Below are 55,595 nucleotides of genomic sequence, written 5' to 3'. Positions count from 1 at the left end.
GGTCCGGATCGCCGTTGCCTTGAGGTCGCCATCGGCCTTGTTGACCAGCAGGATGTCGGCCATCTCCATGATGCCGCGCTTGACGCCCTGCAACTCGTCGCCGCCCGCTGGCGCGAGCAGCAACAGGAACAGGTCCGACATCTCGGCGACCATGGTCTCGGACTGCCCGACGCCGACCGTCTCGATCAGCACCACGTCAAACCCCGCCGCCTCGCAGAGGTCGATCGCCTCGCGCGTGCGCCGCGCCACCCCGCCCAGTTGCGATTGCGACGGCGAGGGTCGGATAAAGGCATTCGGATCGCGCGACAGCCGCTCCATCCGCGTCTTGTCGCCCAGGATCGACCCGCCGGACCGCGCGGAGGACGGATCGACCGCCAGCACCGCCACCTTCAGCCCCTGCGCCGTCAGCATCATGCCGAAGGCCTCGATAAAGGTCGACTTGCCCACCCCCGGCGTTCCCGACAGGCCCACCCGCAGCGCCTCGCGCCCGTGGCCCTTCAGCCCTTCCAGCAGCGCCAGCGCCTGCGCGCGATGATCCGCGCGCCCGCTTTCGACCAGCGTGATCGCCCGCGCCAGCGCCCGCCGTTCGCCCGCCAGAATGCGGGTCCTGAGATCGTCGATATCCATGCGCCTGTCTTCCCGCGCCCCCGCGCAAAAGTCCAGACCGGCCCGGGCTTCTTTGGTTTGCAAAATACCTCGGGGAGCGCGAGGGGCTGGCCCCTCGCTCCGGCTTCCCAAACCGCGCGCCCTGCCGCATAACGCGCGCCATGACCACGCTGCCCATCGACGACGCCCTGCCTGACTTGATCGCCGCATTGCGCAGCCACGGCCGCGCCGTCCTGCAAGCGCCCCCCGGCGCGGGCAAGACGACGCGCGTCCCGCTCGCCCTGCTCGAAGCGGATCTCACCAGGGGCCGCATCGTCATGCTGGAGCCGCGCCGCTTGGCCGCCCGCGCCGCCGCCCAGCGCCTGGCCGAACAGCTGGGTGAAGAACCGGGTAAGACCGTCGGCTACCGCATCCGGGGCGAATCGAAGACCTCCAGGGCGACCCGGATCGAGGTCGTGACCGAGGGCATCCTCACCCGCATGATCCAGTCCGACCCCGAGTTGACAGGCATCGGCGCGGTGCTGTTCGACGAGTTCCACGAACGCTCGCTCAACGCCGACCTTGGCCTTGCGCTCTGCCTCGAGATCGCCGGTGCCCTGCGCGACGACCTGGTCCTGCTGGTCATGTCCGCAACGCTGGATGCCCAGCCGGTTGCCGACCTTATATCAGCCCCGGTTGTCACGTCCGAAGGCCGCGCCTACCCGGTTGACACCCGCTGGTTGTCCCGGCCGGTGCCAAAAGGCGCCCGTTTCGACGCAGCCATGGCCGAGCTGATCCTCACGGCTCACGCCGAAACCGACGGCGGCATCCTCGCCTTCCTTCCGGGCGAGGGCGAGATCCGCCGCACCGAGGCCTTGCTGCGGCCCCGCCTGCCGCCCGACACCCACCTGCGCCCGCTGTTCGGCGCCATGGACCTTGCCGCCCAGCGCGCCGCCATCCGCCCGAAGGCATCAGGCCGCAAGCTGGTACTCGCCACCTCGATCGCCGAAACCTCGCTCACCATCGAGGACATCCGCGTGGTGGTGGACGGCGGCCGCGCCCGCCGCGCGCGGTTCGATCCCGGCTCCGGCATGTCCCGGCTGGTGACCGAGCGTGTGACCCGCGCCGAGGCGACGCAGCGCGCCGGACGTGCCGGCCGGGTCGCGCCGGGCACCGCCTACCGGCTTTGGACAAAGGGTGAAGAAGGCGGCCTAAGCCCTTTCCCACCCGCGGAAATCGAATCCGCCGACCTGGCGAACCTGGCGCTGGAACTGGCGCTCTGGGGCGCGGAACCGGGGCAGATCCCGTTCCTGACGCCGCCACCCGAAGGCGCCTTCGCCGAAGCGCAGGCTTTGCTGAGAATGCTTGGCGCGCTGGACACAGACAACCGGATCACGCCGCATGGACGCGAGTTGTCCGCCCTGCCGCTGCACCCGAGACTTGCCCATATGATGCAAATCGGTGGCCCAAAGGCCGTAAACCTGGCCGCGATCTTGTCCGATCGCGATCCACTCACAGGTGCATCCACAGACTTGTCCCTGCGGCTCGAGGCGGTTGCCGATCCGCGCCGGTTTGCCGAGCGCCACAGCGCCCAGATCAACCGCGCCGCGCTCGACCGCATCCGCACCGAGGCGCGCCGCCTGACGCAGGCTATCAACACACGCGGCCAAGCCTCTGAAAATAAATCACCTCTCTCCTCTGCTGAACTTGCGGCGCTCGCCTACCCGGACCGCATCGGCCTGCGCCGCAAGGGCGAGGCCGCGCGCTACCAGTTGTCCGGCGGCAAGGGCGCGGTGATGGACGATCACGACCCGCTCGCCGGCGAACGCCTGATCGTGGTCACGGACACCGACGGCAACCCGCGTGAGGCCAGGATCCGCCAGGCCATCGCCATCTCGCTCGCCGAGATCCGCGACCTCTTCGCCGACCAGATCCAGTGGCAGGACCTCTGCGAATGGTCGAAACGCGACCGCCGGGTGATCGCCCGTCAGCAGGAACGGTTCGGCGCGCTCGCCCTCGATGACCGCATCTGGAAGGACGCCCCGGAGGATGCCGTGGCCCGCGCCATGCTCGACGGGGTGCGCGACCTCGGCCTGACCCTGTCGGATGCCGCGCGCCGCTTCACCGCCCGCGTCGCGCTGGCGCGCGAGGCCGGGCAGGACCTGCCCGACATGGCGCCCGAGGCTCTGCTCGACAGCATCGAGGACTGGCTGCTGCCCTACCTCGGCGGCGTGAAGACCGCCGCCGACTGGAAACGCTTCGACCTGCTGCAACCGCTGCGCGCGCGGCTCGACTGGGGCCAGATGCAGGCGCTCGACGCAGGCGTCCCGGCGCAGTTCACCACGCCGCTCGGCCGACAGATCCCGATCGATTATTCCGGCGACCACCCGGAGATCAGCCTGCGCCTGCAGGAGATGTTCGGCCAGACCACGCACCCGATGGTGGGCCGCACGCCGCTGCGGGTCACCCTGCTGTCGCCGGCGCAGCGGCCGGTGCAGACCACCCTGGACCTGCCGGGGTTCTGGGCCGGCTCCTACGCCGATGTGCGCAAGGACATGCGCGCGCAGTACCCGCGCCATCCCTGGCCCGAGGACCCGACCCAGGCTGATCCGACGCTGCGGGCCAAGCCGCGCGGCACCTGATCCGCGGCCGTGGCTGGAGGGCGGGCCGCTGCGGGACGCATGTCCCGCAGTCGGGGCGCGCGGAAGCCGGCCGTCAGACGCCCAGGCACCAGCGCATGATCGCCTTTTGCGCGTGCAACCGGTTCTCGGCCTCGTCCCAGATGACCGAGTTCGGCCCGTCCATCACCTCGGAGGTCACTTCCTCTTCGCGGTGCGCGGGCAGGCAATGCATGAACAGCGCATCCGGCCGGGCCGCCTCCATCAGCCTTGCGTTCACCTGGTAGGGACGCAGCATGTTGTGCCGCCGCTCGCGCGACGACTGCGCGTCATGCATCGACACCCAGGTGTCGGTGACCACCAGGTCGGCATCCTGCACCGCCGTCATCGCGTCGCGCTCGATGGTGACGGTGCTGCCCGCGTTGCGCGCCCACCCGACCGCCTCCATCTCGGGGTCCAGCTGCACCGGCCCGGAAAAGGTCAGGTCAAAGCCGAACTGCCCCGCCGCGTGCAGGAAGCTGGTGCAGACGTTGTTGCCGTCGCCGCACCACACCACCTTTTTCCCGGCGATGGGCCCGCGATGCTCTTCAAAGGTCATCACGTCGGCCATGATCTGGCAGGGGTGGCTGCGGTCGGTCAGCCCGTTGATCACCGGCACCGAGGCGTATTCCGACATCTCCTCCAGCACCGACTCGTCGAAGGTGCGGATCATGATGAGGTCGACGTAGCGCGACAGCACGCGGGCGGTGTCGGCGATGGTCTCGCCGTGGCCCAACTGCATGTCCTGCCCGGACAGCACCATGGTCTCGCCGCCCATCTGGCGCACGCCCACGTCAAATGAGACGCGGGTCCGGGTCGAGGGTTTCTCGAAGATCAGCGCCACCATGCGGCCCGCCAGTGGCGGGTTGTCGTCCGGGGCGGCGCGGGGACGGCCGTTGCGGGCGATCTTCATGGTGCGGGCGGAGTCGATGATGGACCGCAGCGCCGCCTTGTCGGTCTTGTGGATATCCAGGAAATGCTTCATGTCGTCGTTCTTTTTTTCGTGGGGGGAGCCCGGGGGCTCTGCCCCCGTCGCGGCGCGGCCGCGACTCCCCCGGGATATTTTCAGCCAGAAGAAACTCTCAGGCCGGTTGCGTCTCCAGTGCCGTCGCGGCCGCATCGAGGCGCTTGACCGCCTCTTCGATCTCGGCCTCGGTGATGGTCAGGGGCGGCAACAGGCGGACGATGTTGTCCGCCGCCGGCACCGTGATGACGAGGGCGGCATAGCCGGCCTTGACCACGTCGGCGGGCGCGCGCTTGCACCTCAGGCCCAGGATCAGACCGCTGCCGCGCACGCCTTCGAAGACGTCCGGATGCGCCGCGACCAACCCCTCCAGCTTTTGCCGCAGGAAGCCCGCGCGCGCGGAGACCCCTTCGAGAAAGCCCGGCGCGGTCATGATCTGCATCACCTTCAGCCCCACCGCGCAGCCCAGCGGGTTGCCGCCGTAGGTCGAACCATGGGTGCCCGCCACCATGCCGCTGGCGGCCTCCTCGGTGGCCAGCACTGCGCCCAGCGGAAAGCCCCCGCCGATGCCCTTGGCCGACATCATGATGTCCGGCGTCACCCCGGCCCATTCGTGCGCAAACAGCCGCCCGGTCCGGCCCATGCCGCATTGCACCTCGTCGAAGATCAGCAAGATGCCTTTCTCGTCGCAGAGCTTGCGCAGGCCTTTCAGGCACTGGTCCGGCACCGGGCGCACGCCGCCTTCACCCTGCACCGGCTCGATCAGGATCGCGCCCACGGTTTCGTCCTCGACGGCGGCATTCAGCGCCTCGTGATCGGCCCAGGGCAGCGTGCGAAAGCCGGGCAGCAGCGGGGCAAAGCCCTTGACCATCTTTTCCGCCCCGGAGGCGGCGATGGCCGCGCTGGAACGGCCGTGAAAGCAGCCTTCGAAGGTCAGGATCGTGGTCTTTTCCGGCTGGCCTTTCTCGTACCAGTATTTCCGCGCCATCTTGACCGCCAGTTCGCAGGCCTCGGTGCCGGAATTGGTGAAAAAGACCGTGTCGGCAAAGGTCTCGGCCACCAGCTTGTCGGCCAGGGCCTGCTGCTGCGGGATCTCGTAGAGGTTCGAGACGTGCCACAGCCTGTTCGCCTGCTCGGTCAGCGCCGCCACCAGGTCGGGGTTGGCATGGCCCAGCGCGTTGACCGCGATGCCGGCCCCCAGGTCGAGGAAACGGCGGCCATCCTCCTCCGTCAGCCAGCAGCCCTCGCCCTTCACGAAGTGCAGGGGCGCGCGGTTATAGGTCGGCAGAACGGAGGGGATCATGGATGCTGTCCTCGGTAATGGAGGCCCGATTGGTGGCAAGTGCCGCAGGCCAAGTCAAGTTTTCGCAGGGGGATGGGACGCAAAAGGCCGGGCCGCGCGCCAAGGCGCGGGCAAGGAAGAGCTCAGGCTCGTCGGATCTGGACCGTTTGTGTCATGGCGCGAGGTGATACAGCATTTCCGCACCCGTGCAAGTGGCCATTGCGCGGCCCTGCCCGCGCCGCTAGCGTTCACTCATGCGCGCGCCCCTGATCGACAACCTGCAATACTGCAACTTCTCGGAAAAGATCTTTCGCCAGCTGCGGGCGGGAGGCGTGGACGCGATCCATGTCACCATCGCCTACCACGAAAGCTTTCGCGAGATGGTGCTGAACCTCGAACGCTGGAACCGCTGGTTCGAACGCTTTCCCGACCTGCTGATGCGCGGCACCGAGGCGCGCCACGTCCGCGAGGCGCAGTCCAGCCAACGCACCGCCGTCTTCTTCGGTTTCCAGAACCCCTCGCCCATCGAGGACGACATCGGGCTGGTGGAGATCTGCCACCAGCTGGGCGTGCGTTTCATGCAGCTCACCTACAACAACCAGTCGCTGCTGGCGACCGGCTGTTACGAGGAAGAGGACACCGGCCTGACCCGCATGGGCCGCGCCGTGGTGTCCGAGATGAACCGCGTGGGCCTCGTCATCGACATGAGCCATTCGGCCGAACGCTCGACCCTTGAGGCGATCGACCATTCGACCCGCCCCATCGCCATCACCCATGCCAACCCGGACTGGTGGCACCCGGCGCTGCGCAACAAGTCCGACGAGGTGCTGCGCGCGCTGACCAACTCCGGCGGGATGCTGGGGTTCTCGCTCTATCCGCATCACCTTGCCGGGGGAACCAACTGCACGCTCAGCGGCTTTTGCGAGATGGTGGCCGAGGCGGCGGACCGCTACGGCGCCGAGAACCTCGGCATCGGCACCGACCTCTGCCAGGACCAGCCGGACTCCGTGGTCGAGTGGATGCGCAGCGGTCGCTGGACCAAGGACGTGGACTATGGCGAAGGCTCGGCCTCCGCCCCCGGCTTCCCGCCGATGCCGGACTGGTTTCGCGACAACCGCGACTGGGACAACATCCGCGACGGGCTGCGCGAAATCGGCTTTTCCCGCGAAGAGGCGGACGGGCTGCTGGGCGGCAACTGGCTGCGCTTTTACGAACAGGGCTTTGGCCCCGCCTGACAGGACCCCCGATGAAAGCCATGCTCTACGAGGCCTTCAAGGTCACGCCGCAGATCACCACCCTGCCCGATCCCGCACCCGCCCCCGGCGGCGTGGTGCTCAAGGTCGAGGCGACGGGCCTCTGCCGCAGCGACTGGCATGGCTGGATGGGGCACGATCCCGACATCAAGCTGCCGCATGTGCCGGGGCATGAATTCGCCGGGACCGTCGCGGCGGTGGGCGCCGGTGTCATCCGCTGGAAGGAGGGCGACCGCGTCACCGCACCCTTCATCTGCGCCTGCGGGAGCTGCCCGGAATGCCACGCCGGGCACCAGCAGGTCTGCGATTTCCAGTTCCAGCCCGGCTTCACCCACTGGGGCAGCTTTGCCGAATACGTCGCCCTGCCGCAGGCCGACATGAACCTGATCGCCCTGCCCGAAGGCATGGGGTTCGACACCGCCGCCAGCCTGGGCTGCCGCTTTGCCACCAGCTTTCGCGCCGTGGTGGACCAGGGGCGGGTCAGGGGCGGTGAATGGGTGGCGGTGCATGGCTGCGGCGGCGTCGGCCTTTCGGCGATCATGATCGCGCGGGCAATGGGGGCGCAGGTGATCGCCGTGGACATCGACGCGGCCAAGCTGGAGCTGGCGCGCCGCATGGGGGCGGCGGCCGTGGTCGATGCGCGCGCGGGCAAGGTGCCCGAGGCGGTGCGCGATCTGACACGCGGCGGCGCGCACCTGTCGATCGACGCGCTGGGCCACCCCGAGACCTGCGCCAACTCGATCCTGTCGCTGCGCAAGCGCGGGCGGCATGTGCAGATCGGCCTGCTGCTGGCCGAGCAGAGCCGCCCGCCGCTGCCGATGGACCGGGTGATCGGCTGGGAACTGGAGATCCTCGGCAGCCACGGCATGCAGGCGCACCGCTACGGCGCGATGCTGGCGATGATCGACAGCGGCGCGCTGGCGCCCGCACAGCTGGTCGGCGCGCGGATCGACCTTGCGACGGCGGTGCCGGCGCTGATGGCCATGGACCAGTTCGAGATGCAGGGCGCGACGGTGATCACGGCCTTCTGACCCGCGCGCCGCTTGTCGCCGGATGGCGGCAGGGGGCTCTGCCCCCTCTGCGCGTGTCACGCGCATTCACCCCCGAGGTATTTTGCAAACCAAAGAAGGCGAAGCGCGCATTCCGCGTCTTTGGTTTTCCAAATACCTCGGGGGAGTCGACCGCAAGTCGACGGGGGCAGCGCCCCCAGCACAGTGAACAAGTGCGTGCTAAGCCCCGGATGCAGCCTGTCCGGAAAAGACCTCGACCGCGCGCAGGAAGATCCCCGCCCCGATGCCGATCAGCGCGTCGGGAAAATCGTAGTCCGGCGCGTGCAGCGGCGGGCATGTCTCCCCGGCGCCCAGGAACAGCATCGCCGCTGGCATCCCGTGCCCGAACAGCCCGAAATCCTCGGAGGCGCGCATCGGCAGTCCCTGATCCGTCATCTCCAGCCCGGTGCAGGCCGCCCGGAGCAGCGCCACCGCCTCCGGCGCGTTCACGCAATGGCCAAAGGCCTCGTGCACCGTGATTTCGCAGCCAAGGCCTTCGGTCGCCCCGGCCACCAGCGTGCGCGCCTCGGCCTCCAGCGCGGCCATCTGACCGTCCAGAAGCGTGCGCAGGGTGACAAGGACCTCGGCCTCACCCGGCGCGACGCCGAAGGTGGGCACCCCCAGCCGCGCATGGGTGACGGTGGCGAGGCGAAAGCCGGGGTCGGCGGTGGGCAGGTCCCGGCCCAGCGCGCCCAGCGCCGGGATCAGCCTGGACAGCGCCATGCCCGGCGACTGCCCCTTTTCCGGCTCGGACGCGTGCGCGGTCCGCCCCGTCAGCCGCACGCGCAGCCCGCGCGAAGCGCAGTTCACCGGGCCGTCGCGCAGCGCCACCGCGCCCAGCGGCAGCCCCGGCAGGTTGTGCAGCGACACCGCCATGTCGGCCCCGAGATCGGCAAAGCGTGGGTCCTCCAGCACCGCCCGCGCCCCCGCGCCGGTCTCCTCGGCCGGCTGGAACAGCAGGATGATCCGGCACCCCGGATCGCGCCCCGCCAGCCCGCGTGCGACGGCATGGAGGATCGCCATGTGGCCGTCATGCCCGCACAGATGCGCCACCCCCGGTCGCCCGGACCGCCAGTCAGGCGTTCCAGTCTCAACAATCGGCAGCGCATCCAGCTCGCAGCGGATCAGGACACCCCGGGCGCCCGACCCAAAGCTCGCCGCGACGCCGGTTCCGCCCAGACCGGTGACCACCCGCGCGCCCAGCCCGCGCATCAGCTCGGCCAGGCGCGCCGCCGTCTCCTGTTCCTGCCCCGAAAGCTCGGGCGCGCGGTGCAGGGCGTGCCGCAGCGCGACCGCCTCTGACAGAACCCTCTCGTCGATACCCAGACCCATGTCCGCTCCCTCGCCTGCCGGGGCCAGAGTTTCACGCCGCGTTCAGCCGCGCAACTCCGCACGCACCTGCATCAGGATCGCCCCAAGGCTGTTCAGCCCCGTCTCGTCCGGGCCGCAGCCCCAGTAGGCGTCCATCGGCGCATTCTCGACGATCCACGCCTCGCCCGTCGACAGCAGCAGCGCGCGCGGCTTGGGATAGGTGGCGAACTTGACCCGCACCGCGTCCAGCATCACCGTATCCTTGGCCTCTTCCCAGTCCGGCCGCAACGGGACAGCCCGCGTCATGCCCAGCGCCTTGGCCTGTTTGGGTTTCGCGCACTGACGGATCCTCTCGCGGTGGGCCGCGTCGTGGAACTTCATCGCCTGGAAATAATGCTCGACCGTGCGCCACCAAAGGCCCCCCATCTCGACCCCGAAAGGGGCGAAATCGGAGAACGCGGCATAGGCGTCGGTCTGCGCGTAGAAATAGATCGTTTCCGTCATGTGGCCATGAAACCCGGACGGCCCGCACGGCCAAGTCCGGATATCCCGCCCACCGCCGGAAAAACGCCGCAGGCCCGCCGCGCCCCCTTTCACGAGCCGACGTCCGGTGGCACACTCCGCGCCATGAACGATCTTGCCCCCCATGCCGACCTGCGTCGCCCCTCCCAGGTCATGCGTCTTGCCCGCATGGGCGCGGCCTTTCCGACCCGTCTCAGCTTTCTGAGGGTGCTCACGCGCCGCATGGGGGCCGAGGGCGCGCGCCTGTCGCGCCCTCACTGGCAGATCGACGCCGAAGGCCACGGCGAGGCGGTCTATTCCATCGCGTTGGGCGGCCACACCTACAGCCTTGTGGCGGTGTCGCGCCACCTGCCCGACGATCAACGCACCGACCGGGTGATCGCCACCGCCTGGGACACCGCCTATGTCCTCTACGACGGCGTGCCCGACGCCGAGGAAATCGCCCGCATCGCCCGCGAGGCGCCGAAACAGGAGGCCGGCCGCTTTACCGAGCGGGACCTGGTGCTGTCGCGCGCCAACAAGTCCGTGCGCCTCTTTGCCCACGTGGTCGACCGGCTGCGCGCGGGCCAGCAGCCCGATGCCACGCTGATCAACGACGTCGGTTACCTGATGCGCACCACGGCAGTCTACGGCAACGGCAAGTTCGGCATCGCCGACCGCGGGTTGATCGAGGACCGCCCCGGCATCGAGGGCCCCTTTGCCGCGGAAATGCTGACCGTCTGGATGATCCGCAGCTTTACCCACGACCTGGCCGAACACCTGGGCGGCCGGGCGATCGCGCCACATCTCAAGCGGCACCTGGGGATCGGCAATTCCACCGGGCTTGGCATGGCGCCCTTCCTGGTGTCGCACCCGGTGCTGTTGAACAACTGGATCGAAGCGCGCGAAACCGCGCTGGCGCGGGTCAGGGGCCTGTCCGCGATCACCGTCGATGACCGCGACCGCCTGCGCGCCCTCGCGCAACGCGCGGCCAATCACCTGGCCGAATGGCGGGTGCCCTCGGCCCCGCACCAGGCCCGGATCGACACGTTGCGCGCGGAATGGCCCAGCGTGCAGGCCGCGTTGGAAACTGCGGGCGGCGACCGCCCGCTCGACGCGGTCATCGCGGCCAGCGCGCCGCTGTCGCTGGACGCACAGGAACTGACCGTCGCCCTGCTGCTGGAGGCGTTTCCGCAGCTGACCGATGACCTGGCCGCCCGGATGATCGCGCCCGAAGGGCCGCACCCGCAACCCTTTGCCAATGTCGCAGCGCTGCGCGACGCCATCTCGGTGCATTTCGGCTGGGCACTGGGCGTCGATTTCGACGATCCCGACCAGCAGCGCCGCTTCTGGTACGTGTCCGAGGAAAAGCTCGAACCCCGCCTCGGCGACCGCTTTGCCGAACCGGGCGCGGACCGCGAAAGCCCGCTGGACATCGCCCGCCGCGTGCAGGCCCTGCACGCCGCGCTGGACGGGGTGACGGACCTGCGCGCCTTCCGCTCGGCCTGCCCCGAGCACGAGCTGGCGCTGATGCGGGTGGCGACGGTCGCCCGGCACCCCTATGCCGAGATCCGCGACAACCTGATCGCCGACAGCTGCCTGCCGATCGACATGCTGCGCTGCAAGCTGGCCTTTTTCGGCGCCACCAAGTTCGATCCGAAATCCGACCGCTGGACGCGCATTACCCTGGCGCAGGGCGCCCCGCTTCCCGAAGACCTGGGCACATCGCGGGCCGATGACTGGTGGCTCGCGGGTCTCACCGCATGACCTACTCCGCGAACGAGATCGCCGGTCTTTCGCAAAAAGCCGCCCGCGGCGCCGGTTTCCCCCCCGCGCAGGCAGAGATCTTTGGCCGCGCCGCCGCCGTGCACCTGGGCACCGGCGGCGCGGCCGAGGCGCTGATCGAGGCGCTGCGGACAGCGTCGGACAGCCCGATCCTGCGCCTGCCGCTGCTGATGGACGACATCCTGCGCGGCCTGACGCTGGCCGGGCCGACGATCACGCTGACGCTGCAACCCGGGGACGAGGCGCTGGCCCCCGCCTATGCCCGCCTGCTCCAGGTCCGCCTGACCGACTGCCAGGTGACGCGCAGCGGCGATGGCCTGCCTCAGATCACCCTGAGCGGCGATACCACGGTCCGGGCGCGATTGGCCCTGCCGCCGCGCATCCCCGCGCCCACCGGCCTGATCGACCGCCTGACCCGGCTGGCCGCCGCCACCTACGTGCCCGCAACCGCCGCCTCGCGCGCCGGGGCCGGGGCGGGCAACATCGACAACGACTGAGACGGGCCCGAGCGCCCGGGCCCTCGTTCCGCAAGGCGACTCGCCGTACGGTCGGGAATAACACTCTTGCGCGCCGAGTGATCCGACGTGTTGCCGCATGACCCAGAACATAACAGCGCCTCTGTCCATCTGCGCCAAAGTTCCGGGCCCACGAGAACCAGCGCCTCGAAGGCGACCGCCATACCCGGTCCGGGCAGCGCCCCCTTGCACGCGGCCCGGTCGCATGGTTCCTTGCCGCCCAGACAGGAGCCCGCCATGACACATCCCCTTGTGACCGCTGACGACATCGACACCTTCCAGCGCGACGGCGTTGTCGTGGTCCGTGGCCTCTGGGCCGACCATGTCGAAACACTGCGCGCCGGGATCGCCCGCAACATGGCCGAGCCCGGCCCCTACGCCGCCGAGAACCTCAAGGCCGGCGAGAGCGGGCGCTTCTTCGACGACTACTGCAACTGGCAGCGCATCCTCGAGTTCGAAGAGGTGATCCGCAGTTCCGCCGTGGCCGAGGTGGCCGCCGACCTGATGCGTTCGCAGACCGCGCAGCTGTTCCACGACCACGTGCTGGTCAAGGAGCCGGGCACCTCAAAACCGACCCCCTGGCACCAGGACGGCCCCTATTACTTCGTCTCGGGCGGGCAGAGCGTCAGCTTCTGGAGCCCGCTCGACCCGGTGACAACGGCGACCCTGCGCTGCGTGGCCGGATCCCACCGCTGGGAGAAACCCGTGCTGCCGACCCGCTGGCTGTCCGAGGAGAATTTCTACCCCGACGCCGAGGCCTACATGCCGGTGCCGGACCCGGACGCCGAGGGTATGCAGATCCGCGAATGGGCGATGGCCCCAAGTGACGCGGTGGCCTTCAACTTCGACGTGCTGCACGGGGCACGCGGCAACGACAGCCCCTCGCGCCGCCGCGCCTTTTCGCTGCGGCTGGTGGGCGACGATGCACGCTACACCACCCGGCCCGGCCGCACCTCGCCGCCCTTTCCCGGGCACGACATGCAGCAGGGCCAGCGCCTGCGCGAGGACTGGTTCCCCGTCCTGTTCCGCCGCGCCATGGCCTGAGCATCACCCGCCGGAGGGCCTGTTTTCTGGTGAGCCTTGAAGCAGATCCCCCCGCGTTCAGGCGAAGGGATCCTCGGGATAGCCCACCCCCATCAGGCTCAGCCCGTCCGGCGGACAGACCGGCCCGCAGGCCGCGCGGTCGCGCGCGTCGAGCGCGTGCTTGACGTCCTCCGGCGCCCAGGCCCCCGCGCCTACCCGCTCCAGCGTGCCGACGATGGAGCGCACCTGATTGTGCAGGAAGGACCGCGCGCGCAGGTGGAACTGCACCTCCGGCCCGGCCAGCCCCTCGACCGCCTCGATGCGGATCTCGTCCAGCGTCTTGACCGGCGATTTCGCCTGGCACAGGGACGCGCGGAACGTCGTGAAATCATGCAGGCCGACCAGGTTCGCCGCCCCGGCGCGCATCGCATCGACGTCCAGCGCGTGATTGACCCGCCAGACCTGCCCGGCCTCCAGCGTCGCCGGCGCGCGCCGCATCAGCAGGCGGAACAGGTAGCGCCGTTCGACCGCCGAAAAGCGCGCGTGCCAGTCGTCAGCCACCCGAGCCACGGCGCGGATCGCCACCGGCAAGGGCTTCAGATGGTGGTTCAGCGCCTCCGACAGGCGGAACGGCGCCCAGTCCTTGGCCATGTCGCAATGCGCCACCTGCCCGCGCGCATGAACCCCGGTATCGGTGCGCCCGGCGGCGGCGATGGTGTGCGCGCGCGGCTCCAGCCGCGCCAGGGCGTCCTCGATGGCGCCCTGCACCGACGGCAGGTCGGCCTGCCGCTGCCAGCCCGCAAAGGGCCGTCCGTCGTATTCCACCAAGAGCGCGTACCTGGGCATGCGCCGCGTCCTATCCGCGTGTCGGCGCCAGTTCAATCCCGTCGCGCGCCGCGCGCGGGGCGCAACATCGGCCAGATTCCCCCCTGCCCGACACTGGCCCCCCGCCGCCGCAATGACTAGGTTAGCCCCGAACCGCAGGACAAGGCCCCAGCCGCATGGTCATTGGCACGATCGCCGACACGCTCGCCCGCAGCGTTGAAAACGTCACCGGCACGCTGTCGGAAACCTTCTTCGAGCCGACCCTGCGTCTTGGCGTCACCGGGCTGTCGCGCGCCGGCAAGACGGTGTTCATCACCTCGCTGGTGGCCAACCTGATGGACCGGGACCGCATGCCCCAGCTGGTCGCGCAGGGCGAAGGCCGCATCCTGTCGGCCTTCCTGCAACCGCAGCCCGACGACACGCTGCCGCGTTTCGACTACGAAACCCATCTCGCCGCGCTCACCGCGCGCGTGCCGCACTGGCCCGACAGCACCCGCGCCGTGTCCGAGCTGCGCCTGTCGCTGCGCATCCGCCCGGCCGGGCTGCTGGCGGGCCTGCAAGGGCCACGCACGCTGCACCTCGACATCGTCGACTACCCGGGCGAATGGCTGCTGGACCTCTCGCTGCTGGATAAATCCTATGCCGACTGGTCCAAGGACATGCTGACCCGCCTGCCGCTGCGTCCCGGCGGTGCGGACCTGCTGGCACAGTTGCAGGCCGAGGACAGCGGCCAGGATCTCGACGAAACCCGCGCGCGCGCGCTGGCGCAGGCCTACACCGCATCGCTGCACGCCGCGCGCAAGGCGGGCTTTTCGGACTGCTCGCCGGGCCGGTTCCTGCTGCCGGGCGAGCTTGAAGGCTCACCCGTGCTGACCTTTGCCCCATTGCCACCGAACCCCGGCGCTGGTCGGCGCGCGCTGTGGCGCGAGTTCGAGCGACGCTTTGACAGCTACAAGGCGCGCGTGGTCAAACCCTTCTTTCGCGACCATTTCAGCCGTATCGACCGGCAGATCGTGCTGGTCGATGCGCTGGGCGCGATCCATGCCGGGCCACGCGCCGTGGAGGACCTGCGCCAGACGCTGGCCGACATCCTCGCCGCCTTCCGGCCGGGCGCCAATGCCTTCCTGACCAGCCTTTTCCTGGGCAAGCGGGTGGAAAAGATCCTCTTTGCCGCCACCAAGGCCGACCACCTGCACCACCTCCAGCACGGCAGACTGACCGCCATCATGGAGGCGCTGACGCGTGACGCGCGCGAACGCGCGCGCTTTGCCGGGGCACAGACCCAGGCGATGTCCATCGCCGCGCTGCGCGCCACCACGGAACAGACCCTGCAACATGGCGGGCAGGACCTGCCCTGCGTGCGCGGCACCCTGCTGGACAGCGGCAAGCAGGCGGCCTTCTACCCCGGCGAACTGCCCGAAGACCCCGCGCACCTGCTGGGACCGGCCCGAGCGGGGCAGGAAAGCTGGCTGGACCAGGATTACGGCGTGATGAACTTTGCCCCCGCGCAGCTGACCCTGAAACCGGGCGAAGGGCCGCCGCACATCCGGCTGGACCGCGCCGCGCAGTTCCTGATCGGGGACCGGCTGTGAGCGCGCCGGTCATAGCCCTGCGCAGGGCCGATCCCGCCGACGCCGGCAAGCTGGGCGCGATGATCACCGAGGCCGTCACCGCCCGCGCCTGGAAACCGCGCCTGCATTCCGGCGCCGAGGACATCGCCCATGCCGGCCTGCTGATCGACCGGGGCTGGGTCACGGTGGCGGACTGCGACGAGGAAACCCGCGGTTTCATCGCCCGCGAGGGCGACTTCATCCATGCGCTGTTCGTTGCCAGCCGGTTCCAGCGGCGCGGCCTGGGGGCGGCGCTGCTGCGCGATGCCCAGGCCCGGTGCCCAAGGCTGGACCTCTGGACCTTCGAGAGGAACCTTGGCGCGCAGCGGTTCTACCTGCGCCACGGCTTTGTCGAGGTCGACCGCACCCGCGGCGACAACGAGGAAGGCCTGCCCGACATCCACTATCGCTGGCAGCGGCCCGGCGTGGCCGCCTCGGCCGCGCACACCCACGCCGCATCCTTCCAGGAGTCCCAGACATGAGCACCCCCCCGAAGGGTCCCGTCCTGATCGAATTGCAGGACGACGGCACCGAGGCGCCCAGCCCGGCCACCGCGCCGCCGGTGCCCGAACCGCACCTGCCGCCGCCGCAGGGCGCGGCGATGACAACCGCCGCGGTGCTGGCCGCGCGTCCCGGATCGCCGCTGGCGCGCTGGTTCTGGCGGCTGCTGCTGGCGCTGGTGGGCACGCTGGCGTCGATCGCGGCCTGGAACTTCGTCACCGGGTTGATCGCCAGTTCGCCGGTGCTGGGCTGGGCGGTGGCTGCGCTCTTTGCGCTGTTCGTGCTGGTCTGCATACTGATCGCAATAAAGGAGTTGGCCGTCTTTTCGCGCCTGACGCGGATCGATGCGCTGCACCATGCCGCCGCGACCGCGCTGGCCGACGAGGATCTCGGCGCCGCGCGCAAGCTGACCGATGACCTGGTAAAGCTCTACAAGGGGCGCGAGGACACCCGCTGGGGGCGCGAGCGGCTGGAAGAGCGCAAGGGCGATATCTTTGACGCGGCGGGACTGCTGACCCATGCCGAGACCGAGCTTCTGGCCCCGCTCGACGCCGCCGCGCGGCGCGAGGTGGAGGCGGCGGCGCGGCAGGTGGCGACGGTGACCGCGCTGGTGCCGCTGGCGCTGGCGGACGTGGCGGCCGCCCTGACCGCGAACCTGCGGATGATCCGCCGCATCGCCGAGATCTACGGCGGGCGGTCCGGCACGCTGGGCAGCTGGCGGCTGACGCGGGTGGTGATGTCCCATCTGGTCGCCACCGGGGCGGTGGCCATCGGCGATGACATGCTGGAGCCGATCCTGGGCGGCGGCCTGCTGGGCAAGCTGTCGCGCCGGTTCGGCGAGGGCATGGTGAACGGCGCCCTGACCGCGCGGGTGGGCGTCGCCGCGATGGAGGTCTGCCGACCGCTGCCCTTTGGCAAGGGACGCCGCCCCTCGGTCCGGGCGATCATCCGGACCAGCCTGAGCGGTCTGATCATGCAGGACAAGGGCTGACCCGGCCTACATCTTGCGGGGTCGCGGTCCGGCCCGAGTGACGCGCCGCGCATGTGCGAAGTGGGTAAAACCCCACCTGTGTTTTCGCCACGCGCCCGCGTAGAGTGCAAAAAACGCGTTCGGAGTCCGCACATTCATGGAAGCGCTGATTGTCTTGCTGGGCCTTGCGGTCCTGGCCATTCCGGTTGCCGTGATCATCCTGATCATCGGCCACGCCCGTCTGAGCCGGGAGGTTCGCGAGTTGCGCGTCATCACGGATGCGCTGCAACGGGAGGCCAGACCGCGCCCCGCGCCCGACACCCGGCCGCAAACCGCGCCGGCCCCCATGCCGGAGAGCGCGCCCGCCGTGCCCGAGGTCGAGACGGCCGCGCCCGCCGCGCCACCGGCCTGGCCGGACGCGGTGGCGGCCCGCGCAGCAGCGCCCACCCCGCCGCCCGCGCCCAGCGGCCCCAGCGCAGTTGACCGGCTGGCGGGCTGGCTGCGGGACAACTGGTTCTACGCCGTCGCCGCCGTCTCGCTGGCGCTGTCGGGCATCTTTCTCGTGCAATACGGCATCGAGACGGGGCTGCTGACGCCGCGCGCCCGGGTCATCGCCGCGCTGCTGTTCGGCGGTGCGCTGATCGGCGGGGGCGAATGGATCCGCCGGCGCTATGGCGATGACGTGGAGAGCGCCACGGCCTACCTGCCCTCGGTGCTGTCCGGCGCGGGCCTCGTGTCGCTGATGGGCGGAGTATTGGCCGCGCGGCTGCTCTATGACCTCGTTGCCCCCGGCCCGGCGCTGGCCGCGCTGTTTGGCATCGCGCTCTTTGCGCTGTGGCTGGGCTGGCGGCATGGTCCGCTGCTGGCGGCCATCGGCATCGTCGGCGGCATGGCAGCACCCTTCCTCGTGGGCGGTGAAAGCGATCAGCCGCAGTGGCTGCTGGTGTACTTCGCCGTGCTGACCGGGCTGGGGCTGGGCATCGACACGCTGCGGCGCTGGGCCTGGGTCAGCGTGCTGTCGGTGGTCGGCGGTGGCCTGACCGGTGTCCTGCTGCGGCTGGTGGAGCCGGGCAACGAGACGCTGACCGCCGCCTTTGCCCTCTATGCCGTGGCGCTGGTGCTGATGGTGGTGCTGATCCCCGCGCGGGCGCTGTTTCCCGACCAGGACGGCCCCTGCGTGACCGAAGCCGTTGCCGGGACGCAGGACGTGGGGCGGCCGATCTTTCCGGTGATCCTGGCGGCGGGGACGCTGCTCGCGGCCTGCCTTGCGCTGGGTTGGGCGGCGCAGATGTCGCCGCTGACCTGGCGGCTGGCGCTGGGGCTGGACGCGGGCCTGGCGGTGCTGTTGATCCTGTGGTCACGCGGGGCGCCCGCCTTGCAGGATTTGGCGGCGCTGCCGCTGCTGACCCTGCTGGCACTGGTCGCCGCGCCGGAGTTGAACGTGCAGGGGCTGGTCCCGCTGGCGGAGCGGCTGACAGCGCAGGAAGGGCTGACCGAACAGCGGATGCCGCTGGACTTTACCCTGATCCTGCTGGCTGCGGTAATCCCGGGCCTGGCCGCAGCCTGGCGCAGCCTGCAACCGGGCCGCTTTGCCGTGGCCTGGGCGGCCGTCGCGGCGCTGATCGCCCCGGTCATGGGCCTGCTGCTGGAATTCGCCTGGGGCGCAAGCGATGTCCTGGGCGCCTGGCCCTGGGCGCTGCACGCCCTGGCGCTGGCGGCGCTGATGGTAGGCCTGGCGGCGCGCTTTGCCCGCGCGGACGGCACGGACCGGCTGCGCCCGGCGCTGGCCACCGTCTCGGCGCTGGCCTGTCTCGCCTTTGCGATGACGGTGCTGCTGACCGATGCGGCGTTGACGCTGGCGCTGGCGGCGGTGGTGGTGGCGGCCTCGGCGCTGGACCGGCGCTTTGACCTGCCGGCGATGACGGGCTTTGTCGCCGCGGGGATCGTGGCGCTGGGCTACCGGCTGGTGGTCGATCCCGGGCTGGACTGGGCGACCGACGCGCCGGTGCTGGAGATGCTGGCGGCCTACGGCGGCACGCTGGCGGCGCTGCTGCTGGCGCTGTGGCTGAGCGCGGCGCGGCCCCGGCCCCGTGCCCGCGTGTTCCTGGAAAGCGCGGCCTGGTCGGTCGGCGGCATGACCGTCAGCCTGACCCTGTTCCACGCGATCGAGGCGCTGGTCGGCTCCGCCGACGACGAGGCGCACTGGGCGCTGGGCCTCTACGCGACCATCTGGCTGGGCACCATGCTGGCGCAGCTGGAACGGATCCGGCTGGGCGGGACGCTGTACTGGCTGCGCGCCGCGCTGGCGGTGCTGTTCGGGCTGATCGGCCTGGGCATGGTCGGGCTGTCGCTGAGCTTTGGCAACCCGCTGCTGGAGGCGCAGACCGTGCACGGGCCCGTGCTGCTCAACACGCTGGCCCCGGCCTACCTGATGCCGGGCGTCGTGCTGATGCTGGGGGCCTGGCGCCTGGCGCATCTGCGGCGCGGGCTGCGGATCGCCCTTGGCGGCGCTGGCGGCGCGCTGGCGCTGTTCTGGCTGGGGATGGTGATCCGCCACGCCTGGCAGGGCGGCGCGGCGATGCAGGCCGACTATGGCATCTCGCAGCCCGAACTTTACAGCTATACCGTGGCCTTGCTGCTGGCGGGGGCGGGTCTGTTCTATCAGGCGCTCGCACGGCGGTCGAACGGGCTGCGCCGGGCCGGGGTGCTGGTGATCGGGGTGGCGGTGGCCAAGGTGTTCCTGATCGACATCTCGGGGCTGGCCGGGTTGGTGCGGGTGTTCTCCTTCCTGCTGCTGGGGCTGTCGCTGGCCGGGCTGGCCTGGCTCAACCGCTGGATCCAGGTGCGCGCCGCGCGCCACGCCGGAGGCGCGGCCCCGCCGGAGTGACCCGGACGGGGCGGCGGTCTGTCTGCGCAGGGCGTCAGAACGGCAGCGAGCCCAGCGGCGGCAACAGGTCGCCGCAGACCAGCCGGGTCAGGATGCGCGGTAGCGGCCCGACGGTGGAAACCGGGTACAGCACGCGGTCGCGCAGCAACGGCAGGACGCGGCTGTCGGACTGGTATTGAGGCCTGAAAAGGCGACTCATCAGCTGGTAGCCGCGCACGTGCCAGCGCCGCGCCTGGCCATACCACTGGGCCGCCACCTGGGCGTCGCCCTGCGCCCGCTCGTAGGCCGTGGCAAAGGCCCAGGCGTCCAGCAGCGCCATGTTGGCCCCCTGCCCCAGCTGCGGGCTGGCACGGTGCGCCGAATCGCCGATGTAGACGATGCCGTCGCCCCAGGGCCGGCGCAGGGTGCCATGGGCATAGCGCGCCATGGTCATCTGCTCGGGCCGCGTGATCTGCGCGGTGAAGGGCGCGAATTCGGGCCAATGCGCCTCGGCCTCGGCGCGCCAGGCGTCCAGCCCGCGATCCAGCCAGGCGGCGTGGCCATCGGACGGCAGCGACCAGAAGACCGCCGCCTTGAACCCGCGCTGCCCGGGCAGCCGCCCGACCGGCAGCACGCCCAGCATGCGGTCGGCGCGGCGGTAGGCCTGGCGCAGCTCGTTGCGCGGCAGGCGGGTGTCGTCGGGCCAGTCAACGGTGGACCAGAGCGCGCCGTAGCCCAGCGGCCGCGCCCGCATCGGCGACAGCGGCGAGCCGGTGCCCGTGGCGTCGATGATCAGGCGAAAGGGGCCCTCGCGGCCCGACTCAAACACCAGATGCGCGCCGTCCCGCCCCACCACCCGGTGTCCGGGGACGATGCGCACGCCGGCGGCCTGCGCGGCATCATAGAGCACCTGGAACAGCGCGGCGCGGTGGATGGCCAGACCAAAGCGCGGATCGCCGGGCGCGTCGTAGGCGACGTCCAGCACCGGGCGGCCGCTCTCTGCCTCGTGGCCCAGCATGCGGTGGATGCGGTTGCCCAGCTTCATCGCCGCGTCCAGCGCGCCGATCCGGTCCAGAACCTGCAAACCCACCGGCTGCACGACGAGGCCGGAACCCACGGGCGCGGGGCGGTCGAACTGGTCATAGACCACCACCCGTTGCCCCGCCTGGCACAATGCCGTGGCCACCGCCAGGCCGCCCATGCCGGCCCCGGCTACCGCAATCTCCATCGCTTCGCCCTCTCGTCTCCCGCGGACAGGGAAACCAAGACAGCTTCGATGGCGCAAGGGACGCACTGACGCAGGCCCGGACGGGGGCGCGGCCTGTCCGGGCCTGCGGGCCGGGCTCAGTCCGCCGGCGTGGCCGCGTCGTTTGCGGCCGGATCGGCCGTTTCGGAGGGCGCCGGCGCGTCATCGACGGTGGGCGCGGCCGGAGCCGGAGCCTCGATCGTCACCTCCGGCCCGGTGGCCGGGTCTGCCACCCGGTCGGTGGTGAACGAGGGGCCGATCGCGATCAGCGCAATGACCGCCACGGCAAGCACCAGCGCCACCGCGGCGCCGACCGCCGCGGCGCCCGTGCCCCGGGTCGTTTCGATGCGGATATCGGTCCGGCGCGCGGTGCCATTGTCGGTGCCGTGCCGTCTTGTCGAGTCCTGGGTTTCATAGGCCATGGTCGTTTCCTTTCCTGCTGTCGCGCCCGTTTCATCGGGGCGCCTGACCTGACACGTGGGGCCGCGGCGCCGGGCGCCAAGAGCCCGCAGTTGCGCGCGCCCCGCATCGGTAAACTGTTGCCATTTCGGCCGATTCCCGTCGGCGGGTTCCCCCGGCGCAGCCCGCGCGCCGGCAGGATGCGGGCCATTTGCCGCCGAACCGCCGCGCGCACGACGCGGGTTCCCGCCGAAGGCCGGGGATACTTTACCTGACCCGATTGCGGGCCTATAAGGCGCGCAAGATGACGTATCACGTGATCCTCATTCGAATTACATGCCCGGCGCTCTGAGGATACGAGCCGCCGGGACAAGGCGTATGAGACGTCGCGCCGCCCCCTCCTCCTGACCAAGACGACTTTTGAAGGACGCCCGAGATGTGCGCCGATACGACCGACACCACCCTTCCCGACTACAAGGACACCCTGTCCCTGCCGCAAACCGATTTCCCGATGCGCGCGGGCCTGCCCAAGCGCGAACCCGAGTGGCTGGCGCGCTGGGAAGAGATCGGCGTCTATGACCGCCTGCGGGAAAAGAAGGGCCGCCCCGTCTTTACCCTGCACGACGGCCCGCCCTACGCCAACGGCCACCTGCACATCGGCCACGCGCTGAACAAGGTGCTGAAGGACTTCATCGTCCGCAGCCAGCAGATGATGGGCAAGGACGCCCGGTACATCCCCGGTTGGGACTGTCACGGCCTGCCGATCGAATGGAAGATCGAGCAGCAGTACCGCGAGAAGGGCCAGAACAAGGACGAGGTCGACGTGGTCGACTTTCGCCAGGAGTGCCGCAAGTTCGCCGAGGGCTGGATCGACATCCAGCGCGCGGAGTTCAAGCGCCTGGGCGTGACCGGCAACTGGGCCTACCCCTACCTGACGATGGACTACCACGCCGAACGCGTGATCGCCGAGGAATTCCAGAAGTTCCTGATGACCGGGACCTTGTACCAGGGGTCCAAGCCGGTGATGTGGTCGCCGGTGGAAAAGACCGCCCTGGCCGAGGCCGAGGTCGAGTACCACGACCACAAGTCGCACACGATCTGGGTGATGTTCCGGGTGGTTGATGCGTTTTCTAGAGACTACTTGGAAGGCACAGGCAACGAAGAACTTGATGCCGAGAGGCGAGCAGAGGCAGAAGCAGCCTCCGAAAAGCGGGAAGCGGAACTGAGATCGGCCAAGGTCGTCATCTGGACCACCACCCCCTGGACCATCCCGTCGAACAAGGCGGTCGCCTACAACCCCGAGATCTCTTACGGGCTCTACGAGGTGACGGGCACGCCGGACGAATGCTGGGCCACGGTCGGCGACAAATACGTGCTGGCCGACAAGCTGGCCGAAGAGGTGCTGGTCAAGGCGCGTCTGTCGGACGGCCAGTGGACGCGCGTGCGCGATGTCTCGACCGATGAACTGGGGGCTCTGACGCTGGCCCACCCGCTGCGCGGGGCCGAGAGGGCGAACGGCTTCTGGGACTACGACGTGCCGATGATCGACGGCGACCATGTCACCGACGAGGCGGGCACCGGCTTTGTCCACACCGCGCCCAGCCACGGCCAGGAAGACTATGACGCCTTCGCCAAGCGCAACTGGATGGACCGGATGACCCACAACGTGGGCGAGGAGTCCGAGTTCCTGCCGCATGTGCCGCTGTTCGCGGGGCTGCGCGTGCTGGACCAGAAGGGCAAGGAGGGCAAGGCCAACACCGCCGTGATCGACGCGCTGGTCGCTGCCGGCGGGCTGTTGGCGCGTGGCCGGATGACCCACAGCTACCCGCATTCCTGGCGCTCCAAAGCGCCGGTGATCTACCGCAACACGCCGCAGTGGTTCGCCGCCATCGACCGCGCCGTCGGCGACGGCCAGGACACCTATGGCCAGACGATCCGCGAACGCGCGCTGACCTCGATCAACGAGTTGGTCAAGTTCACGCCGGTATCGGGCCAGAACCGCCTGCGTTCGATGATGGAGGTGCGCCCGGACTGGGTGCTGTCGCGCCAGCGCGCCTGGGGCGTGCCGCTCACCTGCTTCACGAAAAAGGGCGCGCTGCCGACCGACCCCGACTTCCTGCTGAAGGACGCAAAGGTCAACGCGCGGATCAACGAGGCCTTCGAGGCCGAGGGCGCGGACGCCTGGTACAAGCCCGGCGCCAAGGAACGCTTCCTGGGCAACGACTATGACCCGACCGAGTGGGAGCAGGTGTTCGACATCCTCGACGTTTGGTTCGACAGCGGCTCGACCCATGCCTTTGTCCTGCGCGACCGGCCGGACGGCTCGGACGACGGCATCGCGGACCTATACCTCGAAGGCACCGACCAGCACCGGGGATGGTTTCATTCCTCGATGTTGCAGGCCTGCGGCACGATGGGGCGCGCGCCCTATCGCGGTGTGCTGACCCACGGCTTCACGCTGGACGAGAAGGGCAACAAGATGTCCAAGTCGCTCGGCAACACCGTGGCGCCCGAGGACGTGACCAAGCAGTATGGCGCCGATATCCTGCGGCTCTGGGTGGCGCAGGCGGACTATACCGCCGACCTGCGGATCGGGGCGGAGATCCTGAAAGGCACCGCCGACGGCTATCGCCGGTTGCGCAACACCATGCGCTACCTGCTGGGCGCGGTGGCGCATTTCACCGAAGATCAGCGCGTGACCCCGCAGGACATGCCGGAACTGGAACGCTACATCCTGCACCGGCTGGCCGAACTGGATCACGCAGTGCGCGAAGGCTATGCCGCCTATGACTTCCAGGGCGTGTTCCAGCAGCTGTTCAACTTCTGCACCGTGGAACTGTCGGCCTTCTACTTCGACATCCGCAAGGACGCGCTGTATTGCGACGGCGACACGCCGCGCCGCCGCGCCGCGCGGACGGTCATGGACCTGCTGTTCCACCGGCTGACCACCTGGCTGGCGCCGATCCTGGTGTTCACCATGGAAGAGGTCTGGCTGGAGCGGTTCCCGGGCGACAGCTCTTCGGTGCATTTGCAGGACATCCCCGACACGCCCAAGGACTGGCTGGACGAGCCGCTGTCGGCCAAATGGCAGATGGTGCGGCGGGCGCGCCGCGCGGTGACGGCGGCGCTGGAGGTGCAGCGCACCGACAAGGTGATCGGCGCCTCGCTGGAGGCCGCGCCGGTGGTGCATGTGCGCGACCCGGAGATGCTGAAGGCGCTCAAGGCGGTGGCCTTCGAGGACGTCTGCATCACCTCCGACATCGTGCTGACCGGCGACCCGATGCCGAACGAGGCCTTCCGCATGCCCGAGATCGAGGGTGTCGGCGTGGTCTTTGAAAAGGCCGAGGGCGAGAAGTGCCAGCGCTGCTGGAAGATCCTGCCGGACGTGGGCACCCACGCCCACCCCGGCACCTGCAAGCGCTGCAACGAGGCGCTGGGCTGACCCCGCGTTCTTCGCAGGCCCACACGCTGGTGGGCCTGCGTCGCGCGGCCTGTGCGCACCCTTTCCTGAAACAGGGTTGCCCCGGGTGATGACATTTGCCCGCGGCAGACCGCCCGGCGTCAATCGAACCGGACGGTCACGATCCCGGTCTTTTGCCCGGTCTCCACGTAGCGGAAGGCCTCGACGATCCCTTCCAGCGGGTAGCTGCGGTCAAAGACCCCCTGGAACTGTCCGTTGGCCATCAGCCCGGCGAGGAAACGAACGAACCCCGGCGCATCCTCGGGAAAGGGGATCGTGACCCGCTTGCTCCCGGTCAGTCCGAGCCAGGCGCCCAGCAGGATGTTGGACCAGCCCGGCCCAAGATCGGTCGCGGAATAGACGGCCCCCTCGCCCAGCAGGGGCCGGCAGGCGAACCATGACGTTTTGCCGACGGCGTCGAAAACCAGGTCGAACCTCTCGCCGAGCGCGGTGAAATCCCCGATCTCGTGGTTCCCGACCCGGTCCGCCCCGAGGCGCTGCGCCAACTCGAGGTGACGGGAGCCGACAACCGCCACCACATGCGCACCGCGACCCTTGGCAAGCTGGACAGCCGCCGTCCCGATCGCCCCGGACGCGCCATAGACCAGGCACCGCTGTCCCGCGCTCAGCAGCCTTGTGGTGCCGTGTGCATACCACGCGCCCTCGCCGACAACGGCCTGGTCAAACGCCAGGCCCTCGGGTATCCGCGCGATGGCGCCTTGGTCAGGCACGCAGAGATAGTCGGCATGCGCACCGAAACGGTCTGGTGACATGCCAAAGACGCGGTCGCCGCGCGCGAATCCCGTGACGCCCGCACCCATGGCATCCACGACCCCGGCGAAATCCATGCCCAGTATCCGCATCCTGGGGCGCAGCAGACCCGTCATCGCCCGAGCAAAGAAAGGGTGTCCCCGCAGTGTGGCGGTGTCCGTGCGGCCAACGGTGGCGGCGGCAACCCTCACCCGGACGTCGCCCGGTCCCGGCTCCGGGACCGGCACCCTTTCCAGCGACAAACGCTCTGGACCACCGTAGCGACCGAATACGACCGCGCGCATGAGTCCTGCCTTGGTCATCCACCCAAGCTAACAGTCCGGGGGTCACTTCGTGAGATATTTTCCGATCATGCGCCTCTCTGCGTGATCCGCGCACATCGGCGCGCCACTCAAGGGACTGACAGGAAAACTCGGTTGGCGAGACGGGGCAATTGGCATTGATCTCCAGCGGATCCCATTGGACCCTGCCGATCTGGCGGACGACCCGGCAATCGGATTTGCACAGAATGGCGGTGGAGAAGCCGGATCGCAGTCCGGGACGCGCCGAAGTCTCTCAGACCAGCCCGCGGTCCCGCGCGATCATCGCCGCATGGGTCCGGTTGCGGGCGTCCAGCTTGCGCGAGAGCGTCTTGACGTGCAGCTTGACGGTGACTTCCTGAAGATCGAGGTCGCGGGCGATTTCCTTGTTGGACTTGCCCTCGCAGATCCCGGCCAGCACTTCCTGCTCGCGCCGGGTCAGCATGCCCTGACCTTCGTTGGCGGTGTTCATGAAGTCGATGGGGGTATAGACCTCGCCCGCCGCCATGAAGCGCGCGGCGCTCAGCAGCGAACGCGCGCTCATCGTCTTGGGGATGAAACCCTGCGCCCCGGCCTTGAGCGCGGCGGTCGCCACCTCGGGCGAGGCGCTGCCGGACAGGATCGCCACGGGCCGCCCATCGTTCGCGGCGCGCATCCGGTGCAGGCCGTCCAGGCCGTTCATCCCGGGCATGTTGTAGTCCAGCAGGACCAGGTCGAAACTGCCGCTGTCGCGGGCCAGTGACACCGCGTCCTGCAAGGTGGCGACGGTGCGCACCTCGTCCACGTCTGCGCCATCCAGGTAGGCGGCAATCGTGTCCCGCACGAGGTCATGATCGTCGGCCACCAGAATGCGCATCCAGAATTCCTCGTTTCCGGCCCCGTCAGGGCCGTTTCCCCGCCGGCATTTTGGCCCTGTGGCACGACAATACAAGGCGAAACGTGAAAAGAACCTCTTGATTGCGCCACGTCACCCTACATAAGCGGCGGCAAACAGACGGATACGGCGGCCGACTTGTTGCGCGACACCGCGCGCCCTATCATGTCGCCCGGAGGAGAACCAACCCCCTTGGCATGGCTTTCGGTCAAACCTGGCGCCGCCCCAACCCCGCGGCAAGACGGCCGATGGGGCTGGGCCTTTGTGGTCATGCGCAACTGGCTGGCCGGCGTCACCATCGTGCTGATCCTGATCGCCATCGCCGTTCTGGTCCTGGATCTGCGGCGCCAGACGGAACGGCTGTCTGCCTCGGCCGCCGACAACATGCAATGGACGCTGGGCCAGGCCGAGGTCGAACTGATGGCGCTCGAGATCGCGGCGATACGGGTGCTCGACGGGCTTGACCCGCTGAGCGAGGTGCGGCTGCGCTACGACATCTTCTACAGCCGGATCGAGACGCTTGTCGCCAGCCACCGGTTCGAGGTCCTGATCAACGTCGGGGACCTGCAGCAGCGGATCGACGAGATCGTGCGGTTCCGAACCCGCTGGCTGCCGCTGATCGACGGACCGGACGAGGAATTGCTGGCGGGCCTGCCGCTGCTGGTCAGCGAATCCGAGGCATTGCGCGTCGCCGTTCGGGACTTCGTGCTGGTCGGGATCACCCATTTTTCCGAGGTCAGCTTTGAACAGCGCGACAGCCTGGGAAAAAGCATGGTGCGGATCGGGCTGTTGACCGTGGCGCTGATCGCCATGCTGGCGGTGCTGGCCTTTGCGCTGTTCCGGCTGGCGCGCAAGAGCGATGCCGAGGCAACCGCCAACCGCGAGACCCGCGAGCGGATCGAGACGATCCTGTCGACGGCCCTGGACGCGGTGATCGTTTCGGACGACGCGGGCCTGATCGTCGAGTACAACGGCGCGGCCGAACGCCTGTTCGGCTATTCCCGGGCCGAGGCGATCGGTGCCGACATGGCCGACCTGATCATTCCCGACCATTACCGCGAGGCGCACCGGCGCGGCATGAAGCATTTTCACGCCGACAGGGCGCCGCGGGTGATCGGCAAGGGCGCGGTGCGGCTGGACGCACGGCGGCGCGACGGCAGCGTGTTCCCGGTCGATGTCTCGCTGGCCAATGCGCAAAGCCCCGCGGGCGAGATCTTCATCGCCTTCATCCGCGACATCTCGGACCGGGTGCGCAACGAAGCGGCGCTGAAACGCGCGCGCGACCGCGCCATCGCCGGCGAAAAGCAGAAGACCGACCTGCTGGCGGTGATGAGCCACGAGATGCGCACGCCGCTCAACGGCATGCTGGGCACGCTGGAGCTGTTCGACGAAGGGCGGCTGGACCCGCGCCACCAGCGCTACCTGCGGATCGTGCGCAATTCGGGCAAGGTCCTGCTGGGGCACGTGAACGACGTGCTCGACATCTCGCGGCTGGATGCGGGCAAGATGAGCCTGCGCAAGGTGCGGTTCGACCTTGTCAGTCTGCTCGAAGAGATCGTCGACAACCAGGCCCCGCGCGCCAGCGCCCGTGGCAACACTCTGGAGCTGACCCCGCCCAACCCGGGCCTGCACGAGGTCTACAGCGACCCGGACCGCCTGCGGCAGATCCTGCTGAACCTGGTGTCGAACGCGATCAAGTTCACCTGGAACGGGCGCATCACCATCGAGGCGGACCGGGCCGACGGTTCGGACGAGGTCGAGATCCGGATCACCGACACCGGCATCGGGATATCCGAGGCCGATCTGGACCGGATCTTTGACGATTTCGTCACCATCGACAGCTCTTACGCGCGCAGCACCTCGGGCACCGGCCTGGGCCTTGGCATCTCGCAGCGGCTGGCGGCGGCGCTGGGCGGCGAGTTGGGCGCCGAGAGCGAGCCGGGCGACGGCAGCGTGTTCTGGCTGCGCCTGCCCATGGCGCCGCCGCCGGCGCTGAAGACGGCCCAGCCCGACGACATGCCGGTGGCCGAGGTCCGGCCGGTGTCTGGACCGCCGCCCGTGGCCATCCTTCTGGTCGAGGACAACGAGATCAACCGGATCGTCGCGCGCGAACTGCTGGAACGCGACGGCCACAGCGTCGAGGCGGCCACCGATGGCACCAGCGCGCTGCGCAAGGCCGAAAGCCGGCGTTTTGACGTGATCCTGCTGGACATCTCCATGCCCGGCGTGGATGGCCTCCGGGTGGCGCAGGAGCTGCGGGGCGGCAACGGTCCCAACGCCTTGACGCCAATCGTGGCGACCACGGCCCATGCCCTGCCACACGAGGTCCAGGCCTTCTACGAGGCCGGCATGCAGAACGTCCTGATCAAGCCGCTGAACACCGAGGCGATCCGACGCGCGCTGGCCGAGGCCCTGAGCGGCGAGGACGTCCAGGCCCCGCTGTCGTCCACGGGTCTGTCGATGCTGATCGACGAGGCGCACCTGGCCGAGATGCGCCGCGAGCTGGCCCCAGCGCGTTTCGAACAGGTGCACACCACCTTTGCCGCCGAGATGCACGAGTTCCTGAACGCGATGCCCGGCTTGATCAGCGACGGCGAGGACGGCCTGGCGGCCCTTGCGTCCGAAGCGCACCGCATGGCCGGATCGGCTGGCGTGATGGGCGCGATGCGGCTGACCAACCTGCTGCGCGAGGTCCACGCCGATACGCAGGACGGCGACGCGGTGGCCCTGCGCTGCAAGCTCGACCGGCTGCGGGCCTGCTGGACCGCGACCGCCAAGGCGCTGACACGGCTCTGCGCGCCGCCCTCCCCCACGATCTGAAGGATGGGTGTCAGGAGGACACGCCGGGCTTGGCGCGGGCCTGAACGGCGTAGGAACAGCGGTAAGGCTTGATGTCCAGCAGCGGCGTGCCGTTCAGGCAGTCGAGGCCGCGCACGGTCAGCCGGGTGCCGTCACGCGCGACCAGCCGGACGATGGAGGTGCCGATGGGATTGGGCCGCAGCGGCGAGCGCAACGAGAACGTGCCACGCGTGCGGCCATCGGCCTTGGGGCTCTGGGTCAGCATGTCACGCCGCGCCTCGTGCAGCCAGTAAAGCACCTCGATAAATTCGAACGGGTCGATCCCCTCGAGCGCGGGCGCGTAGACCGGATCGAGGTGCAGCGTGCAGTCCGGGCCATTCTCCGTGTCACCCTGCCGCGGGCAGTCCGCGCGGACGATGTAGGGCGTCTCGACCCGGCCGATGAAGCGCAGGCCCGCGTCGGTGGCGGGCGGCAGGTCGGCGTATGTCTCGCCGGGGCGGATCTGGTCGCGATGAACGGAACTGGACATGGGGCAGAGAGTGCCCGCAGTGCGGCGCCGGGACCAGAGGATTTTTGGCCGCAGGTGGGTGCCGGCACAGCTGTGGCGGGGCATCGGCGAAACCCGGTCGCGGGCGGGGCAAAATGGCTTTCGAAAGCCATTTTTGGCGCACAAATCTAAGCGGGGATCCCGGATTGACACCGGAACCAGTGCCACCAGGTGCTTGAGAACGGACACCGGGCGCGACACGGGGGCCGGGGCCAAAGGGCTTTCGAAAGCCCTTTGCAGAACCTGGCCCACGCGCTCAGATGACCACGCGCGGCTCCGCCCTGCCCTTGATGTCGAGGTCAAAGACAAAGGTGTTGCCCGCTGCTCCATCCTCGTCCGGGCGGCCTTCGGCGGCGGAGGTGACCATCAGCCGGCTCAGGTCCGGCCCGCCGAAGGCCGGGCAGGTGATCTGCGGCGTGGGCAGCGGAAGGCTGGTCAGGAACCGGCCGTCATGCCCGTAGCAGGCGACGCGGCTGGCGTTCCACTGGGCGTTCCAGAAGTTGCCCGCGTCGTCCGTCACCGCGCCATCCGGGTTCAGCCCCTCGGGGTTGAGGTCCAGCCAGTCCTCCGGTTCACCCTCGGGCCAGCCGTGGGCGTCCAGCGCCACGCGCCGGATCATCCGCGTCGGCGTGTCGGTGAAATAGGAGAACTGCCCGTTGGGTGAAAAGCAGATCGCGTTGGGGATGGTGATCGGCGCGTAGAGGCGGCGCAGCTCGCCCCTGTACCAGCGGTAGATGGCGCCGGCGTCCTGTTCCAGCTTGTACCCCATTGTGCCGATCCAGAAACCGCCCTGCGGGTCGGCCCGGCCGTCGTTGGAGCGGGTCGCCGGGATGTCGGCCTCGAGGTCACAGACATGTGCCTCGCTCCCGGTGGTGAGGTCGAACACGAACAGGTCGCGCGCCGAGGCGATCAGCAGCCGGTCACGCGTGACCCAGCCCGCCGCCGACACGGCGCGGTCGAACTGCCAGACACGCTGATGCACGCCGTCGTGCTCGTAGAGCCGGTGGCCGAGGATGTCGAACCAGAAGAAGCTGCCGCGCTCGGGGTGCCAGAGCGCGCCTTCGCCCAGAATGCAGCGGGTGGCGGAGAGGGTCGTGGCAGGTGTCATGCGGGGCTCCTCAGGCGGCGACGGTGACGACGCCGCCATCGACGGCCATGCATTGCCCGGTCATGCCGGCGCTGGCGCGCGAGGCCAGGAACAGCACCGGCGCGGCGATGTCCTCGGGGACAAGGTGGCGGCCAAGACACTGTTTCGGCAAGAACTCCTCCAGCGCCTCCGGGCTGGCCCAAAGCCGCAGCTGGCGTTCGGTCAGCACCCAGCCGGGGGCGATGGCGTTGACGCGGATGTTGTCGCGGCCGAATTCGCGGGCATGGCCCCGCGTCATCGCGGTGATCGCGCCGTTGGCAGTGGTGTAGGCCGTCATGTTGGACATGCCGAGCATGTAGCTGATCGAGCTGAAATTCACGATGGCCCCGCCGCCCGCCGCCTGCATCATCGGCACGATAGCCTGCGTGGTCAGGAAGTAGGACTTCAGGTTCACGGCGATGGCGCGGTCCCAGCCTTCGGAGGACAGCGTCAGCGTGTCGTGCCGCGTGTCGTCGGCGGCGTTGTTGACCAGCACGGTGATCGGGCCGTGCGCCTCGGCCGCCCTGGCGATGGCGGCGCGCAGGGCCGGCTCATCGGTGATGTCGCAGGGGATGAACAGCGGGCGGGCGCCATATGTGGCCTCCAGCCGGTCACAGAGCGCAGTGGCGTCGGAGCGCTGGACAAAGGCCACCCGCGCGCCCTGCGCGACAAAACCCTCGGTCAGCGCCGCGCCGATCCCGGCGCCGCCGCCGGTGACGAAGACCGAGCCCCCTTTGAGGTCCGGAAACACGCAAGTCTGTTCAGGTCGATCGTTCATCGGGTTCCTCCCCTGGTGCCGTGGCGGCCAGTCTCGCCTTGGCCGGGCCTGCGCGCAAGGGCGTTCAAAGGGCTGGAATCGCGGCGCGATATGGGCTCTAGTCGGGGCAGTTCGGCAAGGAGGCTTTCATGAACTGCGTCTTCGTCCAGATCCGATGCAAACCCGGCACGGCCTACCGGGTGGCTGGCGACATCGCGCTGCGCGAGATCCATTCCGAGCTCTATTCGACCAGCGGCGAATACGACCTGCTCCTGAAGATGTACATTCCAAAGGAAGAGGACGTGGGCAAGTTCATCAACGACCACCTGCTGGACATCGACGGCATCGAACGCACGCTGACGACACTGACGTTCCGCGCGTTCTGACGCGCCCTTTCAGGCTGCGCCGTCCGGAACAAACAAAAAAGACATCCCAGGGAGACAACCATGACATTCAAGACACTGGGCCTGACACTGGGCCTGAGCGCCGCGCTCTGCGCCGCGCTGACCACGGCCGCTGCCGCCGAGATCAAGGTGGGCATGATCACCACGCTGTCGGGCGGCGGCGCGGGCCTTGGCATCGACGTGCGCGACGGATTCCTGCTGGCGATCGAACGCTCGGGGCGCGACGACATCGAGGTGGTGATCGAGGACGACCAGCAAAAGCCCGACGTGGCGGTGCAGCTGGCCGACAAGATGGTGCAGTCGGAAAAGGTCGACGTGCTGACCGGCATCATCTGGTCGAACCTCGCCATGGCGGTGGTCCCCTCGGTGACCGCGCAGGGCAAGTTCTACCTGTCGCCGAATGCCGGCCCCTCGGCCCTGGCGGGGGCCGGCTGCCATCCGAACTATTTCAATGTCAGCTGGCAGAACGACGCGTTCTACGAGGCTGCCGGCGGCTGGGCCTCTGAAAACGGCATCGGCTCGGTCATGCTGATGGCGCCGAACTACCCGGCCGGCGTGGACGGGATCACCGGCTTCAAGCGGTTCTTCAAGGGCGAGGTCAAGGACGAGATCTACACGACGCTGGGCCAGACCGACTATGCCGCCGAGATCGCCCAGGTGAAGGCCTCGGACGCCGAGATGCTGTTCTACTTCCTGCCGGGCGGCATGGGGATTTCCTTCATGAAGCAATATGCCGGGTCGGGCGCGGACAAGCCGCTTATGGGGCCGGCGTTCAGCTTTGACCAGGGCATCCTGGGGGCGATCGGTGACGCCGCGCTGGGGGTCAAGAACACCGCTCATTGGTCCAAGGACCTGGATGCGCCGGGCAACGCCGAGTTCGTGGCCGCCTTCTCCGAGAAATACGGCCGCCTGCCCTCGCTCTATGCGGCGCAGGGCTATGACACCGGGCTGCTGCTGGCCTCGGCGGCGGCCAAGGCCGATGTCGACGATGCGGACGCCTTTCGCGCGGCACTGATGGAAGCCGATTTCCAGTCGGTGCGCGGCGCGTTCAGGTTCGCCCCGAACCATCACCCGATCCAGACCATCTACATGCGCGAAGTGGTCAAGGAAGGCGACGTGGTTACCAACCGCATCATCGGCACCGCCGCCACCGAGCATACCGACGTCTACGGCGCCGACTGCAAGATGTGAGCGGGCGCAAATTCCGTACCACGGAATTTGCAAATTTCATCAATGAAATTTGTCCCGCCGGGTGACCGGCGGGGCGCAAGCACAACGGACTCCCATGTCGCTGATCCTGGTCGCCGAGCAGATCCTGAACGGTCTGCAGTTCGGCATCATGCTGTTCCTGATGGCCGCCGGCCTGACGCTGATCTTCGGCGTCATGGGGCTGATCAACCTAGCGCATGGCTCGCTCTACATGGTGGGCGCCTTCTGCGCGGCGGCGGTCTCGGCGGCGACCGGGTCTTTCCTGCTGGCGCTGGTGGCCGCGCTGGCGGGGGCCGCGGCGGCGGGGGCGCTGATCGAACTGGCGGTGATCCGGCGGCTATACGCGCGCGACCACCTGGACCAGGTGCTGGCGACCTTTGCGCTGATCCTGATCTTTTCCGAGAGCACGCGCTGGCTGTTCGGGTCCTTTCCGCTCTACCTCGACGTGCCTGCGGCGCTGTCGGGGCCAATCACCCTGCCCGGCGGCATCCAGTACCCGCTCTACCGGCTGACGCTGATCCTTGTCGGCCTCACCGTGGCGGCGGGTCTGTTCCTGCTGATCGCGCGCACCCGCATCGGCGTGCGGATCCGCGCGGGCGAGAACGACCGCGAGATGATTGCCGCGCTGGGCGTCGACATCGACCGGCTCTACACCTTCGTCTTTGCCTTGGGCGCCGCGCTGGCGGGGCTGGCGGGCGCGCTGGTGGGGGCGATCCAGTCGGTGCAGGTGGGCATGGGTGAGCCGGTGCTGATCCTGGCCTTTGTCACCATCGTGATCGGCGGCATCGGCAGCATCAAGGGCGCGCTGGTGGGCGCGCTGCTGGTGGGGTTGACCGACACGCTGGGGTCGATCTTTCTGCCGCAGCTGTTCAAGCTGTTCATGGCGCCGGCAGCGGCGACGCAGACCGGGGCCTCGCTGGCCTCGATGGCGATCTACATCCTGATGGCCGCGGTGCTGATCTGGCGGCCCACCGGGCTGTACGGGGTCCGGGCATGAGCGGGGCGGCGCGCAGAAGGGGCGCTGCCCCCACCGCCCTGCGGGCGGCTCCCTTGGGATATTTCGGGACCAAAGATGCCATCGGTTCGGTGCGTCGGCGGAGGGCGCGCGGATGAGGCGCGAGGCCCTGGTCAACGCGCTGGTCACGCTGGGGCTGGTGGCGGTGCCGCTTTACGCGCTGGTGGTGGATGAGCCCTTTACCATCACGCTGGCGACGCGGGCGGTGATCCTGGCGCTGGCCGCCGTGGGGTTGAACATCGCGCTGGGAATTGGTGGGCTGGTCAGCCTGGGGCACGCCGTGTTCTTCGGCGTCGGCGGCTATGCCATGGGCATCCTCGCCTTTCACGCGCAGACCTATACTCCGCTGCTGGAGGTGCCTTTCACGATCGCGGGGACCAAGTCCATGCCGGTGATCTGGCTGGTGGCGGTGATCGCCTCGGCGCTGGCGGCACTGGTGATCGGGCTCTTGTCGCTGCGCACCAGCGGCGTCTATTTCATCATGATCACCCTCGCCTTCGGGCAGATGTTCTACTACTTCGCGATCTCCTGGTCGACCTATGGCGGCGAGGACGGCATGTCGATCTACCTGCGCAACGGTTTTCCCGGGCTGAACACGCTGGTGCCGATCCAGTTCTACGGCATCTGCCTGGTGGCGCTCTGCCTTGCGCTGGCGTTCCACGCGGTGCTGGCGCGCTCGCCCTTCGGACTGGCGCTGAACGCGGCGCGGCAGGTGCCCGAGCGGGCGCGCGCGGTGGGGTTGGACCCGTTCCGCCTGCGCCTCGTGGCCTTCGTGATCTCGGGGGCGATCACCGGGCTGGCGGGCGCGCTCTTTGCCGATCTCAACCGCTTTGTCAGCCCGTCGATGTTCAGCTGGCAGCTGTCGGGCGAGTTCGTCGTCTTCATCATCATCGGCGGCACGGCGCGGCTGTTCGGCCCCGTGGTGGGCGCGGTGCTGTTCGTGCTCTTGGAGCACCTGCTGGGGGGCATTTCCGACTACTGGCACATCTGGTTCGGGCTGCTGTTGCTGCTGATCGTGCTGTTTGGCCGTGGCGGGGTGATCGGGCTGGTTGCGGGGCGGGCGCGGAGCCATGACTGAGGCGGTGCTGGAGACGCGCGGGCTGCGCAAGAGTTTCGGCGCCTTGAAGGCGACCGACGATGTCTCGATCACGCTGCGGCAGGGCGAGATCCACGCCATCATCGGGCCGAACGGCGCCGGAAAATCGACGCTGATCGCGCAGATCTCGGGCGCCCTGGCGCCGGATGCCGGGCAGGTGCTGCTGGGCGGGCGCGACGTGACCGCGCTGCCGGTCCAGGCGCGGGCGCGGGCCGGGCTGGCGCGGACCTTTCAGATCAGCCAGCTGGCGATGGAGGACACCGTGTTGCAGAACGCGACGCTGGGCGCGCTGGGGGCTTCCGGGCGGCCGTGGCGGATGTTGCGCCCGGTGCTGGGCGACCGGGACCTGCGCGCGCTGGCCGAGGCGGCGCTGGACCGGGTCGGGCTGGCCGACCAGCGGGCGATGCGCACGGCCGAGCTGTCACACGGGCAGCGGCGGCAGCTGGAGGTGGCGGTGGCGCTGACCCTGCGCCCGCGTGCCTTTGTCATGGACGAACCGATGGCGGGGCTGGGCACCTCGGGCTCGGCCCGGTTGACGCGGCTGCTGGACGGGCTGCGCGCCGAGGCGCCGATCCTGCTGGTCGAGCATGACATGGACGCGGTCTTTGCGCTGGCGGACCGGGTCAGCGTGCTGGTCTACGGCCAGGTGATCGCCACCGGCACGGTGGAGGAGATCCGCCGCGATCCCGCCGTGCGCGAGGCCTACCTGGGAGACGCAGCATGAGCGCGCTGTTGCATCTGCGCGGGGTGCAGGCGGGTTATGGCGACAGCCAGGCGCTGTTCGGCGTGGACCTGGACGTGGCGGCGGGCGAGGTCGTGGCGCTGATGGGCCGCAACGGCATGGGCAAGAGCACGACGGTGAAATGCATCTGCCGGATGCTGCGCGGCACGGGCGAGATGCGGTTCGACGGGCAAGACCTGGCGCGGCTGCCGTCGCACCGCGCGGCGCGGCTGGGCATCGGGCTGGTGCCCGAGGGGCGGCGCTGCTTTGCCGACCTGACGGTGCAGGAAAACCTGACCGCCGCCGCGCGGCCCGGGGCCTGGGACCTGGACAAGGTTGGGGCGATGTTTCCCCGGCTGGCCGAGCGGCGGAGCCAGGTGGCGCGCTCGCTGTCGGGGGGCGAGCAGCAGATGCTGGCCATCGGGCGCGCGCTGATGACCAATCCGCGCCTGCTGATCCTCGACGAGGCGACCGAGGGGCTGGCGCCGCTGATCCGGGCCGAGATCTGGCAGGTCATCGGCCGGCTGAAGCGCGAGACCGGGCTGGCCATCCTGATCATCGACAAGAGCCTGAAGGAATTGTCGGCGATCTCGGACCGGGCAGTGATCCTGAACCGGGGCAAATCGGTCTGGACCGGGCGGATCGACGCCCTGGAGCCGGACCTGGCGCACCGCTACCTGGGGGTGTGACCGGCCCCAATCAGGCCCGGAGCGCGCCGTTTCAGACAACAGCCGGAGTCACTCCACCCCGGCGGGCCGGATCACGCCGTTCCAATTCTCCAGCGCGGGCACCCGGACATAGCGCGCGCTGGCCCAGCCGCTGACGCCGCCCGAGGCGACCTGATACCAGACCCCCTGCCCGTCGGCGGCGAGCGTGCAGCCCTGCACCTCGACCGAGGTGCCCTCGTTCCAGCGGGCGACCACGTCACCCCCCGGCGCCGAGCGGATGTTGAGGTTCGACGCGAGGCGCGCGCCGCTCCAGTCGAGGAATCGTTTCGGCACGTCCGGGTCCGTCTCGCCCGACCAGCGGTAGCGGTCCGGCTCTTCCTCTTCGAGAAAGGCGTTGGACCAGTCCCAGGCATAGTAGGCGCGGGTCAGCACGCCGCCGTGACAGCCCAGGCTGTCGCCCAGCAGCGCGCCGGTGGCGGCAGGCAGGAACGGATCGAACTCGGCCTTGGGCGCGGCGCACCAGCCGGCACCCGCCGACTCGGCCCCGCAACTGCCCGAGGCCTGAATGCCCAGCGTGTCATCGTCGTGCCATTCGATCGAGCAGCCCTCGACCGCCAGCCGCCAGGCACCGATCTCGCCAAAGACCTCGGTCAGCATCCGGTCGCCCGGTTCCTCGCCGAAGGCGTTGTAGGGCCACCATTCATATTCGTCCGCCGTCATCCGGCTGCCGCGCGAATAGGCCAGCACCTGGCACATGCTCAGCGCGTCACGTTCGCGCAGCCCCTCCAGCGCCAGCGGTGTCGCGGCCTCCGGCCCGCCCACCGGCACGAAGTCCATGAAGCGTGTCATCAGCCCGCCGCGCAGCAGGAAGAAATCCTGCGGACGGCGATAGTGCAGCGAATTCTGCACCAGCGCGGTGGGCGCGATGCCGTTGGCGATCAGCTGGATGTACTCGGACATGATGCGATAGGTCAGGTCCATGGCCTGCGCCACCTCGGCCTGCACCGCCTGCTGGTCGACCGGGACAAAGGGCATGTGAAAGCCCAGCTCGGCACCCCGTTCGACATAGCGCACCGAAACCCCGGAATCGCGCGGCAGCGCCGACAGGGCAAAGGCGACCGCGCAGGCCGACATGCAGCTCTCGCCCGCCAGCACCAGCACCCCGGCCAGCGCCGGATCGCCGTTGCCGCCCCGGAAGGGTTGCAGCAGCTTGCCCAGCTTCACCCCTTCGAGAAAGTTGCCGCCGGGGCTGTCCAGCACCAGGACAAAGTGCTGCACGCTGTCCTCGGGGCCGATCAGCGCGGCGAGGCGGTCGGCATCGCCAGGCTCGATCGTGCCGCTGAGGCCAAGGATCCGCACCCCCTGCTCGGTCGGCAGCAGGATCGGACCGTGGTCCACCCGGTTGGTCAGGCTGCCATAGAGCGAGGTCAGCTGTTGCAGGCGCGGGCGCAGGTCCTCGCGCAGGCCGATCTCGGCCGCCATGCCGGCCTGCCCCGCCGACACCAACGCCAGCGCAGTCAGGCCGCGTCGCAGAGCGCCCTTCATTCGATCACGTAGGTGGTGAAGGCATAGGTCACGGTGCCGCCGGCGACCTCGACCTTGCCATCCATCTTGCCCTGTGCCAGTGCGCCGACCACGCCGCGCAGCGCGTCCTTCAGCTGCGCCGGTTCGGTCAGCCCCGCCGGGCTGCACAAGGCACCCAGCTTGTGTTCGCCCTTCTCGTCCTCTTCCAGCACGACGATCTTGTAGTTGCTGGTCACGGTGACCTGGTAACGGGCCTGGATCTCGCTCAGCGGGACCTTTTCGAAGATCTCCAGCGGGATCGGCGTCAGGTTCTGAGTCGGCGAGATGTCGATTATGGCCGGGACGCAGTCGCCAGGCACATCCGCCACGACCGAAATCTCCTGCCCGACACCGACGCGCCGGGGAAACACGGTGGCGACCATGGGCAAAGGCTGCTTTTCCGCCGGGGGCGCGGCCTTGAGCACCTTGGAGGTCTTCAGGATCGTCGCCATGGGAATGCCGAAGTTGACGCCGACGTTGCGGTCGCCCGAGTTGTGCAGGCCGATCACCTGCCGCGCAGAACTGTCGATGATCGGCGAGCCCGAGTTGCCGCCCAGCGTGTCGCAGGTGTGGCGCAGGCGGTCGCCGGTCTGCGGCGCGGGCGCGGGTTCCATCGACGGGCGCGCGGCGCGGCAGCCTTCGCGGCTGATGTGCTGCGATTTGCCCAGCGGGTGGCCGATGATCCAGAACGGCGTGCCCTCGACCGGGATATCCGCCGACAGCGGCAGCGGCGGGAACTGGTCCACCGGAATGCCCTTGACCTCGAGCACGGTGTAATCCAGCTCGGCCGAGGTCTCGACCGGGACCGGGTTGACCTCGTAGCGCTGCGCCTCGTCCTCGCGGCCCAGCTCAAGGTAGCCGGCGAGGAAGCTGACGCTCTCGATCTTCGTCGCCTTGATCTGCGGGTTGTCGAGGATCCCCGGCACGCAATGGTGGTTGGTCAGCAGGTGCGTGGGATCGACCAGGAAAGCGGTGCAGGGAAAGGTCCCGCCGTCCGTCGTCATGCTCAGCATGCCGACACCGCGCCCCAGCTTGCGGAAATCGGCGGTGGCGGAATAGCTGTTGATCGGCTCGTTGTTGTAACCCTCGACGGCGACCTCGTTCTCGATCCCGGCCTGGAATTGCTGGGCGGCGGGCGCGGTGGCGCAGACCGCCGCAGCCACGGCAAGCGCGGAAACACGGGGGACAAATGACATGGCGATCCTCGGACAATCCTGAATGTGCGGCGACCATAACAAATCCGGTCAGGGCTGCTTGGAAAAAATGCCGTGTCTGGAAAACGAACTATGACTAGACTATGCTCCTGTCAGTTTTCGGAGGCCGACATGACCAGATCCTTTCTCATCGCCTGTACCGTCCTGTGGCTGCCTGCCGTTGCCCTTGCGCAGTCCACCGTGACGCTCGACTCATTCAAGCTCGACGATCCGCCCAAGCCTGACGCCGCCGCGACCGAAATGCGCGACTGCCTGCTGAACCCAGACGCCTGCGAAAGCGCCGAGTTCAAGAGCGGGGCCAGCATCACGCTGGATGACGTCGTCAACCTGGGCGTGGTCGAGCGCAAGCCCGAGCCCGTCGCCGTGCCCGGCCAGCCGACGACCAGCATTGCCGTGGTCGACCGCGAGCCGCCCAAGCCGTTGCCGACGATCGACCTCGAGATCCTGTTTGCCTACGACTCCTTCGACCTGACGCCGGAGGCGCGGATCAAGCTGTCGAGCCTGGCCAGCGCGTTGCAGGACCCGAGTTTCAAGGACCGCACACTGATCTTCATCGGCCACACCGACGCGGTGGGCAGCGCCGCCTACAACCGGCTGCTGTCGCAGAGGCGGGCGGACGCGGTTGCCCAATACGTGCGCCAGACGATGAACCTGCCGACCAGCAAGATCCAGTCGGTGGGTGTCGGTTTTGACAAGCTGAAGAATGTCTACCGCCCCGACGCGGCCGAGAACCGCCGCGTGCAGGTGGTGGTGTTTGATCCGAATACCTGACGGGCCGACTCCGGCGGACCTGACAATCTTTGACTCCGGCGTGCGGTGCGCGCCCTGACAGGCGGCCCGATGGGCCGCCTGCATGTCTTTCGGGCGTCCGTTTGTGACCCCAGCAGATTTCTGCGCCGGACAAAATTTTACCGTTTGATAAAATTCCGGACTGTGGCAGGCTGAGGAAAACGACAACCTCACAGGGAGAGGCCATGACCAGCCCGCAGACCCCCGGCATCGCGGCCGGGCGCCTCAGCCAGGATCAGCTGGCGCGGAATTTCGACGATCTTCACGCCCCCTACGACCCGCACGAGGCGGCGGTGGCGGCGGATCGCTGTTACTTCTGCCACGACGCGCCCTGCGTGACCGCCTGCCCCACCGCCATCGACATCCCGCTGTTCATCCGCCAGATCGCCACCGGCATGCCCGAGGCGGCGGCGCGGACGATCCTGGAACAGAACATCCTGGGCGGCATGTGCGCCCGCGTCTGCCCGACCGAGACGCTGTGCGAAGAGGCCTGCGTGCGCGAGACCGCAGAGGGCAAGCCGGTCGAGATCGGCCGCCTTCAGCGCCACGCCACCGACAGCCTGATGACGCGGCAGGGGCATCCCTTTGTCCGCGCGTCCGAGACCGGCAAGCGGGTTGCCGTTGTCGGTGCCGGTCCGGCGGGGCTGGCCTGCGCGCACCGGCTGGCGATGAAGGGCCACGATGTCACGATCTACGAGGCCAGGCCCAAGCCGGGCGGCCTGAACGAATACGGCATCGCGGCCTACAAGACGACCGATGATTTCGCCGCGCGCGAGGTCGCATGGCTGCTGGGCATCGGCGGCATCACCATCGAGTACGGCCACACGCTGGGCACCGAGATCTCGCTGGCCGGGCTGCGCGAGAACTTTGACGCGGTGTTCGTGGGCGTCGGCCTTGCCGGCGTCAACGCGCTCGAGATCGAGGGCGCGACCCGCGCGGGGGTCGAGGACGCCGTCAGCTTCATCGGCGCGCTGCGCCAGGCCGAGGACCTGGCGACGCTGCCGGTGGGGCGCAACGTGGTGGTGATCGGTGGCGGCATGACCGCGATCGACGCGGCGGTGCAGTCGAAACTGCTGGGCGCCGAGTCGGTGACCGTCGCCTATCGCCGGCCGCAAGCGCAGATGCCGGCCAGCCGCTTTGAACAGGACCTGGCGACCTCCAAGGGCGTGCGCATCCTGTCGGGCGTGATGCCGGTGGCGATACACGGCAACGGTGCGGCGACCGAGATCGAGCTGGAATACACCGCCGAGGGGCCGGAGGGCCTGCGAGGCACCGGCGAGACCTTCCGCCTGCCCGCCGACCAGGTGTTCCGCGCCATCGGCCAGACCCTGTCCCCGGTCGAAGGGCTGGAGCTGGACGGACGCAAGATCAAGGTGACGGGCGCCGGGCGCACCTCTGTCCCCGGCGTCTGGGCCGGGGGCGACTGCACGCCCGGCAAGGATCTGACCGTGGTCGCCGTCGCCGAAGGGCGCGATGCGGCAGAGGACATTCACGCGGCCTTGATGGGGGCGGCCCCATGAGCAAGTTGAGCCCAGCCGAACGGACAGCGCTGGACACGATTTCAACCATTTCCGACCCAGACAAGCTCAGAAATTTCATTGCCAATTCTCGGCGCGTCGGTTCTCAGACTGTCGAAAGGGCTGCCTTCGCTAGGCTTTGCGAAGTTCAACCGTCGGCCGAACCAGGCACCGTCGAGCATGATGTTTGGCAATCGATTCATGCTCTTGAAGAGATGCTGAAAGACGAACGTGGAAAAACTGTCCGCCTTGCACGGACCCGGCAAAAGATTCAGCGAGATGGAGAAGCAAAGACTGCGGCAGACCTGACCCTGAAGCCCGATGAATCCGCCGGCTTCAGGGATCTAATAGACCGTGGGCACCCTGAACTCACATTCGAGGCAGTGGTCCTGCGCCATCCCGGCGTCTTCGACGAAGAGACAAGAAATGCAGCCTCCGCCCGTCTTATCGGGGCGGGGATCAATCCCGGCAAACTCCAGTAAAGCAGGAGGTGCAAGACCATGGCTGACCTGACGACCGATTTCGTGGGCATCAAGAGCCCGAACCCCTTCTGGCTGGCCTCCGCGCCGCCGACCGACAAGGAATACAACGTCCGCCGCGCCTTTGACGCGGGCTGGGGCGGCGTGGTCTGGAAGACGCTGGGCGAGGAAGGCCCCCCCGTTGTCAACGTCAACGGGCCACGTTACGGCGTGGTCTACGGTGTCGACCGCCGCGTGCTGGGGATCAACAACATCGAGCTGATCACCGACCGCCCGCTTGAGGTGAACCTGGAGGAAATGGCGCGGGTCAAGGCCGACTACCCGGACCGCGCGCTGATCGCCTCGATCATGGTGCCCTGTGACGAAGCCTCGTGGAAACGCATCCTGCCGCGCGTGGCCGAGACTGGCTGCGACGGGATCGAGCTGAACTTCGGCTGCCCGCACGGCATGTCCGAGCGCGGCATGGGCAGCGCCGTGGGCCAGGTGCCGGAATACATCGAGATGGTCACCCGCTGGTGCAAGCAGTACTACGACAAGCCGGTGATCGTGAAGCTGACGCCCAACATCACCGACATCCGCCACCCGGCGCGGGCGGCGAAGAACGGCGGCGCTGACGCGGTGTCGCTGATCAACACGGTGTCGTCGATCACCTCGGTGAACCTCGACAGTTTCAGCCCCGAGCCGTCGATCGACGGCAAGGGATCCCACGGCGGCTACTGCGGCCCGGCGGTCAAGCCGATCGCGCTGAACATGGTGGCCGAGATCGCCCGCGATCCGCAGACCCGCGGCCTGCCGATCAGCGGCATCGGCGGCGTCACCACCTGGCGCGACGCGGCCGAGTTCCTGGCCCTGGGGGCCGGCAACGTGCAGGTCTGCACCGCCGCCATGACCTACGGCTTCAAGATCGTCGAGGAGATGAAGCGCGGGCTGTCGGCCTGGATGGACGAGAAGGGTTTTGCCAACGTCTCCGAAATCGTCGGCCGCGCGGTGCCCAACGTCACCGACTGGCAGTACCTGAATCTCAACTTCGTCACCAAGGCGCGGATCGACCAGGACGCCTGCATCAAGTGCGGCCGCTGCTTTGCCGCCTGCGAGGACACCAGCCACCAGGCGATCTGGATGAAGCCGGGCCGGGTGTTCGAGGTGAACGACGCCGAATGCGTCGCCTGCAACCTCTGCGTGGACGTCTGCCCGGTGGAGAACTGCATCACCATGGAGCGGCTGCCGGCGGGCGCGGTGGACCCGCGGACGGGGCGGACCGTGTCGGACGACTATGCCAACTGGACAACGCATCCGAACAACCCGATGGCAAAGGCGGCCGAGTAAGGCAAAAGGGGGCGCTGCCCCCCGGTCGCCTGCGGCGCCCTCCCCCCGGGCGTATTTGACCAGAGAAGAAACCCGGGGCGTGCCGCAAGCGCGCCCCGCTTGCCTGCCGAACCGGGCGCAGGCATGCTGCGGCCATGGCCCTGTTCGACCTCACCCGCTGGCCGGCGCTGCTGGTCTTTGCGCTCGCTGGGGCGGTGGCGACCTGTTTCGCCTTCGTCTCGGTCAACCTGTTCGTGCAGGCCATGGCGGGGGCCGCGTTCCTTCAGCGGCATGGCTGGACGGCGGTCCGCTACGGTGCGCTGTACCAGGTGGCGGAACTGGCGTTCTGGGGCGCGCTGGCGCTGGCCTGCTGGCTGGTCTTCAAGGTCTGCGAGGCCGAGTTGACGGACCGATACCGGCGCTGGTGCGCGCGGCGGCGGGGGCCGGATCAGGACGGGCGCTGAGGCGTCAGCCAGCGGCGGAACAGCGTTTCGAGGTGCGCCTCGGCACCGTCGAAGTCCTGCCCGCCCAGCACTGCCTGCACCTGCACGTCGAAATCGGCGTAATGCTGGGTCAGCGACCAGATCGAGAAAAGCAGGTGGCGCGCATCGACCGGGGCAAGGCGGCCCTCGGCGATCCAGCCGTCGAACACCCGTGCGGTCTGGTCCACAAGGTCGCGCAACGCGCCCTCCAGCACCGGGCGGATCTGCGGCGCGCCCTGGAGGATCTCGTTCGCGAACAGCCGGCTTTCGCGCGGATAGTCGCGCGACATCTGCAGCTTGCGCACCACGTAAGCAAGGATCTCGTCGACCGGCTCGCCTTTGGGGTCGAGATCGCGCAGGGGGTCGAGCCAGGTTTGCAGAAGGTCTTGCAGGAGCGCGTCGTAGATCGCCTCCTTGGAGGGGTAGTAGTAAAGCAGGTTGGGCTTTGACAGCCCGGCCTCGGTGGCGATGCGGTCCAGCGTGGCGCCGGGGAAACCGGCCTCGGCAAAGACGGTCAGCCCGGCCTCGAGGATGGCCTCGCGCTTGGCCTTCTGGATGCGGGTCTGCGGGGGTGCGCCTGCCGCTGGTTCCGGTGCCGCTTTTCCCGTCATGGCCCCTCGCCGACTGCCTCATTCCGGTGCACCTGCCGGAATCGACGGCACGGCGCTTGACTGACCTTTCCCCTCTGGTAGCGTGCTTTTGACCGGATGGTCAAATCGGAAAGCGCCCGCACCGGACGGGTTCAGCACGGGGAGACACGCCATGGCCGCACCTGCCGCAAACATGACCGTCAACGGGGACCGGCTGTGGGACAGCCTGATGGAGATGGCCAGGATCGGACCGGGCGTGGCGGGCGGCAACAACCGCCAGACCCTGACGGATGCCGATGGCGAGGGGCGCGCGCTGTTCCAGAAATGGTGTCTTGAGGCCGGCTGTACCATGGGGCTGGACCAGATGGGCAACATGTTCGCCCGGCGCGAGGGCACCGACCCGGATGCCCTGCCGGTCTACGTCGGCTCGCACCTCGACACGCAGCCCACGGGGGGCAAGTACGACGGCGTGCTGGGCGTGCTGGGCGGGCTGGAGGTGATCCGCTCGCTGAACGATCTCGGGATCAAGACCAGGCACCCGATCGTGGTGACCAACTGGACCAACGAGGAAGGCACGCGCTATGCCCCGGCGATGCTGTCGTCGGGCGTCTTTGCCGGGGTGCACACGCAGGACTGGGCCTACGCGCGCAAGGATGCCGAGGGCAAGGCGTTTGGCGACGAGTTGCAGCGGATCGGCTGGCGCGGTGACGAAGAAGTGGGCGCGCGCAAGATGCACGCCTTTTTCGAGCTGCACATCGAGCAGGGGCCGATCCTCGAGGCCGAGGGCGTCGATATCGGCGTGGTCACCCATGGGCAGGGGCTGTCCTGGACGCAGCTGACGGTGACCGGCAAGGACGCGCACACCGGCTCGACCCCGATGCCGATGCGGCGCAACGCGGGCCTCGGTATGGCGCGCATCCTGGAAAAGGTCGAGGAAATCGCGCTGTCGCACGCGCCCCACGCGGTGGGTGCTGCGGGGCACATCGACGTCTACCCCAACTCGCGCAACGTGATCCCCGGCAAGGTGGTGTTCACGGTCGACTTCCGTTCGCCCGAGCTGGCGGTGATCCGCGACATGGAGGCGCGGCTGAAGGTGGCGGCCGAGGAGATCTGCGCCGACATGGGCCTGACGGTGGAGTTCGAGAAGGTCGGCGGGTTCGACCCGGTGGAGTTCGACGCGGGCTGCGTCGGCGCGATCCGGGACGCGGCGGAACGGCTGGGGTACACGCACCGCAACATCATCTCGGGCGCGGGGCACGACGCCTGCTGGATCAACCGGGTGGCGCCGACGGCCATGGTGATGTGCCCCTGCGTCGACGGGCTGTCGCACAACGAGGCCGAGGAGATCAGCAAGGACTGGGCCAAGGCGGGGGCGGACGTGCTGTTCCACGCGGTGGTGGAGACGGCGGAGATCGTGGAGTGAGACGCGTGACGATGGGGGGCTCATGTCCGGTCTTTTGACGTTCGGCAATATCGCCTCCGCGATCGGCTGCCTTGCTGCCGGATTCGCGTTGGGGCAAGCACTGACAGGCAGCACGCGGTACGATGAAGGCGTTTCGGAAGGGCGTGCGCAACTTGCAGTGGCCGAAGACGCTCTGGCCAAACTGAACCAGGTCATCGCCGAACCCTCGGTCACAGCCGTCTTTTCCGAGGAAAGCCGCGCGAAACTGGCTGAGTTGTCTGAGGCCGTCGCGACCCGTGACTATGACCGGATCGATGCCTTGTTGCCTTTCGCGCTGGAGGTTGCGGGCGGTGCGGGCTGCGTGCCCAACGGCACGAGTTTCACGGTCACCGCGCAGGACAACGTCAAGCAGAACTGCGAAACGGGCGTAACATCCGTGTTCGTCGTCGTGAACCCAAACCGGATCGACACGACACTCGGCACGGAAATGAAATCGCTGGTGCAGGGAAACCCGAAGACCTGGGCATTGCGCGATGGCGGGGAATGCACCGTTCTGGTCTCACGCGCATCGGTTCCGGATACAGGCCCGACGGCCGACATACTGTTTCAGAATTGCAAGGGGAGCTGAGCCATGACCACAGTCATCAAGAACGGCACCGTCGTCACGGCGGATCTGAGCTGGAAGGCCGACGTCCTGATCGACGGCGGCAAGATCGTCGAGATCGGCGACAACCTCAAGGGAGACGAGACGCTCGACGCCACCGGATGCTATGTCATGCCGGGCGGCATCGACCCGCACACGCACCTGGAGATGCCCTTCATGGGCACCTATTCCAGCGACGATTTCGACTCCGGCACGCGCGCGGCGCTTTCGGGCGGGACCACCATGGTGGTCGACTTCGCCCTGCCCTCCCCCGGCCAGGGGCTGCTCGACGCGCTGCAGATGTGGGACAACAAGTCGACCCGCGCGCATTGCGACTACAGCTTTCACATGGCGGTGACCTGGTGGGGCGAGCAGGTCTTCAACGAGATGAAGACGGTGATCGAGGATCGCGGCATCACCACCTTCAAGCACTTCATGGCCTACAAGGGCGCGCTGATGGTGCAGGACGACGAGATGTTCGCCAGCTTCAAGCGCCTGGCCGAGTTGGGCGGCATCGCCATGGTCCACGCCGAGAATGGCGATGTCGTCGCCGAACTGCAGGCCAAGCTGATGGCCGAGGGCAACACCGGCCCCGAGGCGCACGCCTATTCCCGCCCGCCGCAGGTCGAGGGCGAGGCCGCCAACCGCGCCATCATGATCGCCGACATGGCGGGCGTGCCGCTTTATATCGTGCACGTATCCTGCGAGGAGGCGCACGAGGCCATCCGCCGCGCCCGCCAGCAGGGCAAGCGCGTCTGGGGCGAGCCGCTGATCCAGCACCTGACGCTGGACGACAGCGAATACATGAACAAGGACTGGGACCATGCCGCGCGCCGCGTGATGTCCCCGCCCTTCCGCAATGCCAAGCATCAAGAGAGCCTCTGGGCCGGGCTGATGTCCGGGTCCTTGAGCGTCGTGGCGACGGACCACTGCGCCTTTACCACCGAGCAAAAGCGCTATGGCGTCGGCGATTTCACCAAGATCCCGAACGGCACCGGGGGCCTCGAGGACCGGATGCCGATGCTCTGGACGCATGGCGTGGCGACCGGGCGGCTGACGCCCGAGGAGTTCGTCGCCGTGACCTCGACCAATATCGCCAAGGTGCTGAACTGCTACCCGCGCAAAGGCGCGATTCGGGTCGGGTCTGACGCCGATATCGTGGTCTGGGACCCCGAGAAGGAAAAGACCATCACCGCGGCCAAACAGGTCTCGGCCATCGACTACAACGTCTTCGAAGGGCACAAGGTGAAGGGCCTGCCGCGCTTTACCCTGACGCGCGGACACGTGGCGGTGCTTGACGGCGAGCTGCGGAGCCGCGAGGGACACGGCCAGTTCGTGGCGCGCAAGGGCGCGACGCCGACCAACAGGGCGCTGAGCACCTGGAAAGAGCTGACCGCGCCGCGCCCGGTGGAACGGACCGGCATCCCGGCCAGCGGGGTGTGACAGCCGGAACGACGCAGCGAGGATCGCGGCCATGGGGCTGACAGACGAGGAACGGCGCGCGATGGAGGCGGCGGGACGGCGGGCGGTGGCCTTTCGTGCCGGGCTGCACCGCGCGCCGGCGATCCCTGCCCTGCGCCCCGATGCCATCGCGGGCCGGTTCCAGGGCGATCTGCCGGACCACGGCAGCCCCGCCGATGCGGTGCTGACCCGGATGGTCGACGATGCCGAACCCGGGGTGCACGCCCATGCCTCCGGCCGGTTCTTCGGCTATGTCTGCGGCGGGTCGATGCCGGTGGGCGTGGCCGCCGATTTCATGGTCTCCGCCTGGGGGCAGAACAGCGCCTCGTCCTGGGAATCGCCGTCGGTGGCGGCGATGGAACAATGCGTCTGCCACTGGTGCCTGGACCTGCTGGATCTGCCGCGCGATGCCGGGGTCGGCATCGTTTCGGGCGCGACGGTGGCCAACACTCAGGCCATCATGGCCGCGCGCCACGCCCTGCTTGCGGCGCAAGGATGGGATGTCGAGGACAAGGGGCTGTTCGGCGCGCCGGAGTTCCCGGTGCTGATCGGCGAAGATGCGCATTCCGCCCCGTTGGCCGGGCTGCGCTATGCCGGGCTGGGGGCCGGGCGAGCCACCCGGATCGCGACCGACGCCGAGGGCCGCATCAAGGTCGACGCGCTGCTGGCGTCGCTGGAGGACTGCGCGGCGCCCCCCCTCGTCATCCTGCAAGCCGGGCAGATCAACACCGGCGCCTTCGATCCCTTCGCCGAGATCATCCCAGCCGTCCACGCCAAGGGCGGCTGGGTGCATGTCGACGGCGCATTCGGCCTGTGGCTGCGGGCGGTGCCCGCCCTGCGCGACCGGCTGGAAGGTGTCGAGGCGGCGGACAGCTGGGCGGTCGACCTGCACAAGTGGCTGAGCGCGCCCTATGATGCGGGGCTGTGCATCGTGCGGCGGCGCGACACGCTGGTCGAGGCGATGACCGCGCGCGGCGCCTACCTGCCGGACCAGTCCGACACCTGGGAGCCATCGGATTCCACGCTGGAACTCAGCCGCCGGGCGCGCGGCGTGCCCAGCTACGCGATCCTGCGCCACCTGGGGCGTGCCGGCGTGCGCGCCCTGGTTCAGGGCCATTGCGACCTGGCCAGGCATGTCGCGTCCCGCCTCACCGCAAGCCCCGGCATCGAGGTGCTGAACAGCGTGGTGTCGAACCAGGTTGCCGTGTCCTGCGGCAGCGACGACCTGACAAAGGCCACGCTGGCCCGGGTGCAGGCCAACGGGCGGGTCTATCCCAGCCACGGCACCTGGCAGGGCCGCCAGATCATCCGCATCTCGATCAGCAACTACGCCACCACCCGGGACGACGTCGACCTGCTGTGCGACGAGATCATCGCCGCCCGGAGGGCCGTCGCATGAGCCGGTCAGCGCGGAACCAGCGCCTCCAGCTCGGGCAGCAGGACCACCGACTCTTGCTCGTGCGGGTCGGTGCGGGCGATGACCGCGACGGCCGGCACGTCGCCGTCGTTGAACGGCAGGTGCGGCACGTCGGCGGGGATGTAAATCATGTCCCCGGCACCGATCTCCATGCAATGCTCCAGCCGGTCGCCCCAGTACATCCTGGCGGCGCCGGAAATCACGTAGATCGCGGTTTCATGCGTCTCGTGCTTGTGCGCCCTGGCGCGGCCGCCCGGCGGCACGGTCAGAAGGTGCATGCAGACACCGGACGACCCCACCGTCTCCTTCGCAATCCCCTCGAAATAGGAAAAGCCCTGCTTGCCCTGGTACGTTCCCTCGGGCCGCAGCTTGACACAGTCCGCCATGAATTCACTCCCCGTCATGAATGACACCAGCCTAGCCCAGGACACTGCCCCGGTCATCCGCGCCGACCACCTGGACCTGACGTTCCAGACCGGCGACGGCCCGGTGCACGCGCTGAAGGGCATCACGCTGGACATCGCCAGGGGGTCCTTTGTCAGCTTCATCGGGCCGTCGGGCTGCGGCAAGACCACATTTTTGCGGTGCATCGCGGCGCTGGAGCATCCCACCGGCGGCACGCTGACCGTCAACGGCATGACACCCGACGAGGCGCGGCGCAAACGCGCCTATGGCTACGTGTTCCAGGCGGCGGGGCTGTATCCCTGGCGCACCATCGGGCGCAACATCGCGCTGCCGCTGGAGATCATGGGCTTTTCCCGGGCCGAGCAGAATGACCGCATCGCGCGGGTGCTGGAGCTGGTGGAACTCTCGGGCTTTGAAAACAAGTTTCCCTGGCAGCTGTCGGGCGGGATGCAGCAGCGTGCGTCCATTGCCCGCGCGCTGGCCTTTGACGCCGACCTGCTGCTGATGGACGAACCCTTTGGCGCGCTGGACGAGATCGTGCGCGACCGGCTGAACGAGGAACTGCTGCGGCTTTGGCGGCGGACGGAAAAGACCATCGGCTTTGTCACCCACTCGATCCCCGAGGCGGTATACCTGTCCACGCACATCGTGGTGATGTCGCCGCGCCCCGGCCGGATCACCGACGTGATCGAAAGCCCCCTGCCCAGGGAACGCCCGCTGGACATCCGCGACACGCCCGAATTCATCGAGATCGCCCACCGCGTGCGCGAGGGGCTGCGCGCGGGGTATCAGGAATGAGACGCACGGCGATGCTGGTGCTGCTGGTGTTCGCCGCCGCGCAGATCGTGCCGTTCGGCGCGGCGCTGGGTGAAACGCAGACCCCTGAGTGCCGCCAGTTCCGCTATGAAGGCACCTGCCCCGCCGCGCGCCGGGTGATGTGGATCACCGGGGCGCTGGCCCTGCTGGCGCTGGCGGGGGCCTGGCGGCTGAGCCGGAGACAGACCGCATGACCCCGCCCATCCGCCGCGCCACCCCCGACGACCTTCCCGCCTGCACCCGGATCGTCTGCGACTGGGAGCGCGAGACGCCCTACATGCCGGGCCACGCCACCGAGGACAGGGTCCTGCCGATGATGCAGGAGGTGTTTGACGCCCGCGAAATCTGGGTCGTGGGCGACCCGGTCGAGGGCTACATGTCCATCGACCCGGCCGAGCGCAAGATCGGCGCGATCTACCTGACGCGACGGGGCAAGGGGATCGGGCGGGCGTTGATGGACCTGGCCAAGCAGGGGCGCAATTTCCTCTGGCTGACGGTCTTTGTCCCCAACATCCGCGCGCAGGCCTTTTATCTGCGCGAGGGTTTTGCGGTCGTCGACCGCCTTCCGCCTCCCAGCATCGGCGAACCGGAGATGCTGCGCATGGAATGGCGCCGCGCTGGAGGCGAGGCATGACGAGACGCCGCTACCTGTTGCCCCCCGTCCTGGGCGTGATCCTGGCGCTGATCGCGCTGTGGTACGTCGCCGTGGTGCCGATGAACGTCAAGGAAGTGCTGACGCAGGCCGAACGGGCGGGGGCCGAAATCTCGCCCCCCTCGGCGGTCGAACGGCGCGACATGGGCCACTGGGCGCTGGTGCTGCGCAACCCGGGCGCGCTGGGCGACAGCTGGAGCCTGGAACGCGCCAAGCTGCCCGCACCGCACCAGGTGCTGGCGGAACTCTACGACTCGACCATCGGCGAAGAGCTCTACGGAAGGCGCGGCATCGTGCAGTCGGGCAGTCTGTCGAACCGGTCGCTGGTCTACCACGCGGTGGTGACGCTGAACGCGACCTTCGTGGGTTTCCTGATCGGCACCGGGCTGGGCATCCTGCTGGCCGTCGGCATCGTGCACAGCCGCGTCATGGACATGAGCGTGATGCCCTGGGCCATCGTCAGCCAGACCATCCCCATCGTCGCGCTGGCGCCGATGATCATCGTGGTGCTCTATTCCATCGGCGTGCAGGGGCTGATCCCCAAGGCGGTGATCTCGGCCTACCTGTCGTTCTTTCCGGTGGTGGTGGGCATGGTGAAGGGGCTGCGCGCGCCGGACGCCATGCAGATGGACCTGATGCGCACCTACAGCGCGCCGACCTCCTCGGTGCTGTGGAAGCTGCGCCTGCCCTCGTCGATCCCCTACCTGTTCGCCTCGCTCAAGATCGGCATCGCGGCCAGCCTGGTCGGCGCCATCGTCGGCGAATTGCCGGTGCAGAAGGGCGGCCTGGGCGCGCGGATGCTGGCGGGCAGCTACTATGGACAGACCTCGCAGATCTGGGCCGCGCTGCTGATGGCGGCGGCGCTGGCGGCGGTGCTGGTCTACCTGATCGCCTGGATCGAGCGGCGGACGCTGCGCAAGATGGGGATGATGCCATGACGCTGGTGATCCTTGCCCTACTGCTCTGGGTTGCCGGCTGGGGGCTGAACGTGGTGCTGGCGAACGGGCCCGCGCGCGACACCGGCGCCGTGAAGCTGGCCGTACCGCTGATCTTTGGCGCGACGGTGCTGGGGGTCTGGGAACTGGTGGTGCGCGGGCTGGCGGTGCCGACGGTGATCCTGCCGCCGCCCTCGCAGATCGCGGCCAGCTTTGCCGCCAACCTGCCGCTGCTGTGGGGCGATTTCGTGCAGACCATCCTCAAGGGCGCGGTGTCGGGCTACGTGATCGGCTGCGGCGCGGCCTTCCTGACCGCGCTGCTGGTCGACCGGTCCGAGTACCTGCGCCGAGGCCTGCTCCCGTTGGGCAACTTCATGGCGGCGCTGCCCATCGTCGGCACCGCGCCGATCCTGGTGATGTGGTTCGGATTTGGCTGGCAGTCCAAGGCGGCGGTGGTCGTTCTGATGGTGTTCTTTCCCATGCTGGTGAACACCGTGGCGGGGCTGTCGGACACCAAGGCGATGCAGCGCGACCTGATGCGCACCTATGCCGCGTCATGGGGTCAGACGCTGCTGAAACTGCGGCTGCCTGCCGCCCTGCCCTTCATCTTCAACGGGCTCAAGATTTCCTCGACGCTGGCGCTGATCGGGGCCATCGTGGCGGAATTCTTCGGCAGCCCGACTCTGGGCCTGGGGTTCCGCATCTCGACCAGCATCGGGCAGCTTGACCTCGGGATGGTCTGGTCGGCCATCCTGGTGGCGGCGCTGTCGGGGACGGCGTTCTATGGCCTCGTCGCCCTGGCCGAGCGCCGCATGACATTCTGGCACGCCTCGTTCCGGGGCGGCCGATAACCGGCCCGGGGAAACCGGGCGATACGACAAGACACCAAGGAGGTACTGAGATGAAACAGACATGGATCGCCGCCGTGACGGCCCTGGGACTCGCGTCCCCGGCACTGGCGGCGGACGAAGTGACCCTGCAACTGAAATGGGTCACCCAGGCGCAGTTCGCGGGCTACTACGTGGCGCTCGAGAACGGATACTACGACGAAGCCGGGCTGGACGTGACGATCCTGCCGGGCGGCCCGGACATCGCGCCGACGCAGGTGATCGCCGGCGGCGGCGCCGACGTTGTCGTGGAATGGATGCCGGCGGCTCTGGCCGCGCGGGAAAACGGCCTGCCGTTGGTCAACATCGCGCAACCGTTCAAGTCGTCGGGCATGATGCTGACCTGCTGGAAGGACGCCGGGATCGAGACCCCCGCCGACCTCGACAACCGCACGCTGGGCGTGTGGTTCTTCGGCAACGAGTATCCCTTCCTGTCGTGGATGAGCAGCCTCGGCATCAAGACCGAGGGCAAGATGGAGGGGTCGGTCGAGGTGCTCAAGCAGGGCTTCAACGTCGACCCGCTGATCCAGCGCCAGGCGGATTGCATCAGCACCATGACCTACAACGAGTACTGGCAGGTGATCGACGCCGGCGTGACGCCGGAGGAACTGGTGACCTTCAAGTACCAGGACCAGGGCGTGGCGACGATGGAGGACGGGCTCTACGTTCTGGAACAGAACCTGTCGGACCCGGCCTTTGTCGAGAAGATGAGCCGCTTTGTCGCGGCCTCGATGAAGGGCTGGAAATGGGCCGAGGAGAACCCGACCGACGCGGCGATGATCGTGCTGGACTATGACGAGACCGGCGCGCAGACCGAGGCGCACCAGGTGCGGATGATGGGCGAGGTGGCCAAGCTGACCGCCGGTTCGAACGGCGCGCTGGACCCGGCCGACTACCAGCGCACTGTCGACACGCTGCTGGCGGGCGGTTCGGACCCGGTGATCACCAAGGCCCCGGAAGGCGCCTGGACACATGCGATCACGGATGCGGCGCTGAACTGATCGCCTTTTTGACAGGTCTTGAAAGATCGGGAAAAGCCGCGGTGACGCGGCTTTTCTCATTCCGGTGCGGGGGGCGCTGCCCCCATCGCCCTGCGGGCGACTCCCCCGGAGGTATTTTTACAGAGAAGAAGCCGGAGGCGCGCTCTAGAGCGTGTTGCAGGTTATCCGATTCAGGATTCCCAGATTGATGGCGATGTGGTTCCCTGCTGTTGAGGCAGATATGGGGGTCACCGATGGGCAAACCACATCCGATAGAGCTCCGAACGCGGGTTGTCGCGTATGTAGACGAGGGTCACGGGCACCGCGAGGCGGCGCGGCACTTCCGGCTGTCGCCGAAATTCGTCAACGAGTTGGTCAAGCTGCGCCGCGAAACCGGGTCTCTGGCACCACGGCGGCAGGGGAATGGCGGCGGGCATGGCAAGCTGGCGGGCGTAACCGGTTGGATCGAGGCCCGCGTCGCCGCCAGGGGTGAGATCACGCTCGACGAACTGACCGTGGAACTGGCCGAGGTCCATGGCATCGACGTTCACCGCGGCACCGTCTGGCGCGCCCTGCATGGGCTCGGGATGACGCACAAGAAAAGACCTTCAGGCGCTTGAGCAGACGCGCAAAGATGTGGCCGGGCAGCGCCACGTCTGGATCGCAAGGCGCCAACCCTTCATGGCCAACCACCTGGAACGGCTGGCATTTGTCGACGAAACCTCGGTCAAGACCAACATGGCCAAGACCACCGGCCGGGCCCCGCGCGGGCAGCGCCTGGTCGATCACGCACCGTTCGGCCACTGGCGCACCCAGACCTTCGTCGCGGCCTTGCGGCACGACCGGTTCGCCAAGGCTATCGCGACGACCCTCGTCTCCTTGGTTGCCAGCTTCCGCGACGGCCAGTCCGTTCCCGGATGGCGGCTCCTGCGCCGGACCATGATCTGGGCCATGGCGCCCAAATACGGCA

General features: G+C 68.6%; 51 protein-coding genes and 1 pseudogene (1 of these 52 running past the window's edge). 33 read left to right on the top strand and 19 right to left on the bottom strand.

The window, feature by feature from the left end; translation table 11 throughout:
* A protein-coding gene (gene meaB, locus MAA8898_RS20895) for a methylmalonyl Co-A mutase-associated GTPase MeaB (protein ID WP_094022977.1) crosses the window boundary here: on the bottom strand, positions 1-627 show its 5' portion. 354 nt of this gene lie to the left of the window's left edge; the window shows 627 of its 981 coding nt (coding positions 1-627); the start codon lies at positions 625-627; the stop codon falls past the left edge of the window.
* 140 nt (positions 628-767) lie between these two features.
* Here meaB and hrpB point away from each other — a divergent pair, with 140 nt between their 5' ends.
* Complete coding sequence (gene hrpB / locus MAA8898_RS20890; protein WP_094022976.1) at positions 768-3,227, top strand: ATP-dependent helicase HrpB; 2,460 nt, start codon at positions 768-770, stop codon at positions 3,225-3,227.
* 73 nt (positions 3,228-3,300) lie between these two features.
* On the opposite strand, the gene argF is transcribed toward hrpB, so the two are convergent.
* On the bottom strand, positions 3,301-4,227 hold the full coding sequence (gene argF, locus MAA8898_RS20885; protein WP_094022975.1) for an ornithine carbamoyltransferase: 927 nt from the start codon (positions 4,225-4,227) through the stop codon (positions 3,301-3,303).
* Positions 4,228-4,324: 97 nt separating this feature from the next.
* Entirely contained in the window at positions 4,325-5,509 is a 1,185-nt protein-coding gene (locus MAA8898_RS20880) for an aspartate aminotransferase family protein (protein WP_094022974.1), read from the bottom strand.
* 233 nt (positions 5,510-5,742) lie between these two features.
* Here MAA8898_RS20880 and MAA8898_RS20875 point away from each other — a divergent pair, with 233 nt between their 5' ends.
* Both MAA8898_RS20875 and MAA8898_RS20870 read left to right on the top strand, forming a co-directional pair.
* Entirely contained in the window at positions 5,743-6,723 is a 981-nt protein-coding gene (locus tag MAA8898_RS20875; protein ID WP_094022973.1) for a membrane dipeptidase, read from the top strand.
* Positions 6,724-6,734: 11 nt separating this feature from the next.
* The gene (locus tag MAA8898_RS20870) at positions 6,735-7,772 is read left to right on the top strand and encodes a zinc-dependent alcohol dehydrogenase family protein (protein WP_094022972.1); all 1,038 of its coding nucleotides are present in this window, start codon (positions 6,735-6,737) and stop codon (positions 7,770-7,772) included.
* A 198-nt stretch (positions 7,773-7,970) separates the two neighbouring features.
* Here MAA8898_RS20870 and MAA8898_RS20865 read toward each other — a convergent pair whose 3' ends face one another.
* A complete protein-coding gene (locus MAA8898_RS20865) occupies positions 7,971-9,122 on the bottom strand; it encodes an amidohydrolase (protein WP_094022971.1) in 1,152 nt (383 codons plus the stop codon).
* A 42-nt stretch (positions 9,123-9,164) separates the two neighbouring features.
* On the bottom strand, positions 9,165-9,605 hold the full coding sequence (gene ybiA, locus MAA8898_RS20860; RefSeq protein ID WP_094022970.1) for a riboflavin biosynthesis intermediates N-glycosidase: 441 nt from the start codon (positions 9,603-9,605) through the stop codon (positions 9,165-9,167).
* Between the two features lie 123 nt (positions 9,606-9,728).
* Here ybiA and MAA8898_RS20855 point away from each other — a divergent pair, with 123 nt between their 5' ends.
* From MAA8898_RS20855 to MAA8898_RS20845, 3 genes are all read left to right on the top strand, one after another.
* On the top strand, positions 9,729-11,369 hold the full coding sequence (locus MAA8898_RS20855; protein WP_094022969.1) for a hypothetical protein: 1,641 nt from the start codon (positions 9,729-9,731) through the stop codon (positions 11,367-11,369).
* Complete coding sequence (locus tag MAA8898_RS20850) at positions 11,366-11,884, top strand: hypothetical protein (RefSeq protein ID WP_094022968.1); 519 nt, start codon at positions 11,366-11,368, stop codon at positions 11,882-11,884. Before MAA8898_RS20855 ends, MAA8898_RS20850 begins: the two co-directional genes overlap by 4 nt.
* A 255-nt stretch (positions 11,885-12,139) precedes the next feature.
* Complete coding sequence (locus MAA8898_RS20845; protein ID WP_094022967.1) at positions 12,140-12,946, top strand: phytanoyl-CoA dioxygenase family protein; 807 nt, start codon at positions 12,140-12,142, stop codon at positions 12,944-12,946.
* Between the two features lie 57 nt (positions 12,947-13,003).
* On the opposite strand, the gene truA is transcribed toward MAA8898_RS20845, so the two are convergent.
* Positions 13,004-13,771: a tRNA pseudouridine(38-40) synthase TruA gene (truA, locus tag MAA8898_RS20840; protein ID WP_094022966.1), complete on the bottom strand. Its 768-nt coding sequence runs from the start codon at positions 13,769-13,771 to the stop codon at positions 13,004-13,006.
* 155 nt (positions 13,772-13,926) lie between these two features.
* Between truA and MAA8898_RS20835 the strand changes: the two genes are divergently transcribed.
* From MAA8898_RS20835 to MAA8898_RS20820, 4 genes are all read left to right on the top strand, one after another.
* Positions 13,927-15,342, top strand: coding sequence for a YcjX family GTP-binding protein (locus tag MAA8898_RS20835; RefSeq protein ID WP_094022965.1), 1,416 nt, complete (start codon positions 13,927-13,929; stop codon positions 15,340-15,342).
* Entirely contained in the window at positions 15,339-15,842 is a 504-nt protein-coding gene (locus tag MAA8898_RS20830; RefSeq protein WP_245853529.1) for a GNAT family N-acetyltransferase, read from the top strand. Before MAA8898_RS20835 ends, MAA8898_RS20830 begins: the two co-directional genes overlap by 4 nt.
* Positions 15,839-16,852, top strand: a complete 1,014-nt coding sequence (locus MAA8898_RS20825) for a YcjF family protein (protein WP_094022964.1) — start codon at positions 15,839-15,841, stop codon at positions 16,850-16,852. The genes MAA8898_RS20830 and MAA8898_RS20825 overlap by 4 nt, the downstream gene beginning before the upstream one ends.
* 136 nt (positions 16,853-16,988) lie before the next feature.
* Positions 16,989-19,718: a DUF2339 domain-containing protein gene (locus MAA8898_RS20820; RefSeq protein WP_094022963.1), complete on the top strand. Its 2,730-nt coding sequence runs from the start codon at positions 16,989-16,991 to the stop codon at positions 19,716-19,718.
* 34 nt (positions 19,719-19,752) lie between these two features.
* On the opposite strand, the gene MAA8898_RS20815 is transcribed toward MAA8898_RS20820, so the two are convergent.
* Both MAA8898_RS20815 and MAA8898_RS20810 read right to left on the bottom strand, forming a co-directional pair.
* Complete coding sequence (locus MAA8898_RS20815; RefSeq protein ID WP_094022962.1) at positions 19,753-20,925, bottom strand: FAD-dependent oxidoreductase; 1,173 nt, start codon at positions 20,923-20,925, stop codon at positions 19,753-19,755.
* 116 nt (positions 20,926-21,041) lie between these two features.
* Entirely contained in the window at positions 21,042-21,365 is a 324-nt protein-coding gene (locus MAA8898_RS20810) for a hypothetical protein (RefSeq protein WP_094022961.1), read from the bottom strand.
* A gap of 413 nt (positions 21,366-21,778) precedes the next feature.
* Here MAA8898_RS20810 and ileS point away from each other — a divergent pair, with 413 nt between their 5' ends.
* Positions 21,779-24,784, top strand: coding sequence for an isoleucine--tRNA ligase (gene ileS, locus MAA8898_RS20805; RefSeq protein ID WP_094022960.1), 3,006 nt, complete (start codon positions 21,779-21,781; stop codon positions 24,782-24,784).
* Between the two features lie 119 nt (positions 24,785-24,903).
* Here ileS and MAA8898_RS20800 read toward each other — a convergent pair whose 3' ends face one another.
* Positions 24,904-25,857 (bottom strand): NAD(P)-dependent alcohol dehydrogenase, encoded by a 954-nt coding sequence (locus MAA8898_RS20800; protein ID WP_094022959.1) that lies wholly within the window; start codon positions 25,855-25,857, stop codon positions 24,904-24,906.
* Positions 25,858-26,128: 271 nt separating this feature from the next.
* Complete coding sequence (locus MAA8898_RS20795) at positions 26,129-26,728, bottom strand: response regulator (protein ID WP_094022958.1); 600 nt, start codon at positions 26,726-26,728, stop codon at positions 26,129-26,131.
* 288 nt (positions 26,729-27,016) lie between these two features.
* On the opposite strand from MAA8898_RS20795, the gene MAA8898_RS20790 reads away from it, so the two are divergent.
* Positions 27,017-29,566: a hybrid sensor histidine kinase/response regulator gene (locus tag MAA8898_RS20790; protein ID WP_176445261.1), complete on the top strand. Its 2,550-nt coding sequence runs from the start codon at positions 27,017-27,019 to the stop codon at positions 29,564-29,566.
* A gap of 10 nt (positions 29,567-29,576) precedes the next feature.
* On the opposite strand, the gene tsaA is transcribed toward MAA8898_RS20790, so the two are convergent.
* The 3 genes from tsaA to MAA8898_RS20775 all read right to left on the bottom strand — a co-directional run bounded on the left by tsaA (position 29,577) and on the right by MAA8898_RS20775 (position 31,996).
* On the bottom strand, positions 29,577-30,074 hold the full coding sequence (gene tsaA / locus MAA8898_RS20785) for a tRNA (N6-threonylcarbamoyladenosine(37)-N6)-methyltransferase TrmO (protein ID WP_094022956.1): 498 nt from the start codon (positions 30,072-30,074) through the stop codon (positions 29,577-29,579).
* A gap of 274 nt (positions 30,075-30,348) precedes the next feature.
* Positions 30,349-31,200, bottom strand: coding sequence for an SMP-30/gluconolactonase/LRE family protein (locus tag MAA8898_RS20780; protein WP_094022955.1), 852 nt, complete (start codon positions 31,198-31,200; stop codon positions 30,349-30,351).
* A 10-nt stretch (positions 31,201-31,210) separates the two neighbouring features.
* Positions 31,211-31,996 carry an SDR family NAD(P)-dependent oxidoreductase gene (locus tag MAA8898_RS20775; RefSeq protein ID WP_094022954.1) on the bottom strand — a complete coding sequence of 262 codons (786 nt, stop codon included), beginning with the start codon at positions 31,994-31,996 and terminating at the stop codon, positions 31,211-31,213.
* Positions 31,997-32,124: 128 nt separating this feature from the next.
* Here MAA8898_RS20775 and MAA8898_RS20770 point away from each other — a divergent pair, with 128 nt between their 5' ends.
* From MAA8898_RS20770 to MAA8898_RS20745, 6 genes are all read left to right on the top strand, one after another.
* Positions 32,125-32,361 carry an Lrp/AsnC family transcriptional regulator gene (locus MAA8898_RS20770; RefSeq protein ID WP_094022953.1) on the top strand — a complete coding sequence of 79 codons (237 nt, stop codon included), beginning with the start codon at positions 32,125-32,127 and terminating at the stop codon, positions 32,359-32,361.
* A gap of 60 nt (positions 32,362-32,421) precedes the next feature.
* On the top strand, positions 32,422-33,570 hold the full coding sequence (locus MAA8898_RS20765; RefSeq protein WP_094022952.1) for an ABC transporter substrate-binding protein: 1,149 nt from the start codon (positions 32,422-32,424) through the stop codon (positions 33,568-33,570).
* A 94-nt stretch (positions 33,571-33,664) separates the two neighbouring features.
* Positions 33,665-34,585, top strand: a complete 921-nt coding sequence (locus tag MAA8898_RS20760; RefSeq protein ID WP_094022951.1) for a branched-chain amino acid ABC transporter permease — start codon at positions 33,665-33,667, stop codon at positions 34,583-34,585.
* 112 nt (positions 34,586-34,697) lie between these two features.
* Positions 34,698-35,681, top strand: a complete 984-nt coding sequence (locus MAA8898_RS20755; RefSeq protein WP_094022950.1) for a branched-chain amino acid ABC transporter permease — start codon at positions 34,698-34,700, stop codon at positions 35,679-35,681.
* The gene (locus MAA8898_RS20750; RefSeq protein WP_094022949.1) at positions 35,674-36,423 is read left to right on the top strand and encodes an ABC transporter ATP-binding protein; all 750 of its coding nucleotides are present in this window, start codon (positions 35,674-35,676) and stop codon (positions 36,421-36,423) included. Before MAA8898_RS20755 ends, MAA8898_RS20750 begins: the two co-directional genes overlap by 8 nt.
* Positions 36,420-37,109 carry an ABC transporter ATP-binding protein gene (locus MAA8898_RS20745; protein WP_094022948.1) on the top strand — a complete coding sequence of 230 codons (690 nt, stop codon included), beginning with the start codon at positions 36,420-36,422 and terminating at the stop codon, positions 37,107-37,109. The genes MAA8898_RS20750 and MAA8898_RS20745 overlap by 4 nt, the downstream gene beginning before the upstream one ends.
* A 48-nt stretch (positions 37,110-37,157) precedes the next feature.
* On the opposite strand, the gene MAA8898_RS20740 is transcribed toward MAA8898_RS20745, so the two are convergent.
* Positions 37,158-38,633, bottom strand: a complete 1,476-nt coding sequence (locus MAA8898_RS20740) for an SH3 domain-containing protein (protein WP_094022947.1) — start codon at positions 38,631-38,633, stop codon at positions 37,158-37,160.
* Positions 38,630-39,847 (bottom strand): trypsin-like serine peptidase, encoded by a 1,218-nt coding sequence (locus tag MAA8898_RS20735; RefSeq protein WP_094022946.1) that lies wholly within the window; start codon positions 39,845-39,847, stop codon positions 38,630-38,632. The genes MAA8898_RS20740 and MAA8898_RS20735 overlap by 4 nt, the downstream gene beginning before the upstream one ends.
* Positions 39,848-39,976: 129 nt before the next feature.
* Here MAA8898_RS20735 and MAA8898_RS20730 point away from each other — a divergent pair, with 129 nt between their 5' ends.
* The 5 genes from MAA8898_RS20730 to MAA8898_RS20710 all read left to right on the top strand — a co-directional run bounded on the left by MAA8898_RS20730 (position 39,977) and on the right by MAA8898_RS20710 (position 44,419).
* Positions 39,977-40,636 carry an OmpA family protein gene (locus MAA8898_RS20730; protein ID WP_176445260.1) on the top strand — a complete coding sequence of 220 codons (660 nt, stop codon included), beginning with the start codon at positions 39,977-39,979 and terminating at the stop codon, positions 40,634-40,636.
* Between the two features lie 203 nt (positions 40,637-40,839).
* Positions 40,840-42,174, top strand: a complete 1,335-nt coding sequence (locus MAA8898_RS20725) for an NAD(P)-dependent oxidoreductase (protein WP_094022944.1) — start codon at positions 40,840-40,842, stop codon at positions 42,172-42,174.
* Positions 42,171-42,653: a hypothetical protein gene (locus MAA8898_RS20720; RefSeq protein ID WP_094022943.1), complete on the top strand. Its 483-nt coding sequence runs from the start codon at positions 42,171-42,173 to the stop codon at positions 42,651-42,653. The genes MAA8898_RS20725 and MAA8898_RS20720 overlap by 4 nt, the downstream gene beginning before the upstream one ends.
* A gap of 18 nt (positions 42,654-42,671) precedes the next feature.
* A complete protein-coding gene (preA, locus tag MAA8898_RS20715; protein WP_094022942.1) occupies positions 42,672-43,976 on the top strand; it encodes an NAD-dependent dihydropyrimidine dehydrogenase subunit PreA in 1,305 nt (434 codons plus the stop codon).
* A gap of 134 nt (positions 43,977-44,110) precedes the next feature.
* Positions 44,111-44,419 carry a hypothetical protein gene (locus MAA8898_RS20710; RefSeq protein ID WP_094022941.1) on the top strand — a complete coding sequence of 103 codons (309 nt, stop codon included), beginning with the start codon at positions 44,111-44,113 and terminating at the stop codon, positions 44,417-44,419.
* Here the strand turns inward: MAA8898_RS20710 and MAA8898_RS20705 are convergent.
* Positions 44,404-45,048 (bottom strand): TetR family transcriptional regulator C-terminal domain-containing protein, encoded by a 645-nt coding sequence (locus MAA8898_RS20705; RefSeq protein WP_094022940.1) that lies wholly within the window; start codon positions 45,046-45,048, stop codon positions 44,404-44,406. The two genes, MAA8898_RS20710 and MAA8898_RS20705, sit on opposite strands and share 16 nt — an antisense overlap.
* Before the next feature lie 151 nt (positions 45,049-45,199).
* Here MAA8898_RS20705 and MAA8898_RS20700 point away from each other — a divergent pair, with 151 nt between their 5' ends.
* From MAA8898_RS20700 to MAA8898_RS20685, 4 genes are read left to right on the top strand one after another with little or no spacing between them, the layout of a single operon-like run.
* Positions 45,200-46,450 (top strand): Zn-dependent hydrolase, encoded by a 1,251-nt coding sequence (locus MAA8898_RS20700; RefSeq protein ID WP_094022939.1) that lies wholly within the window; start codon positions 45,200-45,202, stop codon positions 46,448-46,450.
* A gap of 22 nt (positions 46,451-46,472) precedes the next feature.
* On the top strand, positions 46,473-47,057 hold the full coding sequence (locus MAA8898_RS20695) for a hypothetical protein (protein ID WP_141194904.1): 585 nt from the start codon (positions 46,473-46,475) through the stop codon (positions 47,055-47,057).
* Between the two features lie 3 nt (positions 47,058-47,060).
* Positions 47,061-48,515, top strand: a complete 1,455-nt coding sequence (gene hydA / locus MAA8898_RS20690; RefSeq protein ID WP_094022937.1) for a dihydropyrimidinase — start codon at positions 47,061-47,063, stop codon at positions 48,513-48,515.
* A gap of 31 nt (positions 48,516-48,546) precedes the next feature.
* Positions 48,547-49,932, top strand: a complete 1,386-nt coding sequence (locus MAA8898_RS20685) for a pyridoxal phosphate-dependent decarboxylase family protein (protein WP_094022936.1) — start codon at positions 48,547-48,549, stop codon at positions 49,930-49,932.
* Positions 49,933-49,937: 5 nt separating this feature from the next.
* Here MAA8898_RS20685 and MAA8898_RS20680 read toward each other — a convergent pair whose 3' ends face one another.
* Complete coding sequence (locus MAA8898_RS20680; RefSeq protein WP_094022935.1) at positions 49,938-50,336, bottom strand: cupin domain-containing protein; 399 nt, start codon at positions 50,334-50,336, stop codon at positions 49,938-49,940.
* Between MAA8898_RS20680 and MAA8898_RS20675 the strand changes: the two genes are divergently transcribed.
* Genes MAA8898_RS20675 through MAA8898_RS20650 form a run of 6 tightly spaced genes read left to right on the top strand, consistent with a single transcriptional unit; the run spans position 50,335 to position 54,646 of the window.
* Positions 50,335-51,153 carry an ABC transporter ATP-binding protein gene (locus tag MAA8898_RS20675; protein WP_094022934.1) on the top strand — a complete coding sequence of 273 codons (819 nt, stop codon included), beginning with the start codon at positions 50,335-50,337 and terminating at the stop codon, positions 51,151-51,153. The genes MAA8898_RS20680 and MAA8898_RS20675 overlap by 2 nt on opposite strands.
* Complete coding sequence (locus tag MAA8898_RS20670; RefSeq protein ID WP_141194903.1) at positions 51,150-51,365, top strand: hypothetical protein; 216 nt, start codon at positions 51,150-51,152, stop codon at positions 51,363-51,365. Before MAA8898_RS20675 ends, MAA8898_RS20670 begins: the two co-directional genes overlap by 4 nt.
* Entirely contained in the window at positions 51,362-51,805 is a 444-nt protein-coding gene (locus MAA8898_RS20665) for a GNAT family N-acetyltransferase (RefSeq protein WP_094022932.1), read from the top strand. Before MAA8898_RS20670 ends, MAA8898_RS20665 begins: the two co-directional genes overlap by 4 nt.
* On the top strand, positions 51,802-52,761 hold the full coding sequence (locus MAA8898_RS20660) for an ABC transporter permease (RefSeq protein WP_094023025.1): 960 nt from the start codon (positions 51,802-51,804) through the stop codon (positions 52,759-52,761). Before MAA8898_RS20665 ends, MAA8898_RS20660 begins: the two co-directional genes overlap by 4 nt.
* Positions 52,758-53,609: an ABC transporter permease gene (locus MAA8898_RS20655; protein WP_094022931.1), complete on the top strand. Its 852-nt coding sequence runs from the start codon at positions 52,758-52,760 to the stop codon at positions 53,607-53,609. The genes MAA8898_RS20660 and MAA8898_RS20655 overlap by 4 nt, the downstream gene beginning before the upstream one ends.
* Before the next feature lie 50 nt (positions 53,610-53,659).
* A complete protein-coding gene (locus MAA8898_RS20650; protein ID WP_094022930.1) occupies positions 53,660-54,646 on the top strand; it encodes an ABC transporter substrate-binding protein in 987 nt (328 codons plus the stop codon).
* A 227-nt stretch (positions 54,647-54,873) separates the two neighbouring features.
* On the opposite strand, the gene MAA8898_RS26870 is transcribed toward MAA8898_RS20650, so the two are convergent.
* Complete coding sequence (locus tag MAA8898_RS26870) at positions 54,874-55,203, bottom strand: hypothetical protein (protein WP_245853527.1); 330 nt, start codon at positions 55,201-55,203, stop codon at positions 54,874-54,876.
* 207 nt (positions 55,204-55,410) lie between these two features.
* Positions 55,411-55,595: pseudogene (locus MAA8898_RS27330) on the bottom strand (hypothetical protein); the annotation flags it as partial.

Origin of the sequence: Antarctobacter aquimaris (assembly GCF_900184945.1) — a bacterium.
Taxonomy (GTDB): Bacteria; Pseudomonadota; Alphaproteobacteria; order Rhodobacterales; family Rhodobacteraceae; genus Maliponia; species Maliponia aquimaris.
Note: the sequence above shows the minus strand (reverse complement) of the source record. Positions and strands in the feature narration are given on the sequence as shown.

Coding starts and splice junctions, on each gene's coding strand:
- hrpB (WP_094022976.1), top strand. CDS start 768: ATGACCACGCTGCCCATCGACGACGCCCTGCCTGACTTGATCGCCGCA.
- argF (WP_094022975.1), bottom strand. CDS start 4,227: ATGAAGCATTTCCTGGATATCCACAAGACCGACAAGGCGGCGCTGCGG.
- MAA8898_RS20880 (WP_094022974.1), bottom strand. CDS start 5,509: ATGATCCCCTCCGTTCTGCCGACCTATAACCGCGCGCCCCTGCACTTC.
- MAA8898_RS20875 (WP_094022973.1), top strand. CDS start 5,743: ATGCGCGCGCCCCTGATCGACAACCTGCAATACTGCAACTTCTCGGAA.
- MAA8898_RS20870 (WP_094022972.1), top strand. CDS start 6,735: ATGAAAGCCATGCTCTACGAGGCCTTCAAGGTCACGCCGCAGATCACC.
- MAA8898_RS20865 (WP_094022971.1), bottom strand. CDS start 9,122: ATGGGTCTGGGTATCGACGAGAGGGTTCTGTCAGAGGCGGTCGCGCTG.
- ybiA (WP_094022970.1), bottom strand. CDS start 9,605: ATGACGGAAACGATCTATTTCTACGCGCAGACCGACGCCTATGCCGCG.
- MAA8898_RS20855 (WP_094022969.1), top strand. CDS start 9,729: ATGAACGATCTTGCCCCCCATGCCGACCTGCGTCGCCCCTCCCAGGTC.
- MAA8898_RS20850 (WP_094022968.1), top strand. CDS start 11,366: ATGACCTACTCCGCGAACGAGATCGCCGGTCTTTCGCAAAAAGCCGCC.
- MAA8898_RS20845 (WP_094022967.1), top strand. CDS start 12,140: ATGACACATCCCCTTGTGACCGCTGACGACATCGACACCTTCCAGCGC.
- truA (WP_094022966.1), bottom strand. CDS start 13,771: ATGCCCAGGTACGCGCTCTTGGTGGAATACGACGGACGGCCCTTTGCG.
- MAA8898_RS20835 (WP_094022965.1), top strand. CDS start 13,927: ATGGTCATTGGCACGATCGCCGACACGCTCGCCCGCAGCGTTGAAAAC.
- MAA8898_RS20825 (WP_094022964.1), top strand. CDS start 15,839: ATGAGCACCCCCCCGAAGGGTCCCGTCCTGATCGAATTGCAGGACGAC.
- MAA8898_RS20820 (WP_094022963.1), top strand. CDS start 16,989: ATGGAAGCGCTGATTGTCTTGCTGGGCCTTGCGGTCCTGGCCATTCCG.
- MAA8898_RS20815 (WP_094022962.1), bottom strand. CDS start 20,925: ATGGAGATTGCGGTAGCCGGGGCCGGCATGGGCGGCCTGGCGGTGGCC.
- MAA8898_RS20810 (WP_094022961.1), bottom strand. CDS start 21,365: ATGGCCTATGAAACCCAGGACTCGACAAGACGGCACGGCACCGACAAT.
- ileS (WP_094022960.1), top strand. CDS start 21,779: ATGTGCGCCGATACGACCGACACCACCCTTCCCGACTACAAGGACACC.
- MAA8898_RS20800 (WP_094022959.1), bottom strand. CDS start 25,857: ATGCGCGCGGTCGTATTCGGTCGCTACGGTGGTCCAGAGCGTTTGTCG.
- MAA8898_RS20795 (WP_094022958.1), bottom strand. CDS start 26,728: ATGCGCATTCTGGTGGCCGACGATCATGACCTCGTGCGGGACACGATT.
- MAA8898_RS20790 (WP_176445261.1), top strand. CDS start 27,017: ATGCGCAACTGGCTGGCCGGCGTCACCATCGTGCTGATCCTGATCGCC.
- tsaA (WP_094022956.1), bottom strand. CDS start 30,074: ATGTCCAGTTCCGTTCATCGCGACCAGATCCGCCCCGGCGAGACATAC.
- MAA8898_RS20780 (WP_094022955.1), bottom strand. CDS start 31,200: ATGACACCTGCCACGACCCTCTCCGCCACCCGCTGCATTCTGGGCGAA.
- MAA8898_RS20775 (WP_094022954.1), bottom strand. CDS start 31,996: ATGAACGATCGACCTGAACAGACTTGCGTGTTTCCGGACCTCAAAGGG.
- MAA8898_RS20770 (WP_094022953.1), top strand. CDS start 32,125: ATGAACTGCGTCTTCGTCCAGATCCGATGCAAACCCGGCACGGCCTAC.
- MAA8898_RS20765 (WP_094022952.1), top strand. CDS start 32,422: ATGACATTCAAGACACTGGGCCTGACACTGGGCCTGAGCGCCGCGCTC.
- MAA8898_RS20760 (WP_094022951.1), top strand. CDS start 33,665: ATGTCGCTGATCCTGGTCGCCGAGCAGATCCTGAACGGTCTGCAGTTC.
- MAA8898_RS20755 (WP_094022950.1), top strand. CDS start 34,698: ATGAGGCGCGAGGCCCTGGTCAACGCGCTGGTCACGCTGGGGCTGGTG.
- MAA8898_RS20750 (WP_094022949.1), top strand. CDS start 35,674: ATGACTGAGGCGGTGCTGGAGACGCGCGGGCTGCGCAAGAGTTTCGGC.
- MAA8898_RS20745 (WP_094022948.1), top strand. CDS start 36,420: ATGAGCGCGCTGTTGCATCTGCGCGGGGTGCAGGCGGGTTATGGCGAC.
- MAA8898_RS20740 (WP_094022947.1), bottom strand. CDS start 38,633: ATGAAGGGCGCTCTGCGACGCGGCCTGACTGCGCTGGCGTTGGTGTCG.
- MAA8898_RS20735 (WP_094022946.1), bottom strand. CDS start 39,847: ATGTCATTTGTCCCCCGTGTTTCCGCGCTTGCCGTGGCTGCGGCGGTC.
- MAA8898_RS20730 (WP_176445260.1), top strand. CDS start 39,977: ATGACCAGATCCTTTCTCATCGCCTGTACCGTCCTGTGGCTGCCTGCC.
- MAA8898_RS20725 (WP_094022944.1), top strand. CDS start 40,840: ATGACCAGCCCGCAGACCCCCGGCATCGCGGCCGGGCGCCTCAGCCAG.
- MAA8898_RS20720 (WP_094022943.1), top strand. CDS start 42,171: ATGAGCAAGTTGAGCCCAGCCGAACGGACAGCGCTGGACACGATTTCA.
- preA (WP_094022942.1), top strand. CDS start 42,672: ATGGCTGACCTGACGACCGATTTCGTGGGCATCAAGAGCCCGAACCCC.
- MAA8898_RS20710 (WP_094022941.1), top strand. CDS start 44,111: ATGGCCCTGTTCGACCTCACCCGCTGGCCGGCGCTGCTGGTCTTTGCG.
- MAA8898_RS20705 (WP_094022940.1), bottom strand. CDS start 45,048: ATGACGGGAAAAGCGGCACCGGAACCAGCGGCAGGCGCACCCCCGCAG.
- MAA8898_RS20700 (WP_094022939.1), top strand. CDS start 45,200: ATGGCCGCACCTGCCGCAAACATGACCGTCAACGGGGACCGGCTGTGG.
- MAA8898_RS20695 (WP_141194904.1), top strand. CDS start 46,473: ATGTCCGGTCTTTTGACGTTCGGCAATATCGCCTCCGCGATCGGCTGC.
- hydA (WP_094022937.1), top strand. CDS start 47,061: ATGACCACAGTCATCAAGAACGGCACCGTCGTCACGGCGGATCTGAGC.
- MAA8898_RS20685 (WP_094022936.1), top strand. CDS start 48,547: ATGGGGCTGACAGACGAGGAACGGCGCGCGATGGAGGCGGCGGGACGG.
- MAA8898_RS20675 (WP_094022934.1), top strand. CDS start 50,335: ATGAATTCACTCCCCGTCATGAATGACACCAGCCTAGCCCAGGACACT.
- MAA8898_RS20680 (WP_094022935.1), bottom strand. CDS start 50,336: ATGGCGGACTGTGTCAAGCTGCGGCCCGAGGGAACGTACCAGGGCAAG.
- MAA8898_RS20670 (WP_141194903.1), top strand. CDS start 51,150: ATGAGACGCACGGCGATGCTGGTGCTGCTGGTGTTCGCCGCCGCGCAG.
- MAA8898_RS20665 (WP_094022932.1), top strand. CDS start 51,362: ATGACCCCGCCCATCCGCCGCGCCACCCCCGACGACCTTCCCGCCTGC.
- MAA8898_RS20660 (WP_094023025.1), top strand. CDS start 51,802: ATGACGAGACGCCGCTACCTGTTGCCCCCCGTCCTGGGCGTGATCCTG.
- MAA8898_RS20655 (WP_094022931.1), top strand. CDS start 52,758: ATGACGCTGGTGATCCTTGCCCTACTGCTCTGGGTTGCCGGCTGGGGG.
- MAA8898_RS20650 (WP_094022930.1), top strand. CDS start 53,660: ATGAAACAGACATGGATCGCCGCCGTGACGGCCCTGGGACTCGCGTCC.
- MAA8898_RS26870 (WP_245853527.1), bottom strand. CDS start 55,203: ATGCAGGGCGCGCCAGACGGTGCCGCGGTGAACGTCGATGCCATGGAC.